General features: G+C 71.8%; 38 protein-coding genes and 2 rRNA genes (2 of these 40 only partly in view). 24 read left to right on the forward strand and 16 right to left on the reverse strand.

Translation table 11 applies throughout. The annotated features are described in order from the left end of the window. The 9 genes from IGS69_RS13160 to IGS69_RS13200 form a co-directional block, all read left to right on the forward strand. Window positions 1-711, forward strand: the end of a protein-coding gene (locus IGS69_RS13160; protein WP_190899403.1) for an FHA domain-containing protein. 3468 nt of this gene lie to the left of the window's left edge; only the last 711 of its 4179 coding nucleotides appear in the window; the start codon falls outside the window, past its left edge; the stop codon is at window positions 709-711. Between the two features lie 176 nt (window positions 712-887). Further along, window positions 888-2300 carry an ABC transporter substrate-binding protein gene (locus IGS69_RS13165; RefSeq protein WP_190899405.1) on the forward strand — a complete coding sequence of 471 codons (1413 nt, stop codon included), beginning with the start codon at window positions 888-890 and terminating at the stop codon, window positions 2298-2300. Window positions 2301-2304: 4 nt separating this feature from the next. Continuing rightward, window positions 2305-3651: a carbohydrate ABC transporter permease gene (locus tag IGS69_RS13170; RefSeq protein WP_232543506.1), complete on the forward strand. Its 1347-nt coding sequence runs from the start codon at window positions 2305-2307 to the stop codon at window positions 3649-3651. Continuing rightward, window positions 3609-4508 (forward strand): carbohydrate ABC transporter permease, encoded by a 900-nt coding sequence (locus IGS69_RS13175; protein ID WP_190899406.1) that lies wholly within the window; start codon window positions 3609-3611, stop codon window positions 4506-4508. The genes IGS69_RS13170 and IGS69_RS13175 overlap by 43 nt, the downstream gene beginning before the upstream one ends. Before the next feature lie 142 nt (window positions 4509-4650). Beyond that, the gene (locus IGS69_RS13180; protein ID WP_190899407.1) at window positions 4651-6915 is read left to right on the forward strand and encodes a bifunctional glycosyltransferase/CDP-glycerol:glycerophosphate glycerophosphotransferase; all 2265 of its coding nucleotides are present in this window, start codon (window positions 4651-4653) and stop codon (window positions 6913-6915) included. 179 nt (window positions 6916-7094) lie between these two features. Continuing rightward, entirely contained in the window at window positions 7095-9293 is a 2199-nt protein-coding gene (locus tag IGS69_RS13185; protein WP_190899408.1) for a bifunctional glycosyltransferase/CDP-glycerol:glycerophosphate glycerophosphotransferase, read from the forward strand. An 8-nt stretch (window positions 9294-9301) separates the two neighbouring features. Continuing rightward, window positions 9302-11542: a bifunctional glycosyltransferase/CDP-glycerol:glycerophosphate glycerophosphotransferase gene (locus IGS69_RS13190; RefSeq protein WP_190899409.1), complete on the forward strand. Its 2241-nt coding sequence runs from the start codon at window positions 9302-9304 to the stop codon at window positions 11540-11542. Then, window positions 11539-13344 carry a hypothetical protein gene (locus IGS69_RS13195; protein WP_190899410.1) on the forward strand — a complete coding sequence of 602 codons (1806 nt, stop codon included), beginning with the start codon at window positions 11539-11541 and terminating at the stop codon, window positions 13342-13344. The genes IGS69_RS13190 and IGS69_RS13195 overlap by 4 nt, the downstream gene beginning before the upstream one ends. Window positions 13345-13452: 108 nt before the next feature. After that, complete coding sequence (locus IGS69_RS13200; RefSeq protein WP_190899411.1) at window positions 13453-15012, forward strand: hypothetical protein; 1560 nt, start codon at window positions 13453-13455, stop codon at window positions 15010-15012. A gap of 18 nt (window positions 15013-15030) precedes the next feature. Here IGS69_RS13200 and IGS69_RS13205 read toward each other — a convergent pair whose 3' ends face one another. Beyond that, window positions 15031-15444 (reverse strand): organic hydroperoxide resistance protein, encoded by a 414-nt coding sequence (locus IGS69_RS13205; RefSeq protein ID WP_190899412.1) that lies wholly within the window; start codon window positions 15442-15444, stop codon window positions 15031-15033. A gap of 95 nt (window positions 15445-15539) precedes the next feature. On the opposite strand from IGS69_RS13205, the gene IGS69_RS13210 reads away from it, so the two are divergent. Further along, window positions 15540-16067 (forward strand): MarR family winged helix-turn-helix transcriptional regulator, encoded by a 528-nt coding sequence (locus IGS69_RS13210; RefSeq protein WP_190899414.1) that lies wholly within the window; start codon window positions 15540-15542, stop codon window positions 16065-16067. 119 nt (window positions 16068-16186) lie between these two features. Here IGS69_RS13210 and IGS69_RS13215 read toward each other — a convergent pair whose 3' ends face one another. Next, a complete protein-coding gene (locus IGS69_RS13215) occupies window positions 16187-17806 on the reverse strand; it encodes a glycosyltransferase family 39 protein (RefSeq protein WP_232543509.1) in 1620 nt (539 codons plus the stop codon). Between the two features lie 169 nt (window positions 17807-17975). Between IGS69_RS13215 and IGS69_RS13220 the strand changes: the two genes are divergently transcribed. After that, window positions 17976-19700, forward strand: coding sequence for a glycosyltransferase family 2 protein (locus IGS69_RS13220; RefSeq protein WP_190899416.1), 1725 nt, complete (start codon window positions 17976-17978; stop codon window positions 19698-19700). A gap of 87 nt (window positions 19701-19787) precedes the next feature. Beyond that, the gene (galE, locus tag IGS69_RS13225; RefSeq protein WP_190899418.1) at window positions 19788-20768 is read left to right on the forward strand and encodes a UDP-glucose 4-epimerase GalE; all 981 of its coding nucleotides are present in this window, start codon (window positions 19788-19790) and stop codon (window positions 20766-20768) included. 40 nt (window positions 20769-20808) lie between these two features. Here galE and IGS69_RS13230 read toward each other — a convergent pair whose 3' ends face one another. Continuing rightward, on the reverse strand, window positions 20809-21435 hold the full coding sequence (locus IGS69_RS13230) for a TetR/AcrR family transcriptional regulator (protein ID WP_185014632.1): 627 nt from the start codon (window positions 21433-21435) through the stop codon (window positions 20809-20811). 183 nt (window positions 21436-21618) lie between these two features. Here IGS69_RS13230 and IGS69_RS13235 point away from each other — a divergent pair, with 183 nt between their 5' ends. From IGS69_RS13235 to IGS69_RS13250, 4 genes are all read left to right on the forward strand, one after another. Next, window positions 21619-22539, forward strand: coding sequence for an ABC transporter permease (locus tag IGS69_RS13235; protein WP_190899421.1), 921 nt, complete (start codon window positions 21619-21621; stop codon window positions 22537-22539). Further along, window positions 22532-23362, forward strand: coding sequence for an ABC transporter ATP-binding protein (locus tag IGS69_RS13240; protein ID WP_190899422.1), 831 nt, complete (start codon window positions 22532-22534; stop codon window positions 23360-23362). The genes IGS69_RS13235 and IGS69_RS13240 overlap by 8 nt, the downstream gene beginning before the upstream one ends. Window positions 23363-23496: 134 nt before the next feature. After that, window positions 23497-25701, forward strand: a complete 2205-nt coding sequence (locus tag IGS69_RS13245) for a CDP-glycerol glycerophosphotransferase family protein (RefSeq protein ID WP_190899424.1) — start codon at window positions 23497-23499, stop codon at window positions 25699-25701. Continuing rightward, the gene (locus tag IGS69_RS13250; protein ID WP_190899426.1) at window positions 25698-27344 is read left to right on the forward strand and encodes a glycosyltransferase family 2 protein; all 1647 of its coding nucleotides are present in this window, start codon (window positions 25698-25700) and stop codon (window positions 27342-27344) included. Before IGS69_RS13245 ends, IGS69_RS13250 begins: the two co-directional genes overlap by 4 nt. A gap of 77 nt (window positions 27345-27421) precedes the next feature. On the opposite strand, the gene IGS69_RS13255 is transcribed toward IGS69_RS13250, so the two are convergent. The 3 genes from IGS69_RS13255 to IGS69_RS13265 form a co-directional block, all read right to left on the reverse strand. Then, window positions 27422-32374: an NAD-glutamate dehydrogenase gene (locus IGS69_RS13255; RefSeq protein WP_190899428.1), complete on the reverse strand. Its 4953-nt coding sequence runs from the start codon at window positions 32372-32374 to the stop codon at window positions 27422-27424. Window positions 32375-32832: 458 nt separating this feature from the next. Beyond that, a complete protein-coding gene (locus tag IGS69_RS13260) occupies window positions 32833-33498 on the reverse strand; it encodes an HAD family hydrolase (protein ID WP_190899430.1) in 666 nt (221 codons plus the stop codon). A 69-nt stretch (window positions 33499-33567) separates the two neighbouring features. Next, window positions 33568-34071 carry a DUF6912 family protein gene (locus tag IGS69_RS13265; protein WP_190899432.1) on the reverse strand — a complete coding sequence of 168 codons (504 nt, stop codon included), beginning with the start codon at window positions 34069-34071 and terminating at the stop codon, window positions 33568-33570. A 1142-nt stretch (window positions 34072-35213) separates the two neighbouring features. Here IGS69_RS13265 and IGS69_RS35200 point away from each other — a divergent pair. Next, window positions 35214-35534 carry an Rv3235 family protein gene (locus IGS69_RS35200; RefSeq protein ID WP_355807340.1) on the forward strand — a complete coding sequence of 107 codons (321 nt, stop codon included), beginning with the start codon at window positions 35214-35216 and terminating at the stop codon, window positions 35532-35534. Between the two features lie 73 nt (window positions 35535-35607). Here IGS69_RS35200 and secA read toward each other — a convergent pair whose 3' ends face one another. Continuing rightward, on the reverse strand, window positions 35608-38454 hold the full coding sequence (secA, locus tag IGS69_RS13275; RefSeq protein ID WP_190899442.1) for a preprotein translocase subunit SecA: 2847 nt from the start codon (window positions 38452-38454) through the stop codon (window positions 35608-35610). A 280-nt stretch (window positions 38455-38734) separates the two neighbouring features. Between secA and IGS69_RS13280 the strand changes: the two genes are divergently transcribed. Both IGS69_RS13280 and IGS69_RS13285 read left to right on the forward strand, forming a co-directional pair. Further along, a complete protein-coding gene (locus tag IGS69_RS13280; protein WP_190899444.1) occupies window positions 38735-39301 on the forward strand; it encodes a GNAT family N-acetyltransferase in 567 nt (188 codons plus the stop codon). 69 nt (window positions 39302-39370) lie between these two features. Next, window positions 39371-40543 (forward strand): winged helix-turn-helix domain-containing protein, encoded by a 1173-nt coding sequence (locus IGS69_RS13285; protein ID WP_190899446.1) that lies wholly within the window; start codon window positions 39371-39373, stop codon window positions 40541-40543. A gap of 45 nt (window positions 40544-40588) precedes the next feature. Here IGS69_RS13285 and IGS69_RS13290 read toward each other — a convergent pair whose 3' ends face one another. From IGS69_RS13290 to mtnA, 7 genes are all read right to left on the reverse strand, one after another. Beyond that, window positions 40589-41335 (reverse strand): response regulator, encoded by a 747-nt coding sequence (locus IGS69_RS13290; protein WP_190899448.1) that lies wholly within the window; start codon window positions 41333-41335, stop codon window positions 40589-40591. Between the two features lie 205 nt (window positions 41336-41540). Beyond that, window positions 41541-42236, reverse strand: a complete 696-nt coding sequence (gene hpf / locus IGS69_RS13295; RefSeq protein WP_190899450.1) for a ribosome hibernation-promoting factor, HPF/YfiA family — start codon at window positions 42234-42236, stop codon at window positions 41541-41543. Window positions 42237-42547: 311 nt separating this feature from the next. Beyond that, entirely contained in the window at window positions 42548-43471 is a 924-nt protein-coding gene (locus tag IGS69_RS13300) for a ComF family protein (protein WP_190899452.1), read from the reverse strand. A 305-nt stretch (window positions 43472-43776) separates the two neighbouring features. Continuing rightward, window positions 43777-45606, reverse strand: coding sequence for an LpqB family beta-propeller domain-containing protein (locus IGS69_RS13305; RefSeq protein WP_190899454.1), 1830 nt, complete (start codon window positions 45604-45606; stop codon window positions 43777-43779). After that, the gene (gene mtrB, locus IGS69_RS13310) at window positions 45596-47767 is read right to left on the reverse strand and encodes an MtrAB system histidine kinase MtrB (protein ID WP_190899456.1); all 2172 of its coding nucleotides are present in this window, start codon (window positions 47765-47767) and stop codon (window positions 45596-45598) included. The genes IGS69_RS13305 and mtrB overlap by 11 nt, the downstream gene beginning before the upstream one ends. 1 nt (window position 47768) lies before the next feature. Continuing rightward, window positions 47769-48458, reverse strand: coding sequence for a two-component system response regulator MtrA (gene mtrA / locus IGS69_RS13315; protein WP_009188938.1), 690 nt, complete (start codon window positions 48456-48458; stop codon window positions 47769-47771). A 176-nt stretch (window positions 48459-48634) separates the two neighbouring features. Beyond that, the gene (mtnA, locus tag IGS69_RS13320) at window positions 48635-49783 is read right to left on the reverse strand and encodes an S-methyl-5-thioribose-1-phosphate isomerase (RefSeq protein WP_190899458.1); all 1149 of its coding nucleotides are present in this window, start codon (window positions 49781-49783) and stop codon (window positions 48635-48637) included. 140 nt (window positions 49784-49923) lie between these two features. On the opposite strand from mtnA, the gene IGS69_RS13325 reads away from it, so the two are divergent. From IGS69_RS13325 to IGS69_RS13345, 5 genes are read left to right on the forward strand one after another with little or no spacing between them, the layout of a single operon-like run. Next, window positions 49924-51282, forward strand: coding sequence for a glycerophosphoryl diester phosphodiesterase membrane domain-containing protein (locus IGS69_RS13325; RefSeq protein WP_190899460.1), 1359 nt, complete (start codon window positions 49924-49926; stop codon window positions 51280-51282). A gap of 4 nt (window positions 51283-51286) precedes the next feature. Continuing rightward, a complete protein-coding gene (locus tag IGS69_RS13330) occupies window positions 51287-52054 on the forward strand; it encodes a DUF4129 domain-containing protein (protein WP_190899462.1) in 768 nt (255 codons plus the stop codon). Further along, complete coding sequence (locus IGS69_RS13335; RefSeq protein ID WP_190899464.1) at window positions 52051-53247, forward strand: DUF4350 domain-containing protein; 1197 nt, start codon at window positions 52051-52053, stop codon at window positions 53245-53247. The genes IGS69_RS13330 and IGS69_RS13335 overlap by 4 nt, the downstream gene beginning before the upstream one ends. Further along, the gene (locus IGS69_RS13340; RefSeq protein WP_106974321.1) at window positions 53247-54236 is read left to right on the forward strand and encodes an AAA family ATPase; all 990 of its coding nucleotides are present in this window, start codon (window positions 53247-53249) and stop codon (window positions 54234-54236) included. The genes IGS69_RS13335 and IGS69_RS13340 overlap by 1 nt, the downstream gene beginning before the upstream one ends. Next, window positions 54236-55546 (forward strand): DUF58 domain-containing protein, encoded by a 1311-nt coding sequence (locus IGS69_RS13345; protein WP_190899466.1) that lies wholly within the window; start codon window positions 54236-54238, stop codon window positions 55544-55546. The genes IGS69_RS13340 and IGS69_RS13345 overlap by 1 nt, the downstream gene beginning before the upstream one ends. Before the next feature lie 78 nt (window positions 55547-55624). Here IGS69_RS13345 and rrf read toward each other — a convergent pair. Both rrf and IGS69_RS13355 read right to left on the reverse strand, forming a co-directional pair. Beyond that, window positions 55625-55741: ribosomal RNA gene (gene rrf / locus IGS69_RS13350) — 5S ribosomal RNA — on the reverse strand. Between the two features lie 72 nt (window positions 55742-55813). Next, window positions 55814-57671: ribosomal RNA gene (locus tag IGS69_RS13355) — 23S ribosomal RNA — on the reverse strand; it runs 1263 nt beyond the window's last position.

The following is a 57671-nucleotide window of genomic DNA, read 5'->3' on the forward strand; positions in this document are numbered from 1 at the left end:
TCGGGCCGGATGGTCGCCCAGCGCACGGCGACGGCGCGGGGCGGTGAGCGGGCCGAGACCGCGTCCCAGACAGGAGCCGGGGACCTCGACTCCCCTTCCAGTTCGACCATGCGGCTGCGGCCGGGAGCGGCCCGGCGGCAGACGGAGGCGGCCGCGCCGCCGCTCCCCCGGCTCGTCGTGGTCGTCGACGACCTGGACGCCCTGGTCTCCCCGGCGCTCGGCTCGACCGGGCGGCCCGCGGCCGGCTCGGTGATGCGCGCGCTGGAGGCCGTGGCCAGAGAGGGCGAGCGGCTCGGCGTCCACCTGGTGGCGGCCACCGGCCCCTGCGCCCGTACGGCGGAGACGGAACCGGCGCGCCGGGCCACCCTGCGCGTCACGCTCGACACGCCCGCCCCGGGACGTGGGGGCACCGCCCTGTTCGAGCGAAGCCGAGAACTTGGGGGAGAGCCCGCGCCCGGCCGCGGGAGGCTCACCGGCCCGGACGGACGGGTCACCCCGTTCCAGGGCGGCCGGGTCACCGGCCGGATCCCCCGGACGGCGACGCTGCGCCCCACGGTCGTGCCTCTGGAATGGCACCGCATGGGTGACCCTCCGGCCCGCCGTCCGGTGCGGGAGCTCGGAAACGGCCCCACCGACCTGGCACTGTTGGCCAGCGCGCTGGAAAGGGCGGCGCGGGAGGTCGCGGCGGCGAAGGTGCCGTCGCTCCTGTGATCGAGGACGGCCGTCGGCCCCACCCGGCGTCATGGGACCGCGTCCCTGGTCACGAGGGAGTCACGATCCCCCACTTGACAGCCGACGCCATCTTGCCGCCCCCGCACACCCGGGCGTAGACCAGATCGCACGGGAGCGCGCTCGACGTTCGACGAGGAACGAAGAACGGGGCAGTCATGCGCATGACGAGCAGCACCATCCGGACACGCTGGTCGCCCAAGCCGGACACGGCGACCCCCCAGCACCGCAGAGCCGCCAAGGCAGCGGCCGCCGTCGCCGCGGGAGCCCTCGCGCTCTCGCTGTCCGCCTGCGGAAGCAGCGACGAAGGCAGCGGTGGGAGCACGGGCGACACCGACGACACCACCAACAACGTCACCCTTCCGAAGCTGGACGGGACGAGCCTCGAGGTCGCCGCCGTGTGGAGCGGCACCGAACAGGCCAACTTCAAGAAGGTCCTGCAAGAGTTCGAGAAGCGCACGGGCGCCAAGGTCACGTTCGTGCCCGCGCAGGACCCCATCATCAACTTCATCGGCTCGAAGGTGGCCGGCGGGCAGCCGCCGGACATCGCGATGCTGCCGCAGCCCGGCGCCATCAAGCAGGCCGTCGACAAGGGCTGGGCCAAGGAGCTGGGCTCCGAAGCCGTCAAGGAGCTCGGGGAGAACTACTCGCAGGGCTGGCAGGACATCGGCAAGGTGAGCGGCAAGCCGTACGGCGTCTACTACAAGGCCGCCAACAAGTCCCTGATCTGGTACAACAACCAGGTCTTCGAGAACGCCGGGGCGAGTGAGCCCGAGACCTGGCCGGATCTGCTGAACACCGCGCAGACGGTCTTCGACTCCGGCGTCACCCCGTTCTCCATCGGCGGCGCCGAGGGCTGGACGCTGACCGACTGGTTCGAGAACGTGTACCTCTCCCAGGCCGGGCCGGAGAAGTACGACCAGCTGGCCAAGCACGAGATCAAATGGACGGACCCGTCCGTGAAGGACGCCCTGACTACGCTCGCGCAGGTCTGGGGCAAGCCGGACTGGATCGCGGGCGGGGCGAGCGGGGCCTTGCAGACCGACTTCCCGGCGTCCGTCACCCAGGTGTTCACCGGCGGGGACCAGCCCAAGGCCGCCATGGTGGCCGCGGGCGACTTCGCGCAGGTCAACATCCCCTCCAGCATGAAGATCGGCACGGACGCGAAGGTGTTCCCGTTCCCGGCGGTCGGTGACAACGGACCGGTGGTCTCGGGCGGCGACGCGGCCGTGATCCTCCAGGACTCGAAGGGGTCGCAGGCCCTGGCCACCTGGCTCGCCTCCCCGGACGCGGCGTCGATCCAGGCCAAGCTCGGCGGCTACCTCTCGCCGAACAAGAACGTGCCGAACTCCGACTATCCGAACGCGGTGCAGCAGAAGATCGCCAAGGCGCTCATCGACGCCGGTGACGACTTCCGCTTCGACATGTCCGACCAGGCCCCCCAGGCCTTCGGCGGAACGCCCGGCAAGGGCGAGTGGAAGATCCTCCAGGACTTCCTGAAGAACCCGAAGGACATCGCGGGGACCCAGGCGAAGCTGGAGGCCGAAGCGGCCGCGGCCTACGGGAACTGACGTCATGACGTCGGTCTCGGCGGCAGGGGGCGACAAGCCCCCTGCCGCTCCCAAGTCGCGCAAGAGTGTGACCGGCACCCGCAGGACCGTCGCGGCGCTGTTCCTGCTCCCCGCGCTCGTCCTGCTCGGCGCGCTCGTGGTGTACCCGATCGGGTACTCGGTCGTGCGCAGTTTCTACGACCAGTCCGGTGACGGCTTCGCCGGAATAGACAACTACAAGTCCCTCTTCACCGACGAGGGCATCCGCACCGCGCTGAAGAACAACATCATCTGGGTGGTGTTCGCGCCGACGATCGCGACGGCGCTCGGCCTGATCTTCGCGGTGCTGACCGAACGGGTGCGCTGGGGTACGGCGTTCAAGCTGGTCGTCTTCATGCCGATGGCGATCTCGATGCTGGCGGCGGGCATCATCTTCCGCCTGGTGTACGACCAGGACCCGGACAAGGGCGTCGCGAACGCGGTGTGGGTGGGCGTGCACGACACGTTCGCCCAGGCGTCGGCGTTCCCGAAGGCCCACCCGGGCCGGGAATCGCCGCTGAAACCGGCCGGTGGGGGCGCGTTCATCACCGCCTCGCCCGTCCGCACGGGCGAGGCGGTCCTGCTGCCCCTGGTGGGTGTGGCGCCCGATCTGATGCCCGACGGGGCCAAGACCGCGGTGGCGCCGAAGCCCGAGCCGGACAAGATCACGGGCACGACCTGGCAGGACTTCACCCGCGGCCAGGGCGTCGGCAAGCTCAACAGCGTCGACCCGGCCGAACTGGGCTATGCCGGGATGAAGGTCGAGGCCGTGAAGGACGGGAAGGTGGTGGCGTCGGCGACGGCCGCCGACGACGGCACCTTCACACTGCCCGCCGCGGCCGACGGGTCCCAACTCCGGCTCCCGGCCAGCAACTTCAAGGATCCGTACAACGGCCTGGACTGGCTCGGCCCGTCCCTGGTCACCCCGGCCATCATCGGCTCGTACATCTGGATGTGGGCCGGCTTCGCGATGGTGCTGATCGCGGCCGGGCTCGCCAGCGTGCCCCGGGAGCTGATGGAGGCGGCCCGGGTCGACGGCGCGAGCGAGTGGCAGGTGTTCAGACGCATCACGGTGCCGCTGCTGGCGCCGGTCCTCGCGGTCGTCGCCGTCACCCTGATGATCAACGTGCTGAAGATCTTCGACCTGGTCTTCATCATCGCCCCGGGCTCCTCCCAGGACGACGCGAACGTCCTCGCCCTGGAGCTGTACCGCAAGGGCTTCTCCGAGGACCAGCCGGGCATCGCCAGCGCCATCTCGGTGTTCCTGCTGCTCCTGGTGATCCCGGTGATGTGGTTCAACGTGCGCAGACTGCGACGGGAGGTGCGGCGGTGAAGGGCGAGAAGTCGCTGGGTTCGCGGCTCGCCGAGGCGGTCAGCGGCGGGGTGCTGCGGGTGTTCCTCATCGTCGTCGGACTGTTCTGGCTGGTGCCGACGATCGGGCTGCTGCTGTCCAGTCTCCGCTCCCCGGAGGACATCGCGGCGAGCGGCTGGTGGAAGGTGTTCACCGAGCCCTCCCAGATCACCTTCGACAGCTACCGGAAGCTGCTGGAGAACGAGGACATCACCAGCAGCCTGCTGAACACGGTGTGGATCACCGTCCCGGCGACCCTGCTGGTGGTGATCATCGGCTCGCTGGCCGGCTACGCCTTCGCCTGGATGGAGTTCCCGGGCCGGGACTGGTGGTTCCTGGGCGTGGTCGGCCTGTTGGTCGTGCCCGTGCAGGTGGCGCTGATCCCGATCGCCGAACTCTTCGGCAGCATCGGCATTTTCGGCTCGGTGCTCGGCGTGGTGCTCTTCCACGTCGGTTTCGGCCTGCCGTTCGCGGTGTTCCTGCTGCGGAACTTCTTCGCGGAGATCCCGCGCGAGCTGCTGGAGGCGGCGCGTCTGGACGGGGCGGGTGAACTGCGCCTGTTCTTCCGTGTCGTGATGCCGCTGGGCGGTCCGGCGATCGCCGCGCTCGGCATCTTCCAGTTCCTGTGGGTGTGGAACGACATGCTGGTCGCGCTGATCTTCTCGGACTCCGGGAGCCAGCCGATCACGGTCGCCCTCCAGACGCAGGTACGGCAGTTCGGCAACAACATCGACGTGCTGGCACCCGGCGCGTTCATCTCGATGGTGGTCCCGCTGGCCGTCTTCTTCGCGTTCCAGCGGCAGTTCGTGTCCGGCGTCATGGCGGGCGCGGTCAAGTAGCGCTTACACCAAGGCAGTTGGAGGGGCGGGCCGGCGGCGGTCCGCCCCTTCCGCGTTCCCCCGGATGCCGTAGCAACCGTAACCAAGTCGGCCCTGCGGCCGTTCCCGGGCCGAACGCCCGCGCCGACCGATGGATGGCCTCTTGCCCAGGTTCAGTGTCATTGTCCCCGCGTACCAGGTTCAGGCGTACCTGCACGAGTGCCTCGAATCGGTGCTCTCCCAGTCCTGTCCCGATCTGGAACTGATCGTCGTCGACGACTGCTCGCCGGACGCGTGCGGCGCGATCATCGACGAGTTCGCCGCCCGCGACGCGCGCGTACGTCCCGTGCATCTGCCGGAGAACGTCGGCCTGGGCCGCGCGAGAAACGCCGGCGTGGCGCACGCGAGCGGCGACTACCTGCTGTTCCTGGACAGCGACGACACCCTGACGCCCGACGCGCTGCGCTCGATCGCCGACCGGCTGAAGGAGACCGGCGAGCCGGACGTGCTGGTGTTCGACTACGCGCGCACCTACTGGACGGGTGAGGCGATCCGCAACCAGGCGGCCCTGCAGCTGACCGAGCAGGGCCCGGCCCCGTTCCGGCTGGAGGACCGGCCGGGGCTGCTGCGGCTGCTGATGGTCGCCTGGAACAAGGCCTACCGGCGGGAGTTCGTCGAGCGGGAGGGGTTCGCCTTCCCGCCCGGCGTCTACGAGGACACACCGTGGACGTACCCGGTGCTGATGACCGCCGACTCGATCGCGACCCTCGACCGGGTCTGCGTGCACTACCGGCAGCGGCGGCAGGGCAGCATCCTGCGCACCACCAGCGAACGGCACTTCGACGTCTTCGAGCAGTACGAGCGGGTCTTCGCGTTCGTCGACGAGCGCCCCCAACTGGCCCAGTGGCGGCCGGTGTTGTTCCGCCGCATGGTGCACCATCTGGCGATCGTGTACTCGCGGCGGGACCGGCTGCCGCGGGGCTCGCGCGCCGACTTCCTGCGCCGGGCCCGCGCCCAGTACCGGCGCTACCGCACCCCCGGCGTGCCCGTGCCCCTGCGCTGCCGGATCCACCACGTCCTGATCCGCTTCGGCCTGCACCGCACCTACCGCTCCCTCCAGCTGGCCTCGGCCCTGCAGCGCGCCGCCGCCCGGACCACGGGGAAGCTGCTGCGGGGTCTGCGGTCGGCCGCCCTCAGGACCCACTACCGCGTGCAGCGCTGCCTGCCGCTGCGCGCCGACCGCGCCGCGTTCACCGCCTACGACGGCCGCGGGCACGGCTGCAACCCGGGCGCGCTGGAGAGCGCGTTCCGCGAGCTCGCGCCGCACATCCGCACGGCGTGGATCGCCCGCCGCGAGCACCACCACACGATCCCGCCCGGCCCGCGCCGCGTCGTGCCCGGGACGGCCGCCTACTGGACGGCGCTCGCCCGCTCCCGCTACCTGGTCAGCAACACCGGCTTCGACGACCGCCTGGCCAAGCGCCGGGGCCAGATCCTGATCCAGACCGGGCACGGCACCCCCCTCGGCCACCTCGGCCTCGACCTCCAGGAGCGCCCGGCCGCGGCCCGCGGCCGGGATTTCGCGCGGCTGCTGAAGGACGTCGACCGGTGGGACTACGTGCTGTCCGCCAACCGCCACACCACGCTGACCCATGAGCGCGTCCACCCGGGCCGCTACACTATGCTGGAGTACGGCTACCCCCGCAACGACGTGTTCCGGACGGCGACCCCGGCGGACGTGGCCCGGCTGCGCGCCTCGCTCGGCATCCCGCGGGGCGCGGTGGCGATCCTGTACGCACCGACGCACCGCGACTACCGCCGCTCCCAGCGCCACGCCCTCGACCTCCAGCGGATCGTGCGCCGCCTCGGCCCGCGCTTCGTCGTCCTGGCCCGCGCCCACCACGCCTACGACGCCCCGCTGACCAGCACCTGCGGCCGGGTGGTCGACGTCTCCGACCACCCGAGCGTGGAGTCGCTCTGCCTGGCGTCGGACGCCCTGGTCACGGACTACTCGTCGCTGATGTTCGACTACGCCAACCTGGACCGGCCGATCGTGGTCCACGCCGACGACTGGGATGCGTACGACGCGGCCCGGGGCACCTACTTCGACGTGCGCGATGTCCCGCCGGGCGCGGTCGCTCGCGGGGAGGACGAGCTGATCGACATCTTCGCCACGGGCCACTGGCGCGGCTCCCGCTCGGCCCAGCTGCGGGCGGCGTTCCGCGAGCGGTTCTGCACCTACGACGACGGCCGGGCCGCCGAGCGGGTCGTGCGCCGGGTCGTCCTCGGGGAGTCGGAGCTGCCGCCGGTCGTGCCGCTCGCCGAGCGCCGCCCGGTGCCGTCGGCGGCGGCGGCGTCGCTGACGCGCGATCCGCTCACCACGGTGCCGCTGCCGGCCGGCCCGCACGCCGTCACCGACAGCCTCTGACCACGGTTCTCACCCGGGGAGTCCGCATGCCCTCCAGCCCGTCGCGGCCGACACCGTCCCGGCCGCCCTCCTGGCGGCCGTCGGGGCGTCCGGGACGCCCGCGCGCCGGGTGACCGCGCGCCGTGTGAGACGCCCCCCACCACCACCCTGCGACGACCGCCCTCGACAGAAAGAGCAGAATGCCCCGCTTCAGCATCGTCGTCCCGTCCCATGGGGTCGCGGGCCGGCTGTCCCTGGCGCTGGACTCCGTCCTCGCCCAGTCGTTCGGCGACTTCGAGCTGATCCCGGTGTGCGACGCACCCGACGCCCCGGCGGCCGAGGTCGTCGCCGGGTACGCCGAGCGGGACTCCCGGGTGACGCCGGTGCACTCGCCGCCGTCGGCCGGTCTGGCCGGGGCGCGCAACGCCGGGCTGAAGGCGGCGGTCGGCGGCCATGTGCTCTTCCTCGACGGCGACGACGTCCTGGTCCCGGGGGCGTTGGCGGCCCTGGACGCCCGGCTGGGCGCGGTGGGCGACGTCGATGTCCTGTACTTCGAGCACGAGCGCACCCCCTGGTGGGAGGGCGAGCCGACCAACCCGGCGGCGCCCCTGCTCGCCCGGACGCCGGAGGGGGCCTTCTCCCCGGGCCGGGCCCCGCAGCTGACGGGCGTGGCGCTCCCGGCGTGGAGCGCGCTCTACCGCCGGGCCTTCCTCACCGAGCGGGATCTCGCCTTCCCCGGGGACCACTTCACCGACGTCGGCTTCGGCGGTCTGGTCGCCCTGCGGGCGGAGCGGGTGGCGACCCTGCGCTCGGTCGTCGTCCGGCATCTGCTGCGCCGGCAGGGCAACCGGCTGGGCCTGCCCGGCGAGCACCACGCCGAGTTGCTGGACCAGACCGAGCTGGTGCTGACGCGGGCCGCGGAGCAGGGCCTGCCGGCGGACCGGCTGAAGCCGCTGTTCGAACAGCTCTTCGCCGCCGTGCTGAAGACGGCCGCCCACCCACGGCGGCTGACGTCCGGACGCCGGGCCTTCTTCCGGCGGGCGAGCGCGCTCTACCGGCGGCACCGCCCCGCCGGATACCGGGCGCCCGGCGGCAGCGTCGGCGTCCAGCACCGGCTGCTGGCCTCGGGGTCGTACGCGGCGTTCCGCTCCCTGCGCGCCGCCCGCCGGACGGCGGCGCGGGCCGCCGCGCTGCTCCCCCGCCCGCGGGGACTGCGCACCCGGCTGCGCTATGCGGCGGCGCTGCGCATGCCGCTCGACCGGAACCTCGTCGTGTACTGCGCGTACTGGGGCCGCGGCTACGCCTGCAACCCGGCCGCGATCCACGCCAAGGCCCGGGCACTCGCGCCGCACCTGCGCGCGGTGTTCCTGGTGGAGCCGGACGCGGTGCGCAGTGTGCCGCCGGGCGTCGAGCACGCGGTGATCGGCAGCCGGAGGTACTGGCAGCTGCTGGCCCGCGCGAAATATCTGGTCAACAACGCCAACTTCGCGGACGCCGTGGTCAAGCGCCCCGGCAGCGTGCACCTCCAGACCCAGCACGGCACCCCGCTGAAGACGATGGGCGCCGACCAGGCGACGTACCCCGTGGTGGCGGCGGCGACCGGCAGCTTCGCCAAGCTGCTGGCCCGGGTGGACCGCTGGGACTACAACCTGACCTCCAACCGGCACTCCACCGAGATGTGGGAGCGGGCGTTCCCGAGCGCGCACGAGACGCTCGAGTACGGCTATCCGCGCAACGACGTCTACTGCACGGCGTCCGCCGAGGACGTCGCCCGCGTCCGCAGGGAACTGGGCGTCCCCGACGGCAAGAAGGCCCTGCTCTACGCGCCCACGCACCGTGACTACGCCACCGGCTTCGAGACGGGCCTGGACCTCGCGGAGTTCTGCGAGGCGATCGGCGACGACTACGTGGTGCTGCTGCGCGCCCACTACTTCTACGACCAGGGGTCGAGCCGGGGCGGCGGGCGGATCATCGACGTCACCGGGCACCGCTCGTCGGAGGACGTCTGCCTGGCCGCGGACGCGCTGATCACGGACTATTCGTCGATCATGTTCGACTACGCCAACCTGGACCGTCCGATCGTCGCCTACGCCGACGACTGGGACGTCTACCGGGAGACCCGGGGCGTCTACTTCGACCTGATGGAGCTCCCGCCGGGCCGGGTCGCCCGGACGCCCGGGGAACTGGCGGCCGTCTTCCGCGACGGCTCCTACGCGGACGAGACCGCCACGGCGCTGCGGGCCGCCTTCCGGAAGCGCTTCTGCCAGTTCGACGACGGGCTGGCCGCCGAGCGCGTCGTGCGCCGGGTGCTGCTCGGCGAGCCGCCCGAGTCGATCCCGCCCGTGATCCGGCTCGCGGAGCGCGTCCCGGCCCCCGCCGCCACCCTCGTAAGGAGCTGACCGAAGAAGTGCCCCGCTTCAGCATCATCGTCCCCGTCTACAAGGTGCAGGGCTTCCTGCGCGAGTGTCTCGACTCGGTGCTCGGCCAGTCCCACGGCGACTTCGAGGTGATCGCCGTGGACGACCGCTCGCCCGACGGCAGCGGCGCGATCCTCGACGAGTACGCCGCCCGCGACGACCGGGTGCGGGTGCTGCACCTGCCGGAGAACGTGGGCCTCGGCCGGGCCCGCAACGCCGGACTCGCGCAGGCGGCCGGCGACTACGTCCTGTTCCTGGACAGCGACGACCACTACACACCGGGTCTGCTGGGCGCCGTCGCCGCCCGCCTGGCGGCGACCGGCGACCCGGACATCCTGGTCTTCGACCATGTGCGCACCCACTGGTGGGGCCGGGGCGGGCGCAGCGAGGCGGCGGACCTGCTGGCCGCGGCGGGCCTGGAGACGTTCTGTGTCCGGGAGAGCCCGCAGTATCTGAACCTGTTCCTGGTCGCCTGGAACAAGGCCTACCGGCGGTCGTTCCTCCAGGAGCACGGCCTGCGGTACGCGGCGGGGCTGTACGAGGACGCGCCGGTCACCTACCGCGCGATGGTGCTGGCCGACCGCATCGCCTGCCTGGACCGGATCGGCGTGGAGTACCGGCAGCGCCGGCAGGGCGCGATCACCAAGACGCCCGGGCGCCGGCACTTCGACATCTTCCCGCAGTACGAGGGCCTGTTCACGTTCCTGGAGCAGCGCCCGGATCTCGACTGGGCGCGGCCGCTGCTGCTGGAGCGGGCGCTGGACCACATGCTGTTCGTGCTGGCCCGCGAGGACCGGGTCCGGCCCGCCGACCGGGGCGACTTCTACCGCGAGATCCGCTCCTTCCACCGCCGCCACCTCCCCGAGGGCGGCTTCCCGCTGCCGGACGGCTGGCGCGGCGCCGAGATGCGGCTGCTCGCCTCGGCGCCCTACGCGTCGTACGCGGCGGCGCGCGGGCTGCGGGACCTGCGCGCCACCGCCCTGAACGGGCAGCGAAAGGTGGCGAAGAGGGCGTCGGAGACGGCCCTGCGCGGCTGGTACGCGGCCCAGTCGAAGCGCCCCCTCGATCCGCACCTCGCGGTCTACTCGGCGACCCACCACCGGGGGGTGATGGGTGATCCGGCCGCGATCCACGAGAAGGCGCGCGAGATCGCCCCGCACATCCGGGGCGTGTGGGTCGTCCGGGAGGACGCGGTGGACGCGCTGCCGCCCGGCATCGACCATGTGACGCCGGGGTCGCGGCGCTACCACGAGGTCATGGCCCGGGCCACGTACTGGGTGAACAACGTCAACTGGCCCGGCACCCTGGCCAAGCGGCCCGGCAGCGTGCACATCCACACCCATCAGGGCACCCCGCTGAAGTACATGGGCGCCGACCTGCTGACCAAGCCGGGGGCCCGGCACGGGTTCGACGTGCCGCAGATGCTGCGCCGCGCCGACCGCTGGGACTACAGCCTGGTCGCGGGGCGGCACGCGGAACGGGCGTGGGAGCGGGCGTACCCGTGCCACTTCACCTCGCTGCGGACCGGCAGCCCGCGCAACGACGTGCTGGTCGGCGCCGGTGAGGAGCGGGGCCGCGCGATGCGCGAACGGCTCGGCGTCCCGGCCGGTGACACCGTCGTGCTGTACGCGCCGACCCGCCGCGACTACCGGCGGGGCGGCCATGTCGACCGGTTCGACCTCGCCCGCCTCGCCGCGGACCTGGGCCCCGGGCACACGCTGGTCGTCCGGCTGCACCCGTCGCTGGCGGGGGGCATCGCGCGCGGCCTCGGCCTGTCCGACCTGCACCGGCGGGGCGTGCTGGTGGACGCGACCGACGAGCCGCACGTCGAGGATGTGATGCTCGCCTCCGACGTGCTGGTCACCGACTACTCCGCCCTGATGTTCGACTACGCCCTGCTGGACCGGCCGATCGTCGTCCACGCCGACGACTGGGGGGCGTTCGCGGCCAGCCGGGGCGCCTACTTCGACATCACGGCCGACGCGCCGGGCCATGTGTCGCGCTCCTACCGGGAGCTGACCTGGCTGTTCGCGTCCGGCACCTGGCGGGACGCCGAGGCGGCGCGGCTGCGGGCGGGCTTCCGGGAGCGGTACTGCGAGTTCGAGGACGGCCGGGCCGCGGAGCGGGTCGTCCGGCTGCTGATGCTGGGTGAGCGGGGTGGGGCGCTGCTGCCCGCGGCCCGCCGGACCGAGGGTGTCCGCACCCGTTCCGAGGCGCTGATCGAGAGATGAGAACTCCCGCAACCCCCGAGGCCGTCCCCTCCCTGCCCGGCCAGCGGGCCTCCTCGGCCCGGCCACCGGCGGTCGCCGGGCCGCCGCGGCGGGTGCACTGGTGGCACGCCGCGCTGGTCGCCGTGCCCACCGCGGCCCTGTTCGTGCTGGGCTACCGGCGCCGCTGGATCTGCGACGACGGGCTCATCTACCTGCGCCCGGTCCGGCAGATCCTGGCGGGCAACGGGCCCGTGTTCAACGTCGGGGAGCGGGCGGAGAGTTCGACCGGCACCCTGTGGCAGTGGCTGCTCGCGCTCACCACCTGGGTCACCGGCGAGGACCCGGCGTTCCTCGCGGTCGGGCTCGGCCTGCTGCTGAGCACCGCCGGGTTCGCGTTGGCCCTGCTCGCCACGTGCCGGCTGCACCGGGGCGCGGGGTTGCTGCTTCCGGCGGGCGTGTGCGTGCTGCTGGCGGTGCCGCCGTTCTGGTCGTACATGACGTCGGGCCTGGAGAGCGGCCTCGGGGCCTTCTGGACCGGCCTGTCGTGGTGGCTGCTGACGCGGACCCGGCGTGGCCAGGAGGGCGGGCAGACGTGCGCGGCCGCCTTCGTGTTCGGGCTGGGCCCGCTGGTCCGGCCCGATCTGGCGGTGGTCACGGTGTGCTTCCTGGCGGCCCAGTGGTGGGTGCTGCGTCCCCCCAGGCGGGGCACGGCGGCGATGCTGGCCTCGGCGGGAGCGGTGCCGCTGGCGTACGAGGTGTTCCGCGCCGGGTACTACGGGATCCTGGTGCCGCTGCCCGCCATCGCCAAGGAGGCGAGCGCCAGCGACTGGAGCCGGGGCGCCGGGTATGTGCAGGAGACGCTCGGGCCGTACTGGCTGTGGCCGGTCGTGCCGGTGCTCGCGGCGCTGGCCGTCCTGCTGGTGCGGCGCATCCGCCGGGAGCGGCGGGACCGCGCCCCGGGGCGGGCCTCGCTCGCGGTGCTGCTGGCACCGCTCGCGGCCGGTCTGCTGCTGGCCGGGTACGTCGTGCGCGTCGGCGGCGACTACATGCACGCCCGCATGATCCTGCCGGCGCTTCTGCTGCTGCTCCTGCCGGTGCTGGTCGTGCCCGCGACCAGGGTCACGGGCGTGGCGGGCGCGCTGCTGGTGGTGTGGCTGTGCGCGGCGGTCAGTCCGCTGCGGGCGCCGTTCGACGTGCGCAGCACACCCGGCTCCTTCAATGTGCGCAGCTCCGACGTGGAGGGCCTCCGCGACCACAACCCGGTGCGCACCGGCACCTGGGTGGCCAACTGGCCCGCCCTGCCGGAGGGGCGCGCCATGCTGGCCCGGGCCGAGCGGGCGCCCGGGCCGACGCTGCTCTACTTCGACGCCGCGCGGCGGCTGCACGCCACGCCGATGCGGGCGGACTCCCCGTACCGGGTGGTGATCGTGGGCCGTCATCTCGGAGTGACGGGGGCGGCGGCGCCCCTGGACGCCTACGTCAACGACGCCTGGGGGCTGGCCAGCCCGATCGGGGCGCATCTGGCGCTGGAGCGGTGGAGCTGGCCGGGGCACGAGAAGTTCCTGCGCAACTACTGGGTCTTCGCCGAGTGGGCGGCCGAGCACCCGCCGCAGCGCGACCTGCTGCGCGCCGGGGCCCCGCGGGAGGCGGTCGAGGCGGCCCGGGCCGCACTGGGCTGCGGCGAACTCGCCGAGCTGAGGGAGTCGGTGCGCGCCCCGCTGACCGCCGAGCGGTTCTGGCGGAACCTCACGGGGGCGGTGGAGCGGACGCAGTTCCGGTTCGCGCGCTGGCCGGCGGCGGCGCAGCAGGCGCTGTGCGACTGACGGTCGGCAGGTGGGCGTAGCGGCCTCACCCGATGAAGTGATCCGGGGTCAGGGCATGCGTAGGGGCGGGAACATTCGGCGCATGCCCCAGACCCCTTCCCCCCTCCTGTGAGCGCCCCGGTCCTGGTCCGGCGGGCGGTGCGCGGCGCGACGGCACTGCGCGGCGGCCGTGTCGGGAGGCTCACCCCCTACCAGTTCTACGGCGCCCTGTTCTGGCTGGTGATGACGCTGGCGTACTGGCGGGTCCCGCTGTGCTGCGACGCCGGGCAGCACGCGGCGGTCGTCGAGCGGCTGAAGGACGATCTGCTGCATCCGGCCCACTCCATGGCGGACCTGCCGGGCGAGGGCAGCCCGTACTACGGCCCCTACGCCGTCGCCCAGGGTGTGCTGGCGCGGCTGACGGGGCTGACGGGCTGGGAGGTGGTGAAGCTCGCCGGGCCGGTGCATCTGCTGGTGCTGCTGACGGGGCTCGGCCGGTTCGTCAGGACCCTCACCCCGCGCCCCTGGGCGCCGGTGTGGGCTCTGCTGTTCATGCCGCTGCTGTGGGGCACCGCGCGGATCCTGTGGAGCGGCTACCTCGGGCTGATGTCGATGACGACGAACCTGGGCTACCCGTCCGCGCTCGCCATCGGGCTGACGTTCTGGGCGTGGGCCTGGACGGGCACCCGCGCGCGGGACGACGCCCCCGCGGTGCGGTTCGTCGGCCCGAGCGGGCTCGGCGGCTGGTGGGGGTACGCCGGGATCGGCGCGCTGTACGGGCTGATCCTGCTCACCCACCCCGTCACGGCGGCCTCGGCGCTCACCGGGGCGGTGGCGATGGTGGCGTCCCGGCAGCGCGGCTGGCGCCGGCCGGTCGTGGCGCGCTGGGCACTCGCCGGGGCGGCCTGCGCCGGGATCGCCCTGGGCTGGCCGTACTACGACGTCCTGACGCTGGTGAACGACACGGGCATGGACGCGATGCACCGGCAGCTGTACGAGAGGATGCTCGCCAACTCCTGGCTGGCGCTGCTCGGCCTGCCCGCGCTCTGGGCGCGGGCCCGCAGGTCGGCGCGTGATCCGCTGGTGTGGATGTTCCTGCTGGAGTGCCTGCTGGTGGCGTACGGCTGGGCGAGCGGGCACTACACGTACGCCAGGGCCCTGTGGGCCGTGCTGGTGCCGTTGCAGTTCGCCCTGGCGGTGGAACTGGCGGCGCCCCGGCCCTGGCGGCGGGCCCGGCGGGTGCTGGGCGGGGCGGCGGTGGCCGGGGTGTGCGCCGGGTTCGTCACCGTGCACGCCGGGGCCGTCGTGCCGCGCTCGGTCGATCCGGTGGGGTTCGCCCAGCCGACGCGCTGGCCGTCGTACGACTGGGCCGCGCGGCACATCGGGCCCGGCGAGGTGGTGATCACCGACGGGTACTTCGCCAGTCACGCGATCGCCGGGTACGGGCCGAACCTCGCCGCGCCCATCTGGCCCGACCCCGCTCTGGACGAGCGGCGGCGGGAGCGGCGGGCGGCCGACGTCCGGGCCTATCTGGCCCCCGGTTCGACCCGCGCCGAGCGGTCCGCCGTCGTCCGCCGCTACCACGTGCGCTGGCTGCTGCTGACGCGCTGGCACCCGGTGCCCGAGGAGGCCGTGGTGGTGGCGTGGAGCGGACGGACGGGGGAGGTGCTGGCGCGGGTCGGGGGGTGACCCTCGTCGGTCTCCGGGTTACTCGATGACGACGTCGACCTCGATGTTGCCGCGGGTGGCGTTGGAGTACGGGCAGACCTGGTGGGCCTGCTCGACGAGCTTGCGGCCGGTCGCCTCGTCCACGCTGTCGGGGAGCTCCACACGGAGGGTGACGGCGAGCCCGAAGCCCTCGCCCTGCTTGCCTATGGAGACCTCGGCGGTCACGGCGGCGTCGCTGACGTCGACCTTGGCCGCACGGCCGACGAGGCCGAGGGCGCTGCCGAAGCAGGCGGCGTAACCGGCGGCGAAGAGCTGCTCGGGGTTGGTGCCCTGGCCGTTGCCGCCCAGTGCCTGGGGCGTGCCCAGGGCGAGGTCCAGCACGCCGTCGGAGCTGACGGCACGGCCGTCGCGGCCGTGGGTGGCGGTGGCGACAGCGGTGTAGAGCGCGTCCATGGAAAACCTTCCCTCTCACGTCAGTGTTCGGCGGCCCGCTTCCGGGCCGCCTGACATCCAGAATTAGAGCACACAACTCAGTTGTGCACAACTAAATGACGGACTCGAGCTATCCTGGGGGCATGAACACGGCCGACGACGACTGGCTCCGCCTGGACCAGCAGATCTGCTTCTCCCTGCACGCGGCCTCCCGCGCCTTCAACGGCGTCTACCGCGGGATCCTCAAGGACCTCGGGCTCACCTACCCGCAGTACCTGGTGATGCTGGTGCTGTGGGAGCACGACGAGCTGCCCGTGAAGAAGCTCGGCGAGCACCTGCGCCTCGACTCGGGCACGCTGTCGCCGCTGCTCAAGCGGCTGGAGGCGGCCGGGCTGGTACGCCGGGAGCGCAGCGCGCGCGACGAGCGGTCGGTGGAGGTGCGGCTGACCGAGGAGGGCGTCGCGCTGCGCGGGCGGGCGCTCCAGGTGCCGCGCCGGATCGCGTCCTCGACCGGCTTCGGCGCGGACGAGATCCGCGCCCTGCGCGCCCGCCTCGACGAACTGACCACCGCGCTGGACGCGGCCGCGGCCCTCGCGGAGCCGGAGGGCGGGCCGTCCACGGCGGCGGCGGCCGAGCGGCCGTAGGGGCCGTAGCGGCCGTAGGCGCTACGGCACCGGCCGGGGCGAGAGCCGGGCGCCGCGGGCGGCGGGGCGGGCCGTCCACGGCGGCGGCCGCCGCCGAGCGGCCGTAACGGCAGTGGGCGCTACGGCACCGGACGGGGCGAGGACCGGGCGCCGAGGGCGGGGGTGCCGAGGGCTGGGGTGCCGGCGGATACGCCGGGTGGCAGGCCGTCGGGCGGTCGGCGAGGCGGCTCGTCGCCGGGCGGGGTGGCTCCGGACGGGATGCCTCCAGGACGGCGGCGGACGTAGAGGCGCAGGAGTACGTCGTCGCGGATGCCTTCCTCGCGGACGTGCTCCTCGCGGACGGTGAAATCCTCGGTCAGGACGGCGAGTTTGGTGCGCTCGACCAGGTCGGGCGGGCTGCGGCGCAGGTCGAGGGCGGACCGCTCGGCGACGACCCAGACGCGGTCCACCGAGGCGAGCCGCCGCCGCAGCTCCACGGGGTTCGCCTCCAGCCCCCACAGCGTCCCGGAGCGCGGCGCGGACTCCCGCAGCGCGATGTCCCGCACCCGCTGGAACCCCTTCGGGTAGGCCAGCGCGGCGAGCCTGCCGACCGACGGCACGAACAGCACCGGGTCGCCGGGGCGCATCTGGCGGACGGCGAGCGCGGACACACCGGCCAGGTTGTCCGGGCGGTGGGCGGCGGAACGGTCCTGGCGGTGCACCGGGAGCTGGTTCAGGAGCGTGACGGTGACGGCGAGCACGCCGGTGACGCCCAGCAGGACCCGCACCTGACGGCCGCCGACCCGCACCCGCCGCCCGTCGAACCGCACCCGCCCCAGCGCCCGGCCGACCCGCCCCGCCCCGGCCGCGACCAGCAGGGACGCGCCCGCCAGCGCGTAGAGCACGTACCGGTCGTGGTAGAGCGGCCGGACCTGCGACACGGTCATCAGGATCCCCGGCGGCACCAGCAGCAGCGGCAGCGCGACCGCCGCGGTCCGCCGCTCCCGCAGCCCCACGGTCATCAGCAGCAGCGCCGCGAAGAACACCGGCCCCGCCTGGCCGGGGATGAAGTTCCGGGCCAGCCTCTCGACCCGGTCCCACCCCGGCGAAACGAGCCACGCCACCTGCGCGGCCTGCCCCTGCGACACCCACACCAGCGGCAGCACGAGCAGTGCCGCGGCGCCCGCCGCGCGCCCCCAGCCGGACCACACCCTCCTGGGCACCCGCAGCAGGGCCAGCGTCACCGCGTGCGCGCCCAGCACCGGCACCGCCAGCTCGTGCAGCACGCAGGTCAGGGCGACGACCGTCCCGTACGGCCACCAGGCCTGGGCGCCCGCCGCGTCCACGGCCCGCACCAGCAGCAGGGTCGCCCCCGCGACACCCGCCGCGACGAGCGCGTACGACCGCCCCTCCTGGGCGTAGTGGCCGGTCATCGGCGTGATGGCGTAGAGGACCCCGGCTCCCAGCCCGACCCGGGGGCCGGCCAGCCGGACGCCCAGGGCCGCGACCAGGCCGGCGGTCGCCGTCGCCGCGCACACCGACGGCAGGCGCAGCACGACCTCGCTCGGGTGGACGGCGAGGACGGCGTGCATGAAGAGGTAGTACAGGCCGTGCACGGCGTCCACGTCGTGCAGCAGCCGCCAGATCTGCGGGACCGTGCGCTGCGCGACCTGGAAGGTGACGCTCTCGTCGCCCCACATCCCACCGCGGTCCAGCCCCCACAGCCCGATCGTGAGCATCACCGCCATGGGCACTGCCACGGGCACCGCCACAGGCACCGCCATGGGTGTCCGCCCCGCGCCGAACCGGCCGCTCCCCCTCGACTGTCCGCTCTCCACGGCCCGATTCTGTGCTGGACAAGAGACTTCGCGGGGGTTTGTTGGTGTGTTAGCACTTTCATGTCATTCGCCCGGCTTACCATCCGCCGTGATGAATGCCGAGAGTGAGACCGCCAGGGATACCGGAAGGCGTACCGAGAGGCCGCCCGCCGAGGTCGCCGTCGTGGTGATCGGTTACGACGACGCCCCGCACGTGACGGACGCCGTGCGCTCGGCGCTCGCCCAGGGGCCGGCCGTGCGCGAGGTGGTGGCCGTCGACGACTGTTCGAGGGACGGCAGCGTCGGCCTGCTGGAACGGCTGTCCACCTCGGAGCCACGCCTGAGGGTGATCCGCCGCCGGGCCAACAGCGGCGGCTGCGGCACCCCGCGCAACACCGGGCTCGACGCGGTGACCTCGCCGTACGTGATGTTCCTGGACAGCGACGACGTCCTGCCGCCCGGCGCGGTCGACGCGCTGCTGGCGGCGGCCGAGGGTGCGCACGCGGAGGTGGCGGGCGGCCTGTGCGTGCGCCGGGAGCTGCCGTCGGGGCGCGAAGTCCCCTGGCAGCCGCGCCTCTACGCGCTGCACGCCGTGGTGCCGCGCCCCGCGCAGCGAACGCGCCTGGTCCACGACACGCTCTGCGTCAACAAGCTCTACCGCACCGCCTTCCTGCGCACGCACGGCATCCGCTTCCCCGAGGGCCGCTTCCCGTACGAGGACGTCGTCTTCACCGCGCGCGTCCTGGCCGCGGCGCCGCGCATCGCCCTGATCCCGGACCGGGTGTACGTCTGGCACGTGCGCCGGTCCCAGGCGCGGCTGTCGATCTCCCTGGACCGGTCCGGCGTCGAGAACTGGCGGGCCCGGACGGAGGCGTGCCGCCAGGCGTACGAGGTGCTGCTGACAGCCGGGCACAAGGAACTCGCGCGGACCGCGCGCGCCAAGTTCCTCGACCACGACCTGCGGATGTACGTGCGCGAACTGGGGTTGCGCGACGCCGCCTACCGGCGCGCGTGGTGGGAGCTCACGCGGGCGCATCTCGCGGAGTACGACGCGGACGACTGGGCGCGCAACCCGGCCGCTCCCGGCCGGCTGATCGGGCGGGTCGTCCTGGCCTCCCCGGAGCCTGTCGACCTGCCCCGGCTGCGGGAGCTCGCGGCCCGCCCGGCCCGCCTGTACCCGCCGTACGCCCGCGCCGCGGACGGCACGCCCGTCTGGTCGGACGCCCTCCCGCAGGTCTCCCTGGGGCCGTTGCGGGCCCGGCCGGTGCGAGCGCTGCCCCTCGCCGTCGACGCGGAACTGCGGCCGGGCGCGCGGGGCACCCGGCTGCGGCTGCGCCTGCACGAGCTGTACGGGCGGGTGGCGCAGGCGGGGCCGGAGACGGTGGACGTGGAGTGGCGGCACCGGGACGACGGGGACGTGGTGATCCGCGGCGCGAGCGTGACGCTCGCACCGTGCGCGGCTGCGTCCGGAGCCGAGGAGACCGCTGGTTCAGGCGGTCAGGGCAGTTCCGCCGGTTCCGCCAGTTCCGGGGGTTCCGACGGCGCCTGGTCGGCGGAGGCGGACGTAGACCTCCTCGCGCTGGCCGCGCCCGGCGTCGGCACCTGGGACCTGCACCTCCGCATCCGCTTCCGTGACGGCGCGAGCCGCGACGCCACGGCGCACGCCCTCACGGGCGCCGGTCTGCTGCGCCGCCGCGCCGTCCCGAGCGCCCGGCACGGCGTGGTACTCGTCCAGCCGTACACCACCCACTCCGGCGCGCTGGCACTTCGAGTGGCACCGGGCGTACGCGGGGTGCTGTCGGTCGTACGCGCCCGCCTGCGCCGCCTGCTTCACTGAGAGCACGCGAGTCGAGTACGACGACCACGACGGACCGGAGCGCACAGCACCACCACCACGGGCGAACTGACGAGGGGACGGCCGCACATGACCTGGTTGATCACCGGCGGCGCCGGCTACATCGGCGCGCACGTCGTACGGGCGTTGACCGCGGCGGGCGAGCAGGCGGTGGTGTACGACGACCTGTCCACCGGGGTCGCCGAGCGCGTGCCCGACGGCGTGGAGCTGGTGGTGGGCTCGACCCTGGACGCCGAGCGGCTCGCCCGCACCCTCGCGGACCACGAGGTCACCGGCGTCGTCCACCTCGCGGCGAAGAAGCAGGTGGGCGAGTCCGTCGAGCTGCCGCTGCACTACTACCGGGAGAACGTCGAGGGCCTGCGGACCCTGCTGGACGCCGTGACGGCGGCGAAGGTGGCGTCCTTCGTCTTCTCCTCCTCGGCGGCGGTGTACGGCATGCCGGACGTGGAGCTGGTCACGGAGGAGACGCCGTGCCTGCCCCTGTCGCCGTACGGCGAGACCAAGCTGGCCGGTGAGTGGCTGGTCCGCGCGACGGGCCGGGCCACCGGGCTGTCGACGGCGTCCCTGCGCTACTTCAACGTGGCGGGGGCGGCGGCTCCGGAGCTCGCGGACACCGGCGTCTTCAACCTCGTGCCCATGGTCTTCGAGAAGCTCACGCAGGACGCGCCGCCGCGCGTCTTCGGCGACGACTACCCGACGCCGGACGGCACCTGCGTGCGCGACTACATCCACGTCGTCGACCTGGCCGAGGCCCATGTCGCGGCGGCCCGGGCCCTGCGCTCCACCCCCGGCCGCGACCTCACGCTGAACATCGGCCGGGGCGAGGGCGTCTCCGTGCGCGAGATGATCGACCGCATCAACGCGGTCACCGGCTACGACCGGCCGCCTTCGGTCACCCCCCGCCGCCCGGGCGACCCGGCCCGGGTCGTCGCCTCCGCCGACCGCGCGGCGGCTGAACTGGGCTGGAAGGCCCGGCTCGGCGTGCAGGACATGATCACGTCCGCGTGGGAGGGCTGGCTGCGACTGCACCCGGAGGCGGGCCGGGGCTGACCCGCCTGCCCCAGGACCGCCCTCCCCGACGGCGGAGCCGTCACAGTGCCCGCAGCGCCTCCGCCGTGGCCCGCGCCAGCGACCCGAGGTAGCCCTTCGGCAGCTTCGGGTTGCGGATCACCACCGAACGCCAGTACAGCGGGCCGGAGATCAGGTCGAGCGCGAGGTCGTGGTCGAGGCCCTCGCGGAGCTCCCCGCGGCGTTCCGCCGCCGTCACGATGCCGGTGGCGACGCCGTCCTGCCCCTCGCGCAGGGCCTTCTGCATCGCCTCGGCGATCTCGGGGTTGCGGGCAGCCTCGGCCTGGAGGTCAGGGATGATCTGCGAGGCGACGGGGTGGCGCAGGGCGCGGGACGTCACCTCGTAGAGGAGCCGCAGGTCGCCTTCGAGTGAGCCGGTGTCCGGCGCGGGCAGGCCCTGCACGGCGAGCGCCGAGACGATGTCGAGCACCAGGTGCAGCTTCGAGCGCCAGCGGCGGTAGACCGCCGTCTTCCCGACCCCCGCCCGGCGCGCGATCCCCTCGATGGACATCCGCGCGTAGCCGACGGCCGCGAGCTCCTCGAAGACGGCCGCCCGGATCGCTTCCGTCACGTCCTCCCGCAGTACGGCCGCCCCCGCGGGGGCCCGGCGGCGCGGGGGCTGCTGGGGCTCGTCGGGCTTCGTCGTCATGCCGACAGCATAGGGCGTCACGACGAAACGGTTGCGTTCCGACGTTCGCCCGACGTACGCTCCCGTTGCGACGATACGGTCCCGTCCCGACGTGAGAATTCGTGAAGAGTCCGGTAAAGCCACCCCCCACCCCTTGCTCTTCGCGGCCCCTGGTCCCACACCCCCCGAGCGAAAGCAGCGGATGTGAGTACGGTCCTCCACACACCGCCCCAGCCCCCGGCCCCGGTCCCGGCCGATGACGACCTCACGGCCCTCGCCGCCCGCCACGGCCTCTCGGTCAGCGGCGCCCGGCCCTCCCTGCCCGAGTACGTCCGCCGGCTGTGGGCCCGCCGCCACTTCATCACCGCGTTCGCCACCGCCAAGCTCACCGCCCAGTACAGCCAGGCGAAGCTCGGACAGGTCTGGCAGGTGATGACCCCGCTGCTGAACGCGGCGGTCTACTACTTCATCTTCGGCGTGCTGCTGGGCACCAAGCACGGCGTGCCGGACTACGTCCCGTTCCTGGTCACGGGCGTGTTCATCTGGACGTTCACGCAGAGCTCGATCATGGCGGGCACCCGTGCCATCTCCGGAAACCTCGGCCTGGTGCGCGCCCTGCACTTCCCGCGCGCCGCGCTGCCGATCTCCTTCTGCCTCCAGCAGCTCCAGCAGCTGCTGTTCTCGATGGGCGCGCTGGTCGTCATCCTGCTCTGCTTCGGCGTGCCGGTCTCCGTCTCCTGGCTGCTGGCGCTTCCGGCCCTCGCGCTGCAGTTCACCTTCAACGCCGGCGTCTCGATGGTCATGGCCCGGTGGGGCGCCAAGACCCCGGACATCGCCCAGCTGATGCCGTTCGTCCTGCGCACCTGGATGTATGTCTCGGGCGTCATGTGGAGCCTCGACAAGCTGGCCCGGAACGACCACCTGCCGTACGCCGTCAAGGTGGCGCTGGAGGCCAATCCCGCCGCGATCTACATCGACCTGATGCGCTTCGCCCTGATCGACAGCTTCCACGCGGGTCAGCTCCCCGCCCACGTGTGGGCGCTCGCCGTCGGATGGGCGCTGGTCGCCGGCGTCGGCGGCTTCATCTACTTCTGGAAGGCTGAGGAGACCTACGGCCGTGGCTGAGCACCCGAACGAGAAGATCCCCACCGTCGTCGCCGACGGCGTCGACATCGTCTACCGCGTCAACGGCACCGGCACCGGACGCGGCTCCGCGACCGCCGCCCTCAACCGCATCGTGCGCCGCAAGCAGACCGAGAAGGCGTCGGGCGTACGCCGGGTGCACGCGGTGAGGAACGTGTCCTTCGTCGCCTACCGGGGCGAGGCGATCGGCCTGATCGGCACCAACGGCTCCGGCAAGTCGACCCTGCTGAAGGCCGTCGCCGGACTCCTCCCCGTCGAGAACGGCCGCATCTACACCGACGGCCAGCCCTCCCTGCTCGGCGTCAACGCCGCCCTGATGAACGACCTGACCGGCGAGCGCAACGTGCACCTCGGCGGCCTGGCCATGGGCATGTCGCGTGAGCAGATCAAGGACCGCTACCAGGAGATCGTCGACTTCTCGGGCATCAACGAGAAGGGCGACTTCATCACCCTGCCGATGCGGACGTACTCCTCCGGCATGGCGGCCCGCCTGCGGTTCTCCATCGCCGCCGCCAAGGACCACGACGTCCTCCTCATCGACGAGGCACTGGCCACCGGCGACCGCTCCTTCCAGAAACGCTCCGAGGCACGCATCCGCGAGCTGCGCAAGCACGCGGGCACGGTGTTCCTGGTCAGCCACAACAACAAGTCGATCCGCGACACCTGCGACCGCGTGCTGTGGCTGGAGCGCGGCGAGCTGCGCATGGACGGGCCGACGGAGGACGTCCTGAAGGAGTACGAGGCGTTCACCGGAGACAAGGCGCCCAAGCCGAAGCCCAGGCCGAAGGCCGCCGTCGCCTCATGAAGGCCGCCGTTGCCCCGCAAACCTTTCCCTCGTGAAAGCCGCCGTTCCCTCGTGAGGCCCACCCGGTCGGCCCTTTTGTCTCATTGATGGCAGCATGACCGCATACGGTGCAGCTGTGAGAGGGGGTCCCCGTGATGGCCGAGCTCAGTGTCGTCGTCCACGGGCCGAACGTTCAGGACCATCTGACGGAACTCCTCGACTCCCTCGCCGCCCACTCCCTCCCGGACGCCGAGGTGATCGTGGCGGCGGTCGGCGACTGGGCCCGGGAGACGGCCGAGCGGCACGCCCCCGACGGCGGCGTGGTCGAGGTAGTGCCGCTGCCGGACGGCACGGGCGACGCGGCGGCCCGGGCGGCGGGCGCGGCCCGGGCCTCCGGCCGCTGGCTGCACTTCGTCCACGCCAAGGACGGCCTGCCCGCCGGCACCCCGCGCACGGTCGCCGAACGCGTCGCCGAACTCCCCGCCGAGGTCGACGTCCTCCTCCTGGACCACGTCCGCAGCACCTGGCACACCTCCGGCATGCCCTCCCCGGACGGCTCGATCCTCGCCCGGGCGGGCCGCGCCGACGTCACCCTCGACGACTGCGCCCCGCTGCTGCGGCTGACCCCGCTGCTCGGCACCCGTGTCCTGCGCGCGGACTTCTGGCGGGCGCACGAGTCGAAGCTCAGCACCGACGACGAACCGTACGCCGCCCTGGCCGCCCTGCTGCTCGCCGACCGCGTCGCCTGTCTGCCGCACGTCGCCTACGAGGACCGCCGGCTGCGCCCCGCGAGCCTGCCCCCGGTCACGCCCGAGCAGCGCTACGGCCTCGTCGAGCGCTACGAGTCGCTCCTCGACCTCACCCGCGACCGGCGGGCCGCGCACACCGTGCTCTACGACCTCATGGTCCGCGACTGCCTGCGCACCTTCGCCCGCGGCGGCATGCCGGAGGAGGTCGCGCGGGAGTTCTTCCACCGGGCGTCCCTGGCCGCCCTGCGCCGCCGCCCCGAGAACCACCGCCGTCCGGCCGGGCTCGAAGGTGTCCGCCGCTCCCTGCTGGAGGAGGGCGCGTACGCGAAGTACCGCGCCTTCCAGGCCGTCAACCGCACCCGCCGCACCGCCAAGTCGGCCCTGCGGACCCGCAAGCGCCAGGCCGGCGCCAAGCTCCGCGACCACCAGTACCGCAGGGCGCTCACCCGCCCGGTGAACCCCCACCTCGCGGTGTTCTCGGCGTACTGGAACCGCGGCGTCGCCTGCAACCCCGCCGCGATCGCCGCCAAGCTCGCCGAACTGGCCCCGCAGATCCACGCGGTGTGGGTGGTCACCGAGGAGAACGCGGCCCTCCTGCCGCCCGGCACCGACCACGTCGTGCCCGGCAGCCGCCGCTACTGGGAGGTGCTCGCGACCGCCAAGTACCTCGTCAACAACGTCAACTTCCCGAACGCGGTGGTCAAACGCCCGGACGCGATCCACGTCCAGACCCACCACGGCACGCCCCTGAAGCGCATGGGCATCGACCAGATGGCGTTCCCGGCCGCCGCGCAGGGCCTGGACTTCCAGGCGCTGCTGGAGCGCATCGACAAGTGGGACTTCAGCGTCTCCGCCAACAGCCACACCACCCGCATGTGGGAGCGGGCCTACCCGTCGCGCCATGTCTCCCTGGATTACGGCTATCCGCGCAACGACGTGTACTACACGGCCGGCGCCGACGTCATCCGCGCCGTCCGGGACCGCCTCGGCATCGCCCCCGGCCGCCGCGCCGTCCTCTACGCGCCCACCCACCGCGACTACGAGGCCGGCTGGACCCCGCGCCTGGATCTCGCCACCCTCGCCGACCGTCTGGGCGACGACACGGTCCTGCTCGTGCGCGGCCACTACTTCTACGGCGGCGCCGCCTCCCCGCTCACCAACCTGCGCCGCACCGGCCGGATCATCGACGTCTCCTCCTACGACCCGGTCGAGGAACTGTGCCTGGCGTCGGACGTCCTGGTCACGGACTACTCCTCGATCATGTTCGACTACGCCAACCTCGACCGGCCGATCGTGATCCACGCCGACGACTGGGAGACGTACCGCACGACACGGGGCGTGTACTTCGACCTGATGGCGGAGGCCCCGGGCCCGGTCGCCCGCACCCAGCAGGAGCTGACGGAGATCCTCACCACCGAGGCCTGGCGCGACGAGGGCGCGGCGAAGACCCGGGCCGTCTTCCGGCGCCGGTTCTGCGAGTACGACGACGGACGCGCCGCCGAACGCGTCGTCCGCCGGGTCTTCCTCGGCCAGGACGGACGGGACCTGCCGCCCGTGCTGCCGATCGAGGAACGCACTCCGGCCCCGACCCCACAGGAGGCGACCGCATGAGCACCCCCGACGTCACCGTGACGGTCATCGTCTACAACGACGCCGAACGGCTCACCCGCGCGGTCGAATCGGTCCGCCGCCAGACCCACGCCAACCTCGAGATCGTCATCAGCGACGACCACTCCACGGACGCCACCCCGGCCGTGGCGCAGCGGCTCGCGGCCCAGGACCCCCGCATCCGCCATCTGCGCCTGGAGCGCAACAGCGGCGGCTGCAGCGCCCCGCGCAACCGCGCCCTGCGGATCGCGCGGGCGCCGTTCCTGATGTTCCTCGACAGCGACGACGAACTCCCCGGCAACGCCGTGGAACTGCTGCTCGCCGCGCACCGCGAACGCGAGATCGACTTCGCGATGGGCGCGGTGCAGCGGGTCCGCGTGGACAACGGCCGCCGCTCGACGTGGATGCCGCACCTGGTCGCCGAACGCCGCACCCTCGACGGCATCGAGGCCGACCCGCGGCTGCTCTTCGAGCACCTGTCCACCAGCAAGATGTACGCCCGCGCCTTCCTCGACCGGCACGGCCTGCGCTTCCCCGAGGGCATCCACTACGAGGACCAGCTGTTCTCGGCGCAGGCGTACTGCCTGGCCAAGACCTTCACGATCATCCCGGAGCCGGTCTACCGCTGGTACGTGGCGCCCTTCGCGGCGTCCGAGACGGCCTCGATATCCAACCAGCGGCACAAGCTGGCCAACGTCCGGGACCGCGTCCACGTCCAGCACCTCATCGACGCGTTCCTGGCCGAGAGCGGGCACGAGTCGCTGCGTGTGGACAAGGACCACAAGTTCCTCAAGCACGACTTCCGGATGTACGCCGGTGACCTGCCCTACCGGGACGACTCCTGGCTGACGTCGTTCGCGGACATCGTCACCCCCTACCTCGACACGCTCACGCCGGGCGCGTTCGCGCGTCTCCCGCGCGCCGAACGCGTCGTCGTCCAGCTGATCCGCGACCGCCGCCTGCCGGAGGCCCGCCTGGCCGCCCGGGGCCTCGGCCACGGAGTGGGCCCGAGGCGCGTCACCGCCGACGCGGCCGGCCGCAGCTACTGGGGGGACCGGGTCCCCGAGTCCGAATGGGCCCGCCGGGAACTGGACGTCTCCGACCTGGAGCTGGAGACCCGTCCCTTCTCCAGCGCCCAGTTCCGCCACGAGATCACGGAGATCACCCGGGGCCCGGGTGCCTCGATCGACCTCGCGATCCGCACCTACGACCCGGCTCTGCGTCTCCCCGTGGGCCCGCGACGGGCGACGCTCCTCATCGCCCCGGGCGGCCGCCGCCTGCACGTCCACTTCCGTCTCTCGCCCGTGCGCCCCGGCCTCTTCGAGGGCCGCGCCCATCTGGACCTCGGGGCGGCCTCGCTGCCCCTCCAGGGCTTCGCGGGAATCCGCCACCCACTGCTCCGCCTCCAGCACCAGGGCCTCTCCCACACGGGCCTGCTCCTGGCACCCCTGACCTTCCCGGCCCTGACGACCCGCATCCCCTCCCACCGCCTGACGGTGGAACCGGAGGGCCACGCCCCGGGCCGGCTCCAGGTCCGCTGGGAACCGGTGGGGGTGACGGCGAGGCTGATCCGCCCGACGGCCCGCAGGCTGGCCCGCCCGAGGGTGAGGAGAGCCGTGCGGCTGGTGGCGAGCGCGCTCAAGTAGCGCCCTGCGGCACCCCGACGACAGGCGCCCCGGGCCGTATTCGGCCCGGGGCGCCTGTCACGCCGTACGTCCCGCCGCTACGAGTGCGTGCGCAGCAGTGTCCTCATCGTGCGCATCGCCACCGACAGGTTGGCGAGGTCGAACGACTCGGAGCCCTGGATCTCCTCCAGCGTGGCGCGGGCACGGCCGAGGATCGCCGCGTTCTTCTGCTCCCACGCCTTGTAGCGCTGCTCGGGCGTCGAGGTGCCGTTGCCCACGGCCAGGACGTCCGCGGTCACCGCCGCGTGCGCCGCGTACAGGTCCTCGCGGATCGCCGCACGGGCCATGGACTGCCAGCGGTCCGCGCGGGGCAGCTCGGAGATGCGGTCCATGAGCTGGGTGATGCGCAGCCGGTCGGCGAGGTCGTAGTAGACGTCGGCGACATCCAGCGGTTCCCGGTCCATGCGGTCGGCGATCGAGACGATGTCGAGCGTCGGGAAGGCCGAGGAGAAGCCCGCCACCCGGGTGGCGAGTTCGTCCGGGACGCCGGCGCCCGTCAGTTCGTCGTAGATCTTCCCGTACCACTCCAGGTCGGCGCCGCGCAGCAGCTTGGGCAGCTGCGACCAGACCTGCTCGACGCGGTCGGCGAAGAAGTCGACCGTCTCGGCGAGCTGCAGCGGCTGCGGCCGGTTGTTGAGCAGCCAGCGCGTGCCGCGCTCCACCAGGCGGCGGGCGTGCAGCCGGATGCGGGTCTGGACCTCGGCCTCGACCTTGTTGTCGAGCGCCTCGACCCCGTCCCACACCGGGGCCTGGCGGAAGATCGCCCGGGCCGCGGTCTGCGCCCGCACGATCTCCTCGAGCGACGCGCCGGTCTCCTCGCGCAGCCGGTGCAGATACGTCGTACCGCCCGTGTTCACCGTGTCGTTGACCAGCACGGTCGTGGTGATCTCACGGCGCAGCGGGTGGCAGACGAGGTGCTCGGGGAACTGCTCGCGCAGCTCGGTCGGGAAGTACGCGTGCAGCAGGGTGCTCAGGTACGGGTCGTCCGGCAGCGAGGTGTGCAGCAGCTCCTCGGCGACCGTGATCTTCGTGTACGCCAGCAGCACGGCCGTCTCCGGGCCGGTCAGGCCCTGCCCCTGGGCGAGCCGCTCGCGGATCTGCCGGTCGGTGGGCAGGAACTCCAGCGCCCGGTCGAGATGACCCTCCCTGACCAGGTGCTTCATGAAGCGCTGCTGGGCGTGGAGCATGGCGCCGGACTGGGCGAGGGCGTTGGCGATCGCCGTGTTCTGCGCGTAGTTGTTGCGCAGCACCAGGCGGCCGACCTCGTCGGTCATCTCGGCGAGCAGCTTGTTGCGCTGCTTGACGGTCATGTCGCCGTCCCTGACCAGGCCGTTGAGCAGGATCTTGATGTTCACCTCGTGGTCGGAGGTGTCCACGCCGGCGCTGTTGTCGATGGCGTCGGTGTTGATCCGGCCGCCGTGCAGCGCGAACTCGATCCGGCCGAGCTGGGTCAGGCCGAGGTTGCCGCCCTCGCCGACGACGGCTACGCGGAGGTCCGCCCCGTCGACGCGGATGGCGTCGTTGGCCTTGTCACCGACGTCCGCGTTGGACTCGGTGGAGGACTTGACGTACGTGCCGATGCCGCCGTTCCACAGCAGGTCGACCGGCGCGCGGAGGATCGCCTTCATCAGGTCGGCCGGGGTCAGCTTGGTGACCTTGGCCTCGATGCCGAGGGCCTCGCGGATGTGCGCGTTGACCGGGATCGCCTTGGCCGTGCGCGGGAAGATGCCGCCGCCGGCCGACAGCAGGTCCGTGTTGTAGTCCTCCCAGCTGGAGCGGGGCAGCTCGAACAGGCGGCGGCGCTCGGCGTAGGAGGTGGCGGCGTCCGGGTTCGGGTCGATGAAGATGTGCCGGTGGTCGAAGGCGGCCACCAGGCGGATGTGCTCGGAGAGCAGCATGCCGTTGCCGAACACGTCACCGGACATGTCGCCGATGCCGACGACCGTGAAGTCCTGGGTCTGGGTGTCGACGCCCATGTCGCGGAAGTGCCGCTTGACGGACTCCCAGGCGCCGCGGGCGGTGATGCCCATGCCCTTGTGGTCGTAGCCGGCGGAGCCGCCGGAGGCGAAGGCGTCACCGAGCCAGAAGTTGTAGTTCTCGGCGACCCCGTTGGCGATGTCGGAGAAGGTCGCAGTGCCCTTGTCGGCGGCGACGACGAGGTAGGTGTCGTCCTCGTCGTGCCGGACGACGTCCGCCGGGGGCACGACCTCGCCGGCGACCATGTTGTCGGTGATGTCGAGCAGTGCCGAGATGAACGTCTTGTAGCTGGCGACCCCCTCGGCGAGCCACGCGTCCCGGTCCACGGAGGGGTCGGGCAGCTGCTTGGCGACGAAGCCGCCCTTGGCGCCGACCGGCACGATGACGGTGTTCTTGACCATCTGCGCCTTGACCAGGCCGAGGATCTCGGTGCGGAAGTCCTCACGCCGGTCGGACCAGCGCAGGCCACCGCGCGCGACCTTGCCGAAGCGCAGGTGCACGCCCTCGACGCGCGGCGAGTACACCCAGATCTCGAACGCCGGGCGGGGCGCCGGCAGGTCGGGGATCGCCTGCGGGTCGAACTTCATGGAGACGTAGTCGTGCGGCTTGCCGCCCGCGGCCTCCTGGAAGAAGTTGGTCCGCAGCGTCGCCTTGATGACCGTCAGGAAGGACCTGAGGATCCGGTCCTCGTCGAGCGAGGCCACCTGGTCGAGGGCCGCGTCGACCTCCTCCAGCAGCGCGTCCACGATCTCGTGCCCCGCGCGCTGCCGGTCGGGCGACATCCGCGCCTCGAACAGGGAGACGAGCAGGCGGGTGGTGTGGACGTTGTTGCGGAGGGTGTCCTCCATGTAGTCCTGGCTGAACGTCGACCCGGCCTGGCGCAGGTACTTGGCGTACGCCCGCAGCACCACGGCCTGGCGCCAGGTCAGCCCGGCGCTCAGCACGAGGGCGTTGAAGCCGTCGTTCTCCGCCTTGCCGGTCCAGGTGGCGGAGAAGGCGTCCTGGAAGCGCTCGCGGGCGTCGTCGCCGAAGTAGTCCCCGCCGCCGTTGGCGCGGGGCATGCGCAGCCCGAAGTCGTAGATCCAGGCCACGCTGCGGTCCGCGCAGCGCAGCTCGTAGGGCCGCTCGTCGACGACCTCGACACCGAGCCGGTTGAGGACCGGCAGGACGGCCGAGAGGGAGATCGCGTCGCCCGTGCGGTAGATCTTGAAGCGGCGCTCCTCGGGGGCGGCGCCCACCGGCTCGTAGAGGCTGAGCGCGAAGTCCTTGTCCGCCTCGCTGTTCAGCTGCTCGAGGTGGACGAGGTCGGCGACCGCGGCGCGCGGGTTGTGGTCGGCCTTGTAGCCCTCGGGGAAGGCGTGCGCGTAGCGGCGCATGGCCTCGGCCGCGTGCTCCTCGCCGAGCTCGGCGTTGAGCGCCTCGGCGAAGGCGTCCTCCCAGGAGCGGGCGGCCTCCACCAGCCGGGCCTCGATGCGCTCCTTGTCGGAGTCGGACAGCTCCGGCAGTTCGGTGCCCTGCGGGACCCGGACCACGAAGTGCAGCCGGGACAGGATCGACTCGGTGTTCCAGGCCGTGAAGTCGACGCTGATGCCGCCCAGTTCCTCCTTGAGGATCTCGATGATCCGCAGGCGGACGGCCGTGGTGTAGCGGTCGCGCGGGAGATAGACGAGGGCGGAGTAGTAGCGCCCGTACTCGTCCTGGCGCAGGTAGAGCCTCAGCCGCCTGCGCTCCTGGAGGTACAGCACGGAGGTGACGATCGCCCGCAGCTCGTCGACCGGGGTCTGGAAGAGCTCGTCGCGCGGGTACGTCTCCAGGATCTGCGTCAGGTCGCGGCCGTCGTGGCTGTTGGGTGAGAACCCCGCCTTCTCCAGGACCTCCTCGACCTTGCGCCGGATGACCGGGACCCGGCGCACGGACTCGGTGTAGGCGGCGGAGGAGAACAGTCCGAGGAACCGGCGCTCGCCGATGACGTTGCCGTCGGCGTCGAACTTCTTGACGCCGATGTAGTCCAGGTACGACGGCCGGTGCACGGTCGCCCGGCTGTTCGCCTTGGTCAGCACGAGCAGCTTGTGCTCGCGCGCCTTGGCCCGGGCGTCGGCGGGCAGCCGCTCGAACGACGGGCTGACCGGGTGGCTCTCCTCCGCGGCGTGCTGCGGGTCCGCGCGCAGTATGCCGAGTCCGGTGCCGGGGACGGCGGCCAGCGAGTCGTCTTCGCGGAGCTGGTACTCGCGGTAGCCGAGGAAGGTGAAGTGGTCGTCGGCGAGCCAGCGCAGCAGCTCGCGGGCCTCCTCGACCTGGGGTCCTGGCAGGTCGTCGGGGATGGGCTCGTCCGGCAGCCCCTCCGCCAGCCGGATCGCCGCGTCCCGCATCTTGCCCCAGTCCTCGACGGCCTCGCGGGCGTCTGACAGCACGCGCAGCAGGTCGGCGGTGATCTGCTTCAGATCGGCCCGGTCGGTCTCGCGGTCGATCTCGACGTGGATCCAGGACTCGACGTGCGCGTCGTGCGGAAGGTCGCCGGTGGGCGGGGTCGACAGGACCTCGATGAGCTTGCCGGTGACATCGCGCCGCACCACGAACTGGGGGTGGATGACGACGTGGATCCCGCGCCCCTGACGCGTCAGCTCATTGGTGACGGAGTCGACGAGGAAGGGCATGTCGTCGGTGACGACCTCGACCACGGAGTGGCTGCAGGTCCAGCCGTTCTCTTCGACCGTGGGGGTGTGCACCCGCACGTTCGCCGTGCCCTGGGGGCGGTTCTCGGCCAGCCGGTAGTGCGATACGGCTGCTCCGAAGACATCGACCGGGTCGCGGTCGGTGAGGTCCTCCGGGGCCGTGTGCAGGTAGTAGCGCTGGAGGAACGTGAGGAGGGTCTCGCGGTCCGGGGCCTTCTGGGCGTCTGGGGTCTCCTCGCCCGTCGACCCGGTCGGTAGGTGCCCCCCGACCGGGCTGTTCTCAGCTACCCGGGCGGCCCTCTCGAGCAACTCGGCCTTGGCTTCGTCCAGCTTGGTCTGCATTGTCCTCTGGCTCCTGTCGCGCGCCGTTGCGTGACGTAGAAGGAAGTACGGTCTCTGCGCTTACGACCTCACGTCGTGACACGGGGTATCCGGTCTGTGCCGACGCTATGCCGCAAGGTGAGATGAGCGGGGGTGTCTGAGCCAATCTTGAGCTGCTCCACCGGTGTGACGCTGCTCTCTGCGACGCCCGAATCCAGGTGATGCCCGGGGTCCCGGGAGCCTTCGATGCCACGTCCCGCCCGTGAAGACCAGCGACCGCCGCCCGGTCACGGATGTCGTCCGTGCTCTCCGGGCTCAGGGCAGGGACGACGACGTCCCCGCGAGCTATCGCGCTGATCACGCCACCAAGGCTATCGCTCCTCACAGGGGCTCCGTCATGAGCCGTATGTGTACAAAACCAGCCCTGGAAGTTTGACGTTCTGCACAGTGTCGCTACCGGTTCCGGTCACCCGTACCCGTCAGGCCGCGAGCCGCTCCGCCTCGGCAACCGCTTCCTCCAGCGTGTCCACGACGGGTACGCCGACGGTTTCCAGACTCACCCGACTGTGCGACCCGCCGGTGTACAGCACGGCCCGTGCCCCCACGTGCAGCGCGGCCACCGCGTCGTCCGCCGCGTCCCCGATCACCACGGTCCGCTCCGGTGCCACGCCGCTCAGCGACGCCAGGTGCCGCACCATGTGCTCGGCCTTGCTGCCCCCCGACGGCCCGGTCCGCCCGTCCACCCGTATGAAGTGCGGCTCGATGCCGAATCCGCGCACCAGCGGAACCAGCTCCTCGTGCACGTACATGCTCAGGATCGACTGGCTGCGCCCCGCCGAGCGCCACCCGGCCAGCAGCTCCGCGGCCCCCACCGTCAGCCCGCACGCCGTGCGGTGCTCGGCGTAGTACCGGTGGAAGATGTCGTCCATCGCCTCCCACTCGGCCTCGGTCGGTAGCCGCCCCATCAGCCGCTCATAGAACTTCGGCACCGGTACGCAGTACAGCTCGCGGTACTTCTCCAGCGTCAGCGGCTCGAGCCCCAGCTCGGCGAAGGCCGCGTTCGTCGCCCCGATGATCGCGTCGATGTCGTGGAACAGCGTCCCGTTCCAGTCCCAGACAATGTGCGCGCCCGTCTTCATCCCCATGCCCGAAAACGTACCCGCCCCCACTGACAATCAAGAGAACGGCACCTCAACGCGCCCCCCGCGGCCGGTTCAGCCTCCGCGGCCCACCAGGTTCGGGATCTCCTGCGTGGCGAACCACAACAGCTCGTGGTCCTCGGCGGCGTCCACGACGGACTGCGCGTCGCCGTCCCCGCGGTCCGCCGCCGGCAGGGCGTCGGCGGCCGCCGTCACCCCGGCCTGCGCGTCCGCCGCGTCGACGTGCACGGACGCCGCCTTGCCCAGCGGCACCGGCCCCGAGACCCGCACCTCCCCCGGCTCCGCCGGGTCGTGGTCCGCGCTCGCGGCCCGGTCGGGCACGTCGACGGCGATCACGATCCGGCGCCGCGGGGCCTCGGGCTCGGCCGCCAGCAGGCGCAGCGAGGCCAGTGCGGCCCGGCCGAGCGCCGCGTACTCCAGTTCCTCGATGTCGTCGGAGGCGTACCACTCGCGCAGCCCGGGCGTCACGGCGTAGGCGGCGAACGCTCCGGCTCCCAGCTCACCCGTCTTGTACGCCTCGGCGAGACCGGGGAGGGTCAGGGGCACGTAGACACGCATGGCTGGCCGCTTTCGTGATCGTGGTCGTTGGTCGTGGTCGGAGGGGATCCGGAGGGCTCCGTGGCGCTCCCGGAGGGCCTTCAGGATACGTGCGGGGCGTCCCCTTTCGAGTCCCGCCCCGGGACGCCGGACGCGTCCACCCCGGGCTCGGAATTCACCCGCCGCACCCCCACGGACTCGGGCTCCACGCCCCCGACATCACCCGGATAGGTGAACATTCCGGCGCCCTCGACCCGGGACCCGCCTTCCTTGCCGCAGCCCCCGTCGGCCCCGTACAAGATCACCGACCCGAAGTTACTCCCCGGTATGTACCGGGCCCACGAAACGGGGACCCCATGCACAAGGTCATGACCAGGACCCAACACCGCCCGCCGACCCACTCCCCTACGTCCGACCCCCGCGGCAGCACGCCCGCCCCCGGCGGCACAGCACCCCACGAATCCGCGAGCACCGCACCCCGCCGACCTGCCAGCACCGACCCCCTCACCACCACGCCCACCACACCCGCCACTCACGGCAGCACAGCACCCCGCACCACCTCGCCCGCCCCCGGCGGCACAGCACCCTGCGGATCCGCGAGCACCGCACCCCGCATCCCCGCCGACACCACCGCCCCGCGCCCTCCGGCGAACACCGCACCCCGCCGACCTGCGAGCACCGACCCCCACACCTCCGAGCCCACCACACCCGCCGCTCACGGCAGCACCACCCCCGCCGCCCCGGCCCACACCGCCCCACACACCCCCTCGAACACCCCGCCCGGCGCGCCCGGCACGCCCGGCACGCCCGTGAGCGCTACAGCCCTCGCCGGCGCCCTCGGTGGACCCGGATCCGCGCCGCCCGCCCCCGCCGCTGCCGCGCCCCCGCGTTCCCCCGGCAGCGGGCACTCGCGGCGTGCGGCTGCGGGCGGTCGTCCACCGGCCTCCGCTCGCGCCAGGGCCTCCCGGACCCGCCCGGCGGACACCCGCCCATCCACCCCCGCCCCGACCCGCACAGCCCCCCGCAGGGCCACGGAGACGCCTGTCACCCGGGCGCCGCGCGGGGACGCCGCTGCCCCGGCCTCCACCTCCCCCGAAGCCGCCCCGCGCGTCCCCGCGCAATGGTCCCGGCCCGCGGCGATCCCCCAGCCCCTGCCCACCGATGTGTTCGCCGACCTCCTCGTCGCCGTTCTGAGCGGCCACCGCCCCGTCCACTCGATGCTCCGGCACACCCGCGGCCGGGCCTACGACGAACTGGCATGGCTGGCGGAACGCGGCCCCTTGCGCACCCGCGGCGCCCGCCCCGTCGTACGCGACATCGGCTACTTCGAACCCCGCCCCGGCGCCATCGAGGCCTTCGCACGCGTCGGCGCCGGCGACCGGCTGCGTGCCATGGCCTTCCGCCTGGAACTCGGCCAGGACCTGCGCTGGCGCTGCACGGCGGTGGAACTCGGCCCCCGCCCGCCCCGCCCGGAGTCCGACTGAGGCGCACAAAACCGAGGGGCCGGACACCCTCAGGTGTCCGGCCCCTCAAGCCACTACGGCGCCTCGGCGACCGTCACTTCTTGCGACGGCCCCGGGCCCGCGACTGCTTGCGCCGCTCCGCACGCGTCAGGCCGTCGGCCTCGGAGCGCACCGGCTCACCGTCCTCGGTGAAGTCGCCCTCGATGGTGCCGCCCTCGCCGTCGACCGTCGGCGCGGAGAAGTGCAGGTTGCGCCGCTGCGGGGCGTCGAGCCCCTTGGCGCGGATCTCCGGCCGGGAGCCCGCCTGCGCCGGCACCGCGTCCTGCTTCTCGAGGTCGGCCACCGGCTTGGTGTCCTCGACCGGGACCTCCTCGACCTGCTGCTCGACCTGGACCTCCAGGTTGAACAGGTAGCCGACGGACTCCTCCTTGATGCCCTCCATCATGGCGGTGAACATGTCGAAGCCCTCGCGCTGGTACTCGACCAGCGGGTCCTTCTGCGCCATGGCGCGCAGGCCGATGCCCTCCTGGAGGTAGTCCATCTCGTAGAGGTGCTCGCGCCACTTGCGGTCCAGGACCGACAGCACGACCCGGCGCTCCAGCTCACGCATGATCTCGGAGCCGAGCTGCGCCTCACGCGCCTGGTACTGGTCGTGGATGTCGTCCTTGATGGAGTCACCGATGAACTCGGCGGTCAGCCCGGCCCGGTCGCCGGCCGCCTCCTCCAGCTCCTCGATCGAGACGTTGCACGGGTAGAGCTGCTTGAAGGCGCCCCACAGCCGGTCGAGGTCCCAGTCCTCGGGGAAGCCCTCGGCGGTCTCGGCCTGGACGTAGGCGTCGATGGTGTCGTCCATGAAGTGCTGCACCTGCTCGTGCAGGTCCTCGCCCTCCAGGACGCGGCGCCGCTCGCCGTAGATGACCTCGCGCTGGCGGTTGAGGACCTCGTCGTACTTCAGGACGTTCTTACGCGTCTCGAAGTTCTGCTGCTCGACCTGCGACTGGGCGGAGGCGATCGCGCGCGTGACCATCTTGTTCTCGATCGGCACGTCGTCCGGGACGTTCGCCATCGACATGACGCGCTCGACCATCTGGGCCTTGAACAGCCGCATCAGGTCGTCGCCGAGGGAGAGGTAGAAGCGGGACTCGCCCGGGTCGCCCTGCCGGCCGGAACGACCGCGCAGCTGGTTGTCGATGCGCCGCGACTCGTGCCGCTCGGTGCCGAGCACGTAGAGCCCGCCGAGCTTCTCGACCTCGTCCTTCTCGTTCTGGACGGCCTTCTCGGCCCGCTGGAGCGCCTCGGGCAGAGCGTGCGCCCACTCCTCGATGTGCTCCTCGGGGTCGAGGCCGCGCTGGCGCAGCTCCGCCTCGGCGAGGTCCTCGGGGTTGCCGCCGAGCTTGATGTCCGTACCACGGCCGGCCATGTTGGTCGCCACGGTGACGGCGCCCTTGCGGCCGGCCTGGGCGACGATCGTCGCCTCCCGGTCGTGCTGCTTGGCGTTGAGCACCTCGTGCTGGATGCCGCGCTTGCTGAGCTGCTGCGAGAGGTACTCGGACTTCTCGACGGAGGTCGTGCCGACGAGGATCGGCTGGCCCTTGCGGTGCTTCTCCTCGATGTCGTCGACGACCGCCTCGAACTTGGCGACCTCGGTCCGGTAGATCAGGTCCGACTGGTCCTTGCGGACCATCGGCCGGTTCGTCGGGATGGGCACCACGCCGAGCTTGTAGATCTGGTGGAACTCCGCGGCCTCGGTCATGGCCGTACCGGTCATGCCTGACAGGCCGGGCTGTTCCTTGCCCTCGTGGTCGTGGCGCTTGTAGAGGCGGAAGAAGTTCTGGAGGGTGATCGTGGCGAGCGTCTGGTTCTCGTCCTTGATCGGCACCGCTTCCTTGGCCTCGATCGCCTGGTGCATGCCCTCGTTGTAGCGGCGGCCCGCGAGGATACGTCCGGTGTGCTCGTCGACGATCATGACCTCGTCGTCGATGATGACGTAGTCCTTGTCCTTCTTGAAGAGCTCCTTGGCCTTGATGGCGTTGTTCAGGTAGCCCACCAGAGGGGTGTTCACCGACTCGTAGAGGTTGTCGATGCCCAGCCAGTCCTCGACCTTGGCGACACCGGACTCGTGGATGGCGACCGTGCGCTTCTTCTCGTCGACGTCGTAGTCGCCGGTCTCCTCGAGACCCTTGAGCGGCTGGCCGGCCTCTCCGCGCTTGAGGCGCTTGACCAGCTTGGCGAAGTCCCCGTACCACTTGGTGGCCTGGTCGGCCGGGCCGGAGATGATCAGCGGCGTACGGGCCTCGTCGATGAGGATGGAGTCGACCTCGTCGACGATGGCGAAGTTGTGGCCGCGCTGGACGAGCTCGTCCTGGGACCACGCCATGTTGTCGCGCAGGTAGTCGAAGCCGAACTCGTTGTTCGTGCCGTACGTGATGTCGCAGGCGTACTGCTCGCGGCGCTGAGCCGGCGTCATGTTGGCGAGGATGCAGCCGACCTCGAGGCCCAGGAACCGGTGGACGCGGCCCATCATCTCGGAGTCGCGCTCGGCCAGGTAGTCGTTGACCGTGATGATGTGGACGCCCTTGCCGGACAGGGCGTTCAGATACGCCGGCAGGGTGCCGACGAGGGTCTTGCCCTCACCGGTCTTCATCTCGGCCACGTAGCCCATGTGCAGGGCCGCGCCACCCATCATCTGCACGTCGTAGTGACGCTGGCCGAGGACGCGCTTGGCGGCCTCGCGGACGGTGGCGAACGCCTCGGGCAGCAGGTCGTCCAGGGTCTCGCCGTCGGCGTAGCGCTGCTTGTACTCATCGGTGAGGGCGCGCAGCTCGGCGTCGGAGAGGTCGACGAAGTCCTCTTCGATGGAGTTGACCTGGTCCGCGATGCGGTGCAGCTTGCGCAGGATCTTGCCTTCGCCTGCACGCATGAGCTTCGAGAGGACGGACACGGGGGTTGGTCTCCTTGCCGGTCGGGCCTGGGACGGTCGGTTACCACTTGACTTACTGAGCAACGGCCATCGTATGCGAGGACCCCACCGCGCCGGGAGGGCCTGCCGTGACGGCGACCGTCCGCTGCTTCCATTCTGATTCACGTCTGCTTCACAGGGGACAACGTGCGGCCCCCTCGGATAGTGCCGCACCCCTCCACCGAATTGCACAACGCGTGACCACCCCTTCACCGACGGCAAACACCTGGCCTCGCGACCGGTCTCCGAGCAGAATCGGTCGATGGACCCCGTCACCCTCGCCACGGACCGCCTCCTGCTGCGCACGGTCGGCTCCCCGGAGACCGACGCGGTGTACGACGCCTGCCAGGACCCCGACGTCCAGCGCTGGACCACGATCCCCTCGCCCTACCTGCGCGAGCACGCCCGCAGCTTCACGGAACAGCTGGTCCCGGACGGCTGGGCGGACGGCTCCATGTTCACCTTCGGCGTCTTCCTGCACTCCGGGGAACTGGCGGGCATGCTCGGCATCACCATGCGTGCCCTGGGCATGGGCGAGATCGGCTTCTGGGCCGTGAAGGAGCACCGCGCCAACGGCTACGTCACCGAGGCCGCCCTCGCCGCCTGCCGCTGGTCCTTCACCCACGCGGCTCTCGACCGCGTCGAATGGCGTGCGGAGGTGGGCAACCGTGCCTCCCGCGCGGTGGCGGAACGCGCGGGCTTCACGATCGAGGGCACCCTGCGCTCCGCTATGAACAACAAGGGAGTACGCCGGGACATCTGGGTGGGCTCCCTGCTCCCCTCGGACTTGGGCCTCCCCTCGACGGCGCCGTACCTGCCGGCGCGCTGACCATCCTGGCCGTCCGAGCAGATCCGCAGGTCACACCCCGTTGTCAGTCCCACGGCCTACTCTGCGCCCATGACCACCCCGCGCACCGTCGCAGACCTCTCCGCCGACGAGGCCCGCAGAATCGCGCTCCGCGCCCAAGGCTTCCTCGGCGCGCCGGACCGCCGCTCCGGCGTCCGCGGCGTCCTCCGCCACCTGGGGGCGATACAGCTCGACACCATCTCGGTCCTGGCCCGCTCCCACGAGCTCGTGCCGTACGCCAGGCTGGGGGCGGTGGGCCGCAAGACGGTCGAGGACGCCTACTGGCAGGACACGCACTCCTTCGAGTACTGGTCGCACGCCGCCTGCATCCTCCCCATCGAGGAGTGGCCCCACTTCGCCTTCCGCCGCCGCGCCTATCGCAACCGCCCGCACTGGAACCACGACCTCCCCGACGGCACCTACGACCAGGTCATCAAGCAGCTCCGCTCCGAAGGCCCCCTCACCGCGACGGAGTTGGGCGGCGCGAAGAGGACGAGCGACTGGTGGGACTGGTCCGGCTCCAAGGTCGCCGTCGAACGCGCCCTGATGTACGGCGAGGTGGTCTGCGTGGAGCGCCGCGGCTGGAAGCGCCTCTACGACCTCGCCGAGCGCGCTGTTCCTCAGGAGCTGCTGCACGACGAGCTCGACGACACCGAGTGCCTGCGCCGTCTGGTCCGCCTGGCGGGCCGTTCCCTCGGGGTCGGCACCCGTGCGGACATCGCCGACTACCACCGGCTCAAGGGCGAGCAGGTCGACGCGGTGATCGCGGAATCGGGGCTGGTCCCGGTCTCGGTCGAGGGCTGGGGCAAGCCGGCCTGGGCGGACCCCGAGGCCCTACAGGCGCCGCCGCGCGGCCGCCACCGCACCACGCTCCTGTCGCCTTTCGACTCCCTGATCTGGGAGCGGGCGCGTACGGAGCGGATCTTCGGCTTCACCCACCGCCTGGAGGCCTACGTCCCCAAACAGAAGCGCGTGTACGGCTACTTCGCGATGCCCGTGCTGGCGGGCGGGCGTCTCGTCGGCCGCGTGGACCCCTCCCGCGAGGGCCGCACGCTGGTGGCCAAGCAGGTGGCGCTCGACGGCGCGAAGGCCGTGCCGGCGGTCGCACAGGCCCTGGCGGAGGCGGCGACCTGGGTGGACTGCACGAACGTCCGCGTGGAGCGGGTCGACGCACCTGAGTTGCGCGAGCCCCTGGCGAAGGAACTCACCCGTCTCCTCGGCTGAGACCGGGACCCCGGCCGGGGCCGGTCTCCAGGCGAGACCGGTCCCCTAACGGATCTCGAGGATCTTCTCCCGCATCGCGTACACCACCGCTTCCATCCTGGAGTGCAGCTGCAGCTTCTCCAGGATGTTGCGGACGTGGTTCTTCACGGTGTTCTCGGAGATGAACAACTCCTTGGCGATGTCACGGTTGTTCATTCCCGTCGCGACCAGCTTCAGGACTTCCAGTTCGCGGTCGGTCAGGCGCGGCGCGGGCACCAGCCGGCGTTCGTCCGTGCGCTGGATCATCGACTTGAACTCCGTGAGGAGTTTCGACGCCATGGAAGGGCTGATCTGCGACTGCCCGTCGGCCACCGCGCGAATGGCCGTGGCCACCTCGTCCGTGGAGATCTCCTTGAGGAGATAACCGGTCGCACCCGCCTTGATGGCGTCGTAGAGATCGGCTTCCTCGTCGCTGATCGTCAGCATGATGATCTTGGCGCTGGGTGCCACCTCCTTGATGGAGGTGCACGCCTCGATCCCGCCGCGCTTGGGCATCCGTACGTCCATCAGGACGATGTCGGGCAGCAGGTCGGCGGCCTTCTCGACGGCCTCGGCGCCATCGCCCGCCTCCCCGATGACCTGGATGTCCTCCTCGGCTGCGAGCACGATCTCCAGGCCACGGCGGAACAGGGCGTGGTCGTCCACCACGAGAACTCTGATCGGTTCCTTGCGTGGAGTCCCCGAGTCCGGGCCCATGCCGACGACGCCGTCGTCGGCATCCCCGTCACGCATCGGTCCGAAGCTGTCCGCCATCGTTCCTCCCCCTGAAGGCTGTGGCCTGAGGTCCTGAGCCATCGCCAACCCAGAGCAACGACCCACCGGTTGGGCCGTGGCCACCATGATTTCATGCCCGGACGGCCCCGGGGTGCCGGAGCGGGGCGCGAAGTGGTCGCACGGGGGTGCCCCTGGGGGCGCACACGCGCTCCAGGGGCACCTGTTCCGCTGTCACCCGGCATGGTCAGCCGCCGAGCGCACCGCCCGCGTCCGGGGAGTGCGCCTGGGTGACCATCGTGTCCGTGCTGAGGTGGATCACACCGTAGTCGTAGGCATGCCGTCGGTAGACGACACTCGGTTCCTTGGTCTCGGAGTCGACGAACAGGTAGAAGTCGTGCCCGACCAGCTCCATCTCGTAGAGAGCCTGGTCGAGGGTCATGGGCGCTGCGACGTGGGTCTTCTCGCGGACGACGATGGGGCCGTCACCCTGCACCTCCAGCGAGCCGATCTTCTTCGTGGGTACGGCCTCGGGCCCCTCGTCGGGAGCCGGCACGAGTCCGTTTCCGTTGAGCGTCGCCACGCCCGGGACGTGGTCGGCGACCTCGGCGGCAGGGATCCGGCGCGCACCACGGCGCGAGTACCGCTTGTCGTGCTGCCTGCGCAGCCGGGCTTCCAGCTTTTCCGCCGCCAGGTCGAGCGCCGCGTATGGATCGCTCGCCGCTGCCTCCGCCCGGATCACCGGACCGCGGGAGCGGAGCGTGATCTCCACTCGGTCGCAACGGTCGGCCTGCCGGGGGTTGGGCTCCTTGGACACCTCGACGTCGAGGCTGATCACCTTGCCATCGAGCTTCTGGATCTTCTCCAGCTTCAGCTTCTCGGCCACGTGCTTCCGGAACCGCTCGGGCACCTCGGTCTTGCGGCCCTTGACGACGATGTCCACGCAGAACTCCGTTCCCGGATCACTCCGCTTCGGTGCGGAGCGTCTCCCTTTTGCACCAGGCTCCGGCGAGTCCCGGAACCTCGGACTCGGTGACTTCCACCTCCTCCCCCGTGAGCGAGATCTCCACTCCACCGTTGCGAGTGATGATGAAAAACCCGCAGCACGGCATTCGGATTTGAGAGGTGTGGCCTGCGGCTTTCCCTCTCAACCGAACATATCTCGCCCGGACGGATGTCGTCACCCTCTACTGCGGCGTACCTCCGTTCAGGTGAATAGGTCCTCTCGTTACCTGCAACGACACAAGATCTCAGTCAGTTCCGGTTTATTTCGAAAGAGTCCGGTGATGCCGCGACTACTGCCGCGCACACCACGTCAATGACTCCGCCGGCGTCACCCGCGCCCGCGTTTTCCTGTCGGGCGGGCCGCCGGCCCGTCCTCTCCCGCCTTGATCCGACGTTCTGTTCCTCTCTGCTTTCCCAGGTCTCTCCCCCGTACACGGCCGAAGTCCACTCAGCGTTCGGAATCGGCCCCGGCGCCCCGGTGAGGACCCCGGGCGCGGACGAGACCGCCCGCACGGCTCGCGCGGCCTCCGCCAGGGAGGCACCCGTGGTCAGCACGTCGTCGACGAGGACGACCAGGCCCCCGGAGAGCAACCGCGCCCCTGCGGGAGCCACCTCCAGAGCGCCCGCGAGATTGTCCAGCCGCTGCCGGGAGTTGAGCCCCGACTGGTCGGCCACGGCCCGCCGCTGCCGCAGCACGCCGACCACCCGCGCCGGAAGTCCCCTCCGCCGCAGTTCACCCGCCGCCGCCAGCGCGATCCGCCGCGCCGGATCATGCCCCCGGGCCCGCACGGAGCGCCGCCCGGACGGCACTGGCACGAGCAGCACGGGAGCCCTGCCGCCCCGGGGCCACGCCGCCCCGGCCCCCGCCGGAGCCGAGGCACGCCGGAGCCCCGCCCGCACGGCTCCCGCCAGTGCCACCCCGAGCGGTCCGGCGAGCGCCAGGGCACCGCGCTCCTTGTGGGCCAGCAACGTCGCCCGGACCTCGTCCGCGTACCGGGCGGCCGCGTGCACCACGGGCAGCCCGGGCGGCTCAGGCGCCGGCCGCACCCGGTGCACCGCCGCTCCGCACAGCACCGCACGGCACCGCGCGCACAGCACCGTACGAGGTACTCCGCAGCCTCCGCACTCGCCCGGCAGCACCAGGTCGGTGAGGTCCTGCCACCACCCCCGCATGACGTCCACTGTGCCGACCCGGGCCCGACCCCGCCACCCCTGTGGACAACGGCCTGTGGACAACCCAGCGCCTCGCCACCAGCGCGTCCCCCACACGAGTGACCCTGCGGGAGCGACCCCCGCGGCAGACACGGGCAGCGGCGGGAGCCGGCCCCGGGCCGCTGGCCCGCACACCCCCAGGAACGCCAAGGGCCGCCGGCCCCTCCCCCCCGGGAACGAAAAGGGCCGCCCCTCCCGAGTCGACCTCGGCAGGAGCGGCCACCCACCCCAGCACCCCGGCACACTGCCACCGGAGCGCTCACACCTCACCCCGGATAGACCGGCGCCGTCCCCTCCGTCACCTTCTGCCACTGCTCGCCCGACGGCAGCCGGACGATGCCGTCCACCGAGTACGCCACCAGCGGCAACTGGTCGTCCTCGGCGGCCGTGACCTCCTTGACGCCCGTCAGGGCCGCGGGCGCCGGCACGTCCGGCGTGGAACCGTCGACCTGGACGTACCGCATCTGCTCGACGCCGCCATGCTCGCGCCCGACCACCACGAGCCGGCTGTCCCCGGCCCACGACATGGTGGTGACCTGCTCCAACTCCGGCGTCGCGGAGCGAAGTTCGACCACGCTGACGGCCGGCTTCCCACCTGGTTTGCCGTCCCGCTCGATCAGCCCGATGAGCAGGGTCTTCTTGCCGCCCTTCTCCACGACGAGCGCGATGCGCACCCCGTCGGCGGCCACCCGCACCGACTGGATCCGTCCGTCCAGGTGCGGCATCCGCACCTCCACCGGATCCCCCTTGCCCTCCTCGAAGAGGAGCAGGCGCGGATGGTCGGGGTCGCGGTCGGCCACCCACAAGTTGTCGTCCGCGTCCCAGCTGGGGGTCGTCAGCCGGTCCTTCTCGGCGCCGCCCCGGCTGCGCAGCAGCGGCTCGCCCAGCGAACCGCCCGAGACCAGCGACCCCACGTACAGCGACCTGCCGTCGAGGCTGACGCCGGCCGCGGTGTGCTCGTCGCGCGAGACCGCCGCCGACCGCAGTGCCGTGTCGCCCTCGCCGAGCGCCCCCGGCGCCGCGTCCGGGTCGGTGCCGCTGTTGCCCGTGGGGATCCGCACGAGCCGGTGCTCGCCGTCCACGAAGTACAGGTAGTCGGGGTGCCGCGCCGAGCTCCGGGAGGCCGCCGCGTCGGCCGCCCCGCGCGTGAGCGAGCACAGCTCCGACCCGCCGGCGCGCAGCCCGACCTCGTCCACGGCGGGGCTGAGGTTGCGCAGCGTGAACAGGATCTGGGCGGCCATCTCCTGGCAGCGGTTGGTGCCGACACCCGCCGCCTTGTGGTTGAGCGGGATCGTCAGCTTGTTCCGGTCGTCGGGCGTCAGCGCGCCGGCGTCCTTCGCCAGCGCTGTACCGGTCGGGAAGCTGGACCTGACCACGGGCCCGAGCCATCGCGTGGGCCCGTTGAGCAGGGAGTTCACCATCTGCGTCATGGGATCCACGCGCCGGCGCACGTAGACGGGGTCGGCGACCGCCGTGGGCTGGGACTTCGACCCGGCCTCGTCGGTGTTCGAGGCGAAGTAGTACTTGCTGACGGACATGTAGTTGCGCAGGAAGTCCGACTCGCCGATGACGACCCCCTGCGGCAGCGCGTCGATCCGCCACTGCCGCTTGCCGTCCTGCGTCAGGTGCACGCTCCTGCCGTACTCCCCGGTCGCCGGCGCGTAGGCGTGCTGCGCGTCGACGGTGGCGACCTTGGTGCCGGTCAGCATGTACGACATCTCGCCGGTGTCCTCCCCGCCGCCGCCCGCCTCGGGTTTGGCGCCGGGTCCGTCGGTCAGCACCGTGGCGGACGCCTCGGGCCGCCAGGCCTTCGCGGCTTCGCGGGTCAGGTACTGGCGGGCGGTCTTGTAGTGCGGGTCGTCGCTGGTGAGCGCCTCCAGGAAGCCCTGCACGATCTCCGACGGCGGCGCGTCCTCCCCCGGCGGCACGGCGAAGACCCGCACCTGGGTCTCCTGGCGCGGGGTGGACTCCACGCCCCGCAGATCCCCGCTGTCCGGCATCGAGGCGCACCCCGCCAGCACCAGGACGCCACCGGCGGCGTACGCCATCACGCGCGCGTGCCTGCGCCGGCCGCGCCCCTCGCGGTCAGCGCCCACGAGATGCCTCCCCTTGCCTGTCCACGTCCCCCGGCTCGCTCTCCCGGCCGCTGCCCTCGCCCCGCGGCCCGTTCACCGCCGGACCCCGTGCGGTCCGGCCACCGTCGTCCTCGTCGCGACCGGGCCCCTCCTGGCCACCCGCGGTCCCGCGGGTGCCGGACTGCTCGTCCTCCGCCGGCGCGTCCGGCCGCCGTGTGCCGGAGGCGGGCCTGGGCACCACACGCGAACCGTTGCCGGGCAGCGCCGTCGGGTCCGCGGTGGGGGCGACACGCGGCGGTATCGGGTCCCGCTTCGCCCCCTGGGGCACCTGCCCGCTCACCGGCTGCGCCGGCACGGTCGCCCGCTTCTCGCCGTCCCCGCCGCCGCGCGGCAGCCCGGCGTCGTCGAGACCCCGGTTCCGCCGCGAGTCCTTGGGCTCCAGAGGTATCGGGGAGCCCCGCAACGGCTCGTCGGCGGTCCTGGGCAGCGTCAGCCGGAACTGGGAGCCACCGCCCGGCTCGCCCCACGCCTGCAGCCAGCCGCCGTGCAGCCGCGCGTCCTCCAGGGCGATGGACAGCCCCAGACCCGTACCACCCGTGGTACGCGCCCGTGCCGGATCGGCCCGCCAGAAGCGGCTGAACACACGGGTCGCCTCGCCCGGCTTGAGCCCGACCCCGTAGTCCCGCACCGCCACGGCGACCGCACCACCCGCCGCCGCGAGCTTGACGACGACGTCCTTGCCCTCGCCGTGCTCGACGGCGTTGACGACGAGGTTGCGCAGCACGCGCTCCACACGCCGGGCGTCGGCCTCGGCGACCACGGGCTGCTGATCGCCCAGGATCCGGATCTGCGTGCCCTTGCGCTCCGCGAGCGGCTCGGCCCCGCTGACCACCCGCCGTACGACGTCCCTGAGGTCTATCGGCTCCGCCTCCAGCGCGGCGGCACCGGCGTCGAACCGGCTGATCTCCAGCAGGTCCGCGAGCAGCGACTCGAACCGGTCCAGCTGATCGGCGAGCAGCTCCGCCGAGCGCGCGGTCACCGGGTCGAAGTCCACCCGCGCCTCGTGGATGACGTCCGCGGCCATCCGTACGGTCGTCAGCGGCGTACGCAGCTCGTGCGACACGTCCGACACGAAGCGGCGCTGCATCCGCGACAGGTCCTCCAGCTGGCTGATCTTCAGCTGAAGGTTCTGCGCCATCTTGTTGAAGGCCTCACCGAGCCGCGCGATGTCGTCCTCACCGGTGACCTTCATACGTTCCTGAAGCCGCCCGGCCGACAGCCGCTCCGCGATGCCCGCCGCCATCCGCACCGGCGTCACGACCTGCCGCACGACGAGCCAGGCGATGGCACCGAGCAGGACCACGACGAACAGCCCGGCCGTCGCCAGCGTGCCCTTGACCAGGCTCAGCGACTTCTCCTCCTGGGTCAGCGGGAAGAGGTAGTAGAGCTGGTACGGGGCGCCGTTGGGGTCGTTGACCTGCTTGCCGATGACCAGGCCCGGCTGGGAGTCCTTGGTCGGGTTGTTGTACGTGATGCGGGTGTAGCTCTGCGCGGCCGTCGTACTGCTGCCGATCCGCTCGCGCAGGTCGGCGGGGACGCTCCTGCTCCAGTCCACCTCGCCGGAGGCCCGCTGCCCACGGCCGCCCGCGGCGTCGGCGTCGGACGCCGGCATCGTCACCACGTCGAAGGCGCCCTGGCCGCCGCTGGACAGCGAGGAGACCAGGTCGCTCATCCACGGCGTGACGTTCTGCGTGGGACGCCCGTCCGACGTGGCGACCTCGTCGCCGGCGCCGCTCGCCGCCTCGTCGGCCCGCTGCTTGGCCACCGCGAAACCGCCCGTGGCCTGGCTCTGGGACGCCTTCACCTTGGCGTCCAGCAGGCCGTTGCGCACCTGCCCGATGACGACGAAGCCCAGCAGCAGCACCACGCCCAGCGACATCAGCAGCGTCGTGACGACGACCTTCAGCTGGATGTTGCGCCGCCACAGCCGCATCACGGGCAGCAGCGGCCGGCGCACCCACCGCATGAACAGGCGGATGACCGGGCTGCCCTGGACCCCGCCCTGGAGCAGCCCGCTCTCCAGGAACCGCGCCCAGCGGGAGCCGGGATTCTTCCGCCCGACAGGCCGCTCCGGGCGGGCCCCGGACCGGCCGGGCGCCGAAGCGGCACTGTCGCCGGTCATGTCAGCTCGGCCCTGCCTTGTACCCGACACCACGGACGGTCACCACGATCTCCGGCTTCTCCGGGTCCTTCTCGACCTTGGAGCGCAGCCGCTGCACATGGACGTTGACCAGCCGCGTGTCCGCCGCGTGCCGGTATCCCCACACCTGCTCCAGCAGCACCTCACGCGTGAACACCTGCCACGGCTTGCGCGCGAGCGCGACCAGCAGGTCGAACTCCAGCGGCGTCAGCGCGATCGACTGCCCGTCCCGCTTCACGGAGTGCCCCGCCACGTCGATGACCAGGTCACCGATGGCGAGCTGCTCCGGTGCGGGCTCCTCCGACCTGCGGAGCCGCGCCCGGATCCGGGCCACCAGCTCCTTCGGCTTGAACGGCTTCACGATGTAGTCGTCAGCGCCCGATTCCAGGCCCACGACGACGTCCACCGTGTCGCTCTTCGCGGTCAGCATCACGATCGGCACGCCCGACTCCGCCCTGATCAGACGGCACACCTCGATGCCGTCGCGGCCGGGCAGCATCAGGTCGAGCAGCACCAGATCCGGCTTGGCCTCACGGAACGCGGCCAGCGCCTTGTCACCGTCGGCCACGAACGACGGCTCGAAACCCTCACCACGCAGCACGATACCGAGCATCTCGGCCAGTGCGGTGTCGTCGTCGACGACCAGGACTCGTCCCTTCATAAACGACATCATCCCATTCTCATAACAGTGGCGAAGGCAGTGGTGAGGTAGGTCACCGGCCAGTGACCATAGTCGCAGCAAGCGCTACTGTCTGCCCTCGCCCGCCCCCCGGACGATCTCCGGCAGGACCGCGAGGCGAGGGGTACCGCAGCACGCCCCCGCCCCGCACACCTCCGTCAGCGGCCCGCTCAGCCCGTCGTGACCCCGTGCGACCGCGCACACACCTCGGCGAGCGCCTCAGCGGTCACCGGCGAAACGACGCCCTCCTCCGTCACGATCGCCGTCACGAGCTCTGCCGGAGTCACGTCGAACGCCGGGTTGTACGCCTGCGTCCCCAGCGGCGCCACCGGGATCCCGCCGCCCACCTCCGTACCGACCACCGGCACCTGCGGCGCCGTCACCTCGGTCACCTCGTGCCCGGGCCGCTGCTCCACCTCGATGGACGCCCCGTCCGCCGTGTCCAGATCCACCGTCGTCACCGGCGCCACCACGATGAACGGCACATGGTGGTACCGCGCCAGCACCGCCAGCGGATAGCTCCCGACCTTGTTCGCCACCGAACCGTCCGCCGTGATGCGGTCCGCCCCGATCAGCACCGCGTCCACCTCCCCCGCGGCGAACAGCGACCCCGCCGCGTTGTCGGTGAGCAGCGTGTACGCCATCCCGCTGCGAGCCGCCTCGTACGCCGTCAGGCGGGCGCCCTGCAGCAACGGCCGCGTCTCGTCCACCCACAGCCGCCGCAGCCGCCCCGTCCGGTGCGCGGCGAGGGCCACCGCGAACGCCGTGCCCTCCCCGCCCGACACCAGGGAACCGGTGTTGCAGTGGGTGAGGATCCGGTGCCCGCCGCCGGGCAGCAGCTCCTCCAGCAGCGCCAGCCCGTGCTCGGCCATCCGCGCGCTGCCCTCGGCGTCCTCCCGGTGCAGCTGCCGCGCCGCGGCCAGCGCCGCCGCGGCCGCCTGCCGCTCGTCGCCGCCCTTCGCGAGCGCCGCCTCGTGCGCCGACTGCGCCCGGCGCACCCCCACCGCCAGGTTCACCGCGGTCGGCCGGGCGCCCGCCAGCGCCGCCGCCGCCTCGTCCACGTCGAAGCCCCGCGCGGCGGCGAGCGCGACGCCGTACGCCCCCGCGATGCCGAGCAGCGGTGCCCCGCGCACGGCCAGCGAGCGGATCGCCTCCACGAGTGCGGGCGCGTCCGTACAGACCAGTTCGACCTCCTCCGCAGGCAGCCTCGTCTGGTCCAGCAGGACCAGAACGGGGCCTTCCGGTGGCTCTTCCCAGCGGATCGCCCGGATCTCGGTCGGCCGCATGTCATCGCCGCTGTGCGCGTACTGATCAGCCATGCCGTCAGTCTGCCCCCGATCGAGCGGACAATTGAAGGTACGCAGCCCATACCGCGGCCGGTCACTCCACGACCGCCCCATGGCACGATGGCTGCCAACCTGCCGCCGCGCCCGCGGACGGGCACCGTGAAGGAGCGACGATGAACGACACTCCGGGCTGGGCCTCGCCCGGATCCGCCCCGTCCGACGGCCAGAAGCCGGACCAGTCCGGCCCCGCCGAGCCCACCGACCGCCCCGCACAGCCCGCGGACCGGCCGGCCCAGCCCGGCCAGGCCCCACAGGGTCCCGGCCCGCAGTGGTCCAAGGAACAGCCGCCACCGGCCCAGTGGTCCGCCCCCAGCGGCCCCTCGGCCCCCGGCCAGGCACCCCCGCCCCCGCCTCCCGGCCCGGGCTGGGGCAACCAGCCCCCCGGCGGTTACGGCCCCGGCGGACACGGCCCCGCAGGCCCCGGCGGCTACGGCGCCCCCGGGCGCGGCGGCTGGGGAGGCGGCTGGGGCGGTCCCCCGCCCGCCGCCAAGCCCGGCGTCATCCCGCTCCGCCCGCTCGGCGTGGGCGAGATCCTCGACGGCGCCGTCTCCACCATGCGCACGTACTGGCGCACGGTCCTGGGCATCTCGCTGACCGTCGCCGTCCTCACCGAGGTCATCGTCGTCCTGTTCCAGGGCCTCGTCCTGGACGACGCCGGCACCGGCGCCCTCAACGACCCCAGCGCCACCCTCAGCGAGCTGAGCCGCGCCATGGGCGACGCCCTGCTCAACTCCTCCGTCGTCCTCGTGATCTCGCTGGTCGGCACCGTCATCGCGACCGCGCTGCTCACGACCGTCACCAGCCGCGCCGTGCTCGGCAAGCCGGTGACCATCGGCGAGGCCTGGCGGGACGCCCGCCCTCAGGTCCTCAAACTGTTCGGCCTCATCTGCGTGCTGCTGCTCATCACCGTCGGCGTCGTCACCGTGGGGGCCCTGCCCGGCCTCCTCGTCACCATCGCCGGGAGCAGCGGCCCAGGTATCGCCCTCACCGTCCTCGGCATCATCGGCGCCGGCATCGTCGCCCTGTGGCTGGCGATCCGCTTCTCCCTCGCCTCTCCCGCCCTCATGCTGGAGAAGCAGGGCATCAAGAAGGCCATGGGCCGCTCCGCCAAGCTGGTCCAGGGCACCTGGTGGCGGATCTTCGGCATCCAGATGCTCGCCACGCTCATCGCGAACGTCGTCGCCTCGATCATCGTCATCCCGTTCACCCTCCTCGCCGCGGCCCTCAGCGGCGACGGCCTCACCGGCTGGCTCAACACCGGTGCCGGCAGCCTCGGCTGGACGTTCCTCATCATCAGCGGCATCGGCGCGGTGATCGGCTCCATGATCACGTTCCCGATCACGGCCGGCGTCACCGTGCTCCTCTACATCGACCAGCGCATCCGCCGCGAGGCCCTCGACCTCGAACTGGCCCGCGCCGCCGGTGTCCAGGGCTACGGCTCCACCGCCCCCGGCACCACCCCGGGGAGCTGATGCGGTGAGCCGGGCGGGGGAACTTCTCACAACGGCGCTGCCACGCGCCGGCATACGCACGCTGCTGAGCGCCGGCGACACCTCCCTGCTGTCGCCGGCACGCTCCGCCGACGACCCGCCCCTCACCATCCCGCGCGACCCCGCGCGCGAGGCGGCCCGGCGCGAACTGTCCAAGCGGATGTACCACGAGAACGACCCCAGCCTGTTCCAGCGCGCGCTCGACGCCTTCTGGGAATGGCTCGGCAAACTCTTCAACGCCGCCTCGACCGCCACCCCCGGCGGCACACTCGGCCTGATCGTCATCATCCTGGCCGTCATCACGGTCCTGGCCGCCCTGTGGTGGCGCCTGGGCACACCGCGCCGCCAACCCACCTCGTCCGCAACCCTGTTCGACGACCGCCCCCGCAGCGCCGCAGAGCACCGCGCCGCCGCCGAGGCACACGCCGCCCAGGGCCACTGGAACCAGGCCGTCCAGGAACGCATGCGCGCCCTCGTCCGCGCCCTGGAGGAACGCGCCCTCCTCGACGTCCGCCCCGGCCGCACCGCCGACGAGGCAGCAGCCGAAGCCGGCCGGGCCCTGCCCGCCCACACCGACCGACTGCGCACCGCCGCCCGCGACTTCGACGACGTGACGTACGGCGGCCGCTCGGCGACCGAAGAGTCGTACCACCGCATCGCCGAACTCGACCGCGACCTGGAACGCACCAAGCCCCAGCTCGCCACGAGCAGCGCCGCCACGGCCCCCACCACCCGCCAGGGAGCCGCCGAATGACCACCGAGGCCACCCTCGCACCCACCTCGGCCTCGCCCACCGCCCGCCAGGTGTGGACCCGCGCCCGCGGCATCGCGCTCGCCCTCGTGGTCCTCCTCGCGGGAGCCGTCGCCATCGCCGTCGTCCGCTCCGACGCCCGCCACGGCGCACTCGACCCGCGCTCCGCCGACCCGGGCGGCAGCCGCGCCGTCGCCGAACTCCTCGCCGACCGGGGCGTGGACACCCGCGTCGTCACCACCCTGGACGAGGCAGCCACCGCGGCCGGCCCGGACACGACCCTCCTGGTCGCCGCCCCCGACCTGCTGACCCCCGGTCAGCAGACCCGCCTGAACAAGGCGTTCGCCGACTCCGGCGGCCGCACCGTCCTGGTCGCCTCCGGCAGCGCCTCCATCGAACGGCTCGCCCCCGGCGTCACCGCCGACCCCGCCACCAGCCTCGACTCGACGCTCTCCCCCGACTGCGCCCTGCCCGCCGCCCGACGCGCAGGCACCGCCGACACCGGCGGCGTCCGCTACACCACCACCCACCTCGGCGCCGACTCGTGCTACCCCAGCGAACGCCTGGCCACCCTGCTCCGCCTCCCGGACGAGAAGGGGAACGGCGACACCATCGCCCTCGGCGCGCCCGACATCCTCCTCAACGACCGCCTCGACGAGCAGGGCAACGCCTCGCTCGCCCTCCAACTCCTCGGCTCCCGCCCCCATCTGGTCTGGTACCTCCCCTCGCTCTCCGACACGCCGGCCGACCGCACCGACGACGAACGCAGCTTCTTCGACCTGCTCCCCTCGGGCTGGCTCTGGGGCACCCTGCAGCTCTTCGTCGCCGCAGCCCTGGCCGCCCTCTGGAGGGCACGCCGACTGGGCCCCCTCGTGCCCGAAAAACTCCCCGTCGCGATCCGCGCCTCCGAAACCGCCGAAGGCCGCGCCCGCCTCTACCGCAAGACCGACGCCCGCGACCGCGCGGCCGACGCTCTTCGCTCCACCACCCGCACCCGCCTCGCCCCCCTCGTAGGCATCCCCGTCACCCAGGCGCACACGCCCGAGGCCCTGCTCCCCGCCCTGTCCGCACACCTCCACGGCGACGGCCAGGACCAGCACGCCCTCCTCTTCGGACCGCCGCCCAGCGACGACGCAGCACTCATCGCACTCGCCGACCGACTCGACGCCCTCGAAAGAGAGGTACGCCGTCCATGATGGACCCGACCACTGACAACGCCGGGCAGACCGGGGACCCGGGCACCGCCCGCGACGCCCTGGAGGCTCTGCGCGCCGAGATCGCCAAGGCCGTGGTCGGCCAGGACCCAGCCGTCACCGGTCTCGTCGTCGCCCTGCTCTGCCGCGGCCACGTCCTCCTCGAAGGTGTCCCCGGCGTCGCCAAGACCCTCCTGGTCCGCGCCCTCGCCTCCGCCCTCGAACTCGACACCAAGCGCGTCCAGTTCACCCCCGACCTCATGCCGAGCGACGTGACCGGCTCCCTGGTCTACGACACCCGCAGCGCCGAGTTCTCCTTCCAGCCCGGCCCGGTCTTCACCAACCTCCTCCTCGCCGACGAGATCAACCGCACGCCCCCCAAGACCCAGTCGTCCCTCCTGGAAGCCATGGAGGAACGCCAGGTCACCGTCGACGGCACCCCCCGCCCCCTCCCCGACCCCTTCCTGGTCGCAGCGACCCAGAACCCGGTCGAGTACGAGGGCACCTACCCCCTCCCGGAAGCCCAGCTGGACCGCTTCCTCCTCAAACTCACCATCCCCCTGCCCTCCCGCCAGGACGAGATCGACGTCCTCACCCGCCACGCCGAGGGCTTCAACCCACGCGACCTCCACGCCGCCGGCGTACGCCCCGTAGCGGGCCCGGCCGACCTGGAGGCGGCCCGCGCGGCGGTCGCCAAGACGACCATCTCCCCGGAGATCACCGCCTACGTCGTCGACATCTGCCGCGCCACCCGCGAGTCGCCGTCCCTCACCCTCGGCGTCTCACCCCGAGGCGCCACGGCCCTCCTGGCCACCGCCCGCGCCTGGGCCTGGCTGACGGGACGCGACTACGTCATCCCCGACGACGTGAAGGCCCTTGCCCTCCCGACCCTCCGTCACCGCGTGCAACTCCGCCCGGAGGCCGAAATGGAGGGCGTGACGGCCGACTCCGTCATCAACGCGATCCTCGCCCACGTCCCCGTCCCCCGCTGATGGCAGTCACCGGACGCGCCGCCCTCCTCGCGGCCCTGGGCTCCCTCCCCGTCGGCATCTGGGAGCCCAGCTGGACGGGCATCCTGGCGGTCAACGCCCCCTTGGCCGTGGCCTGCGCCTGCGACTTCGCGCTGGCCGCCCCCGTGCGCCGCCTGGGCCTGACCCGCTCCGGCGACACCTCGGTACGCCTCGGCGACACGGCGGACGTCACCCTCACCCTCACCAATCCGTCCCGCCGCCCCCTGCGCGCCAGGCTCCGCGACGCCTGGCCCCCCAGCAGCTGGCAACCCGGCACGGAAACGACCGCCTCCCGCCACCGCCTCACGGTCCCCCCGGGCGAGCGCCGCCGCATCACGACCCGCCTACGCCCCACCCGCCGAGGCGACCGCCAGGCCGACCGGATCACCATCCGCTCCTACGGCCCCCTCGGCCTGTTCGCCCGCCAGGGCACCCACAGGGCTCCCTGGACGGTCCGCGTCCTGCCCCCGTTCACCAGCCGCAAGCACCTGCCCTCGAAGCTGGCCCGCCTGCGCGAACTGGACGGCCGCACCAGCGTCCTCACCCGCGGCGAAGGCACGGAGTTCGACAGCCTTCGCGAATACGTCCCCGGCGACGACACCCGTTCCATCGACTGGCGCGCCACAGCCCGCCAGACCTCGGTCGCCGTACGCACCTGGCGCCCCGAGCGCGATCGCCACATCCTCCTGGTCCTCGACACCGGCCGCACCTCGGCCGGTCGCGTGGGCGACGCACCGCGCCTCGACGCCTCGTTGGACGCGGCCCTCCTCCTCGCAGCCCTCGCCTCCCGCGCCGGCGACCGCGTGGACCTCCTCGCCTACGACCGTAAAGTCCGCGCCCTCGTCCAGGGCCGCACCGCAGGCGACGTCCTTCCCGCCCTGGTCAACGCGATGGCCACGCTCGAGCCGGAGCTCGTCGAAACGGACGCGCGAGGCCTCGCCGCAACCGCTCTGCGTACGTCTCCACGCCGCTCCCTGATCGTCCTGCTCACCACTCTGGACGCAGCTCCCATCGAAGAGGGCCTGCTTCCTGTCCTGTCCCAGCTCACCCAGCGCCACACGGTATTGCTGGCCTCGGTGGCCGACCCGCACATCACCGACATGGCCAAGTCCCGTGGCGATGCCGACGCCGTCTATGAGGCTGCCGCGGCCGCCCAAGCCCAGTCGGAACGCCACCGCACCGCGGAACAATTGCGCCGCCATGGCGTCACGGTCGTCGACGCCACACCGGACGACCTCGCCCCGGCACTCGCGGACGCGTATTTGGCATTGAAGGCGGCGGGACGCCTCTAGCAAATAAAGGCCCCCGAAAGGGGGCCCTGAACGCAGAAAACCCCCGCATCCGAAGATGCGGGGGTTTTCCCAAAAATTGTTCGGCGGCGTCCTACTCTCCCACAGGGTCCCCCCTGCAGTACCATCGGCGCTGTAAGGCTTAGCTTCCGGGTTCGGAATGTAACCGGGCGTTTCCCCTACGCTATAACCACCGAAACACTATGAAACTGACAACCGGCACTTTGGTTGTTCGTGGTTTCAGAACCAACACAGTGGACGCGAGCAACTGAGGACAAGCCCTCGGCCTATTAGTACCGGTCAACTCCACACGTTACCGTGCTTCCATATCCGGCCTATCAACCCAGTCGTCTACTGGGAGCCTTACCCTCTCAAGGAGGTGGGAATACTCATCTCGAAGCAGGCTTCCCGCTTAGATGCTTTCAGCGGTTATCCCTCCCGAACGTAGCCAACCAGCCATGCCCTTGGCAGAACAACTGGCACACCAGAGGTTCGTCCGTCCCGGTCCTCTCGTACTAGGGACAGCCCTTCTCAATATTCCTACGCGCACAGCGGATAGGGACCGAACTGTCTCACGACGTTCTAAACCCAGCTCGCGTACCGCTTTAATGGGCGAACAGCCCAACCCTTGGGACCGACTCCAGCCCCAGGATGCGACGAGCCGACATCGAGGTGCCAAACCATCCCGTCGATATGGACTCTTGGGGAAGATCAGCCTGTTATCCCCGGGGTACCTTTTATCCGTTGAGCGACGGCGCTTCCACAAGCCACCGCCGGATCACTAGTCCCGACTTTCGTCCCTGCTCGACCCGTCGGTCTCACAGTCAAGCTCCCTTGTGCACTTACACTCAACACCTGATTGCCAACCAGGCTGAGGGAACCTTTGGGCGCCTCCGTTACTCTTTAGGAGGCAACCGCCCCAGTTAAACTACCCATCAGACACTGTCCCTGATCCGGATCACGGACCCAGGTTAGACATCCAGCACGACCAGACTGGTATTTCAACGACGACTCCCCCTGAACTGGCGTCCAGAGTTCACAGTCTCCCAGCTATCCTACACAAGCCGAACCGAACACCAATATCAAACTGTAGTAAAGGTCCCGGGGTCTTTCCGTCCTGCTGCGCGAAACGAGCATCTTTACTCGTAGTGCAATTTCACCGGGCCTATGGTTGAGACAGTCGAGAAGTCGTTACGCCATTCGTGCAGGTCGGAACTTACCCGACAAGGAATTTCGCTACCTTAGGATGGTTATAGTTACCACCGCCGTTTACTGGCGCTTAAGTTCTCAGCTTCGCCCCACCGAAATGGAGCTAACCGGTCCCCTTAACGTTCCAGCACCGGGCAGGCGTCAGTCCGTATACATCGCCTTACGGCTTCGCACGGACCTGTGTTTTTAGTAAACAGTCGCTTCTCGCTGGTCTCTGCGGCCACCCCCAGCTCAGGACGTACAGTCCATCACCAGGTGTGGCCCCCCTTCTCCCGAAGTTACGGGGGCATTTTGCCGAGTTCCTTAACCATAGTTCACCCGAACGCCTCGGTATTCTCTACCTGACCACCTGAGTCGGTTTAGGGTACGGGCCGCCATGAAACTCGCTAGAGGCTTTTCTCGACAGCATAGGATCATCCACTTCACCACAATCGGCTCGGCATCAGGTCTCAGCCTTATGTGCGACGGATTTGCCTATCGCACGGCCTACACCCTTACCCCGGGACAACCACCGCCCGGGATGGACTACCTTCCTGCGTCACCCCATCACTCACCTACTAACCGCTTGGTTCGGCGGCTCCACCACTCCCCTTTGCCCGAAGGCTCCGGGGCGGCTTCACGGCCTTAGCATCACGATGCTCGATGTTTGACGCTTCACAGCGGGTACCGGAATATCAACCGGTTATCCATCGACTACGCCTGTCGGCCTCGCCTTAGGTCCCGACTTACCCTGGGCAGATCAGCTTGACCCAGGAACCCTTAGTCAATCGGCGCACACGTTTCTCACGTGTGAATCGCTACTCATGCCTGCATTCTCACTCGTGAACCGTCCACAACTCGCTTCCGCGGCTGCTTCACCCGGCACACGACGCTCCCCTACCCATCACGATCCCCGTTGGGGGTACATATCGCAATGACA

Source organism: Streptomyces tuirus (assembly GCF_014701095.1).
In the GTDB taxonomy this organism is placed as follows: domain Bacteria; phylum Actinomycetota; class Actinomycetes; order Streptomycetales; family Streptomycetaceae; genus Streptomyces; species Streptomyces tuirus.

Coding starts and splice junctions, on each gene's coding strand:
- IGS69_RS13165 (WP_190899405.1), top strand. CDS start 888: ATGCGCATGACGAGCAGCACCATCCGGACACGCTGGTCGCCCAAGCCG.
- IGS69_RS13170 (WP_232543506.1), top strand. CDS start 2,305: ATGACGTCGGTCTCGGCGGCAGGGGGCGACAAGCCCCCTGCCGCTCCC.
- IGS69_RS13185 (WP_190899408.1), top strand. CDS start 7,095: ATGCCCCGCTTCAGCATCGTCGTCCCGTCCCATGGGGTCGCGGGCCGG.
- IGS69_RS13195 (WP_190899410.1), top strand. CDS start 11,539: ATGAGAACTCCCGCAACCCCCGAGGCCGTCCCCTCCCTGCCCGGCCAG.
- IGS69_RS13205 (WP_190899412.1), bottom strand. CDS start 15,444: ATGGACGCGCTCTACACCGCTGTCGCCACCGCCACCCACGGCCGCGAC.
- IGS69_RS13210 (WP_190899414.1), top strand. CDS start 15,540: ATGACGGACTCGAGCTATCCTGGGGGCATGAACACGGCCGACGACGAC.
- IGS69_RS13220 (WP_190899416.1), top strand. CDS start 17,976: ATGAATGCCGAGAGTGAGACCGCCAGGGATACCGGAAGGCGTACCGAG.
- galE (WP_190899418.1), top strand. CDS start 19,788: ATGACCTGGTTGATCACCGGCGGCGCCGGCTACATCGGCGCGCACGTC.
- IGS69_RS13230 (WP_185014632.1), bottom strand. CDS start 21,435: ATGACGACGAAGCCCGACGAGCCCCAGCAGCCCCCGCGCCGCCGGGCC.
- IGS69_RS13245 (WP_190899424.1), top strand. CDS start 23,497: ATGGCCGAGCTCAGTGTCGTCGTCCACGGGCCGAACGTTCAGGACCAT.
- IGS69_RS13250 (WP_190899426.1), top strand. CDS start 25,698: ATGAGCACCCCCGACGTCACCGTGACGGTCATCGTCTACAACGACGCC.
- IGS69_RS13255 (WP_190899428.1), bottom strand. CDS start 32,374: ATGCAGACCAAGCTGGACGAAGCCAAGGCCGAGTTGCTCGAGAGGGCC.
- IGS69_RS13260 (WP_190899430.1), bottom strand. CDS start 33,498: ATGGGGATGAAGACGGGCGCGCACATTGTCTGGGACTGGAACGGGACG.
- IGS69_RS13265 (WP_190899432.1), bottom strand. CDS start 34,071: ATGCGTGTCTACGTGCCCCTGACCCTCCCCGGTCTCGCCGAGGCGTAC.
- IGS69_RS13280 (WP_190899444.1), top strand. CDS start 38,735: ATGGACCCCGTCACCCTCGCCACGGACCGCCTCCTGCTGCGCACGGTC.
- IGS69_RS13285 (WP_190899446.1), top strand. CDS start 39,371: ATGACCACCCCGCGCACCGTCGCAGACCTCTCCGCCGACGAGGCCCGC.
- IGS69_RS13290 (WP_190899448.1), bottom strand. CDS start 41,335: ATGGCGGACAGCTTCGGACCGATGCGTGACGGGGATGCCGACGACGGC.
- IGS69_RS13300 (WP_190899452.1), bottom strand. CDS start 43,471: ATGCGGGGGTGGTGGCAGGACCTCACCGACCTGGTGCTGCCGGGCGAG.
- mtrB (WP_190899456.1), bottom strand. CDS start 47,767: ATGACCGGCGACAGTGCCGCTTCGGCGCCCGGCCGGTCCGGGGCCCGC.
- mtrA (WP_009188938.1), bottom strand. CDS start 48,458: ATGATGTCGTTTATGAAGGGACGAGTCCTGGTCGTCGACGACGACACC.
- mtnA (WP_190899458.1), bottom strand. CDS start 49,783: ATGGCTGATCAGTACGCGCACAGCGGCGATGACATGCGGCCGACCGAG.
- IGS69_RS13325 (WP_190899460.1), top strand. CDS start 49,924: ATGAACGACACTCCGGGCTGGGCCTCGCCCGGATCCGCCCCGTCCGAC.
- IGS69_RS13335 (WP_190899464.1), top strand. CDS start 52,051: ATGACCACCGAGGCCACCCTCGCACCCACCTCGGCCTCGCCCACCGCC.
- IGS69_RS13340 (WP_106974321.1), top strand. CDS start 53,247: ATGGACCCGACCACTGACAACGCCGGGCAGACCGGGGACCCGGGCACC.
- IGS69_RS13345 (WP_190899466.1), top strand. CDS start 54,236: ATGGCAGTCACCGGACGCGCCGCCCTCCTCGCGGCCCTGGGCTCCCTC.